We start from the raw sequence: 57,671 nt of genomic DNA, 5'->3' as shown, positions 1-57,671 counted from the left end.
AATCGACAGCGCGCTGTAGGGGCGGGCAATCGATGATGTCACTGCCGCGTCGTCGAACCGACGCTCGTAGTGAATGTCAAAATTCACTGCCCATCATGACTCGCCGCGGTCGCCAAGATCCAATTCGGAGTCCAGCACCAGTTTCTGCTGCAGGGCAGCGTGCACTGTGCGCAACTGCGAATGCGCTTCGTCCATGTGCGCCGTCATGAGTTGCGCGACCGCGTCGGCATCTCGGCGTCGCGCGGCGTCCAGTATCGCGCGGTGCGCGGCAACCGTGTGCCGCCCGAATGCCTGATAGTCCTGCTGTGTCACGTTTCCCGCCACGATCACGAGCGTGTGCAGCATCTGATTGATGATCTGGCACAGGCTGCGCAGGAACGCATTCGGATGCGCGGCAGCCAGTACATCGTGGAAATGGATATCCTCGTGTCGCTGGTCGAGCGCCTCGGCGTGACGTGCCTCGAACGGCTCGCAGACGGACACACTGCGCTCGAGCGCATCGAAGTCCGCGTCGCTCAGATGGGGAACCGCACCCGCCGCCACCATGGGTTCCAGCGTGCGGCGTACCGCATAAATGTCCTCGAGCGTGACGCTCTCGAAAAACAGATAGTTCTGCAGCGACTGGAATGCTCGGGCCAGTGGCACGCGCGTAATCGTCGCCCCGCCATCCGGCCCGGTACTCAGGCTCACGAGTCCTTGTATCTCCAGTGCCTTGAGCGCATCGCGCATCGAGCCGCGGCTGACGTTGAACATTTGCTGTAGCTCGGCCTCCTTGTTCAAGCGCTTTCCTGGCCGTGCCTGCCCGTCGTTAATCCAACGCTTGATCTGCTCGGCCACTTGGTCGCCGCGCTTGATTGCACGCGAGCCTCGTTTATCCGGCTGCGCCGGCGACATCTTCTTTTCGGTTGTCGGTTTTCGCCCTGCCATATCGGTCACGTCCGTCGTTGGCCATTCACTGCTGTATTCCGGCGCCATTATCGGGCATCCGCGCCCGATACGGACAAATTTCCGGTTCCATGCAAGCCTCCCTCCCAAGGTTAGGAGTAGCCGGGATAGTGACCAGGACCTACGCTGCAATCCGAACACCATACGCCGAGTACCCATCGCTTCCCTGCATGTCGGTCACTCGATGTCGGTTGCCATCAGGAGAAATCCCTCATGTCACAGTCGGTGAAGTCGTCTCAGATGCAATCCGCGCTTGCGACCATCCGGGCCACCCTCTCGGCCGACGGGCTAGATCTGGATCAACTTGCTGCACGCATGCGTTTGCACGGCCCGGAAGCCGACCGGACACGACAGATTCCAGATGCAGTTTGTGCACCCTCGGACGTTCCTGTGCTGAACTTGAATCTCGTTCCGGCCGCGTATGGAGGTTGCGTGGACGTGCAATCCCTGATGTCGCGCTCCACACTGATGGAATATCTCGGGTACGCCGACGCGGCACTCGCGCTCGCGCTGCCCGGCCCCGGCCTCGCAATGCCGCCCGTCCTCGCACTCGGCAGCGGCGAGCAACAGACCTGCTTCTTCGAACGATTTCGCAGCGACACCCCGCGCTGGGGTGCGTTCGCCATTACGGAACCCGACTGCGGCTCGGATGCGACCGCAATGCGGACCATCGCTCGCAAGACGGCGCGCGGCTGGGTGCTGAACGGCACCAAGTGCTTCATCACCAATGGCGCACGCGCGGACGATGTCATCACGTTCGCCACCATCAATCGGCACGCTGGTCGCTTCGGTGTTCGAGCGTTCCATGTCGATCGCAATACCCCGGGCTTCTCCGTCGATCGCGTCGAGCAAATGGCGGGGCTGCGCGCCAGTCAACTCGCGGTTCTCTCCTACAACGACTGCGAAGTACCCGACGACGCACTTCTCAGACGCGGTGACGAAAAGCCTCTCAACGACGCGTTTTCGGGCGCACAACACGCATGGGACTACTTCCGCCCCCTACTTTCCGCGGTCATGGTCGGCGCATGTCAACGAGTACGCGACGATCTCGCGGCCTACTTCGACGCAGGCGGACATCCTGTGAATCAACGCCATCGCACTGCCGACGTTAACGACGCTCTGCTCGATATCGATCGGCAAATCACAACAGCCCAGTTGCTCTGCCGACACGCGACGTGGAAAACAGATCAAGGAACGGCCACTTCGGAGGACGCGTCAATGGCCAAGGCGTACGCGTCACAAGTAGCCGCCCGCATCACCCGAGTTGCAATCGAACTCGCCGGCCTTGATGGTATCGCTGCCTTTCCGTCGCTTGAGCAAAGCTATCGCGATGCAAAGGCCTTCGACATCATGGAAGGTACCGGGGACCTGCAGCGACTCATGATTGCTCGCTCCACACTCCGCTCGGCTTTTCTTCCCTGGGAGGTCATCTCTCCCGCGCCGCACCGCTCTACAGAAGCACACCCATCCTGAACCCATCCGAAACTTCGCACTGGAGATCGTTCATGGCAACCCATCCCGTTTCCCCCAGCTCCGCCAGCGTGTCCGAGACAGTGAAAGCTTGCTTGCTATCGGTACTTGGCAGCACCCTGAGCACCGATCTCATCGTAGACGACACCAACCTCTTCGATGTCGGTGTGGATTCGATGAATATGACGGACTTGCTGCTGCAACTCGAACAGCGCTTCGGTTTCACGCTGGCCCCCGAGGATCTATCCGCCGATCTGTTCCTGCGCTTCGGCAATCTCGTCTCTTTCGTCGAATCCCATGCGTCCTTCGACTAACTTCACTGGCACCGAACCGCGCATTGTCGCCACGGCGCGATATATCCCACAGCACGATGTCCCGGCCGATGCACATTCCGAACCATTCATGGTTTCCGGTGGGTCCGCACGAGAGGACGTGATGCAAGCAGTGTATGCCGATACGCTGCGGTGGCGCGACAGTGGTGCCCCATTCGGCGTGGCCGGTATTCCGTTGCCGCAAGCATCACGGGCTACTGAAAACCGGGTCGCTGCGGAATCCGACCAGACATTGTCCGACATGGCACTTGCCACTGTGCGAACGCTGCTTGAGTCGTCATCTCAGGTCGTCGCGCTCACACTCGATCAAATCATCGTATGCACAACGAGCTTCGAACATGATCTGGCATTGTCGTGCGCCTGCCGTCTCCACAGCGAACTTGGATCAAGCCGAGCACCGCTGGCGGTCGGCCAGCTTCAAGGCGTGTCGTTCCTGATGGCGTTGGAGATTGCCGTGGCGATGATGGCCGCTGACATCCGACTGAATACCGTCGTGATTGTCGCCGCGGAGCGCTGGCGCCGGCCATTCCCACGTCGGATAGGTGCGCAGATCGACATGGGCGATGGGGCCGCTGCCGTACTGATCGCGAGACACCCCGGCCCCGGATGGCGGATAAGCGGGCTCACGGTACGGACGCCCGTAATCCCACCTCTCGCAAGCGAGCGCGAACTCATCTTCACATCGACCCTCACGGATGTCATTGGCGAGACGTGTGCAAGCGCGGGTTTTCAACCTGGCAATGTCGACTGGGTACTTCCTGCGCCAGTCGACACTCATCTGGCTCACGAAATCCACACGCGCTGTGGATTGCGGCCCGAACGTGCCTGCCGCATATGCATGGACGCGCCCGGCCATTTCTGCGCAGCCGACACGCCCGCGCGACTCGACGCGCTGCTGCAATCGATCAACCCTAACGAGGGACAACATGCCCTCGTTTGGTCCGCCGGCTTCCAAGGGCAGGCCGGTTGCGTTCTCCTTGAATTTCGTCGAGGTGGATCATGATTGCGTCGCAACAAGCCAGCTCCCTTTCTCTATCTGGCATCGCGTTCAGCCTGCCAGATCGGACTGTGGATGCGCATTGCTGGGCGGAGCGCTGTGGTCAGCCGTCGACTCGTGCGCGTGCACTGATCGAAAACGGCGTCATGCAGTTCCACGACGCAGCTGGCGAATCGCCCGTGACACTTGCCGTCGACGCTATATCGTCCCTGTTGCGCAACACCAGAACAGCACCCGAAACGATCGATGCGTTCGTGTACACGCACACGATTCAGACCAGCGTTATCGCACCGCCCGCGAGTACTACGCAACAGATCCAGTCCCAAATGAATCTGAACCGTGCACTGGCATTTTCAGTCACGCAACAGCACTGCGTCTCACCAATGGCCGCGATCCGTGTGTTGCAGGCGCTCGCCTCGCGACAACTCACCATCCGGCGAGCGATTGTGGTCTGCGCCGACGTGATCGGTTCCCACTGCGACCGGCTGCGGGCAATCCAGGATCTTGCGCTCCATAGCGACGGTGCCTGTGCGCTGCTGCTCGAACGAGGTGGCCACCGAAATGCCATCGCGGGCTTGCACTTGTATACAGACGGACGATCCTTCCGCGGTACGGACGAGGATCTGCAGCCGGTTCCCGACGATCGATACTACTGGTCAGCGTTCACGACCATGCGTGCCGCCATTCAGCACGCGGGCATCACGACACGCGAGATTAGCCACGTACTGCCTCACCACGCCAATCTTCCGGGCTGGTCCAGGCTAATGGCAATGCTAGCCATCCCTCGCGATCGGCTCTTCACGGCGAACTTCGCTCCGATCGGCCACGTCTTTGGCGCCGATCCCTTCATTAACTTCCAGACATGTTCGAACCGGGAACCGGGCGGTTGCTCGCTGCTGTTCTCATGTGGTCTGGCAGGGTGCTTTGGTGCGATGGTGGTCCGCCACTGATCAGCCCATCGATTTCCTTTCAACGCTCGACAATCAATCCGGATACCGTCATGAGAAACGTCCTCGACCTCGTGCAAGCCGCTGCAAACCGCACACCTGACGCGGAAGCTCTTGTCTGCGGTTCCGCCCGAGTAACCTATCAGGACCTAGTTCGCCGCGCGCAAGGCATGGGCAATGCGCTCGACGCGCTTGGATTGATGGCCGGCGCGCGCATTGCGATCTATCTGGACAAACGCGTCGAAACCGTCGTGTCGATGCTGGGTGCCGCTGCCGCGCAATGCGTGTTCGTTCCCATCAACCCGCTCCTCAAACCCCAGCAGGTCGCTCACATCCTGCTCGACTGCGGTGCCGATTGCCTGATTACCAGCGCGCTGCGCGCGCGGGTCCTTGACGAGCATGGTTTGATCGGCGTTTCCAACACAATCATCGTGGACGATGCCGGCTCCGCAAGCCGACATCTCCGAACAACAACGCACGTTCAATGCTGGCCCGAGTCTGCAAGCGGAAATCGCACGGAATGCGATAGTGACAATCCACCGCAATCACCGGCGTCGGCCAATGTCGACACGGATCTGGCCGCCATTCTCTACACATCGGGCTCGACCGGATTGCCGAAAGGCGTGATGCTGAGCCACCGCAACGTGCTCGAAGGTGCCTGGAGCGTTGCTCACTATCTGAACAATGTCTCCTCCGATCGAATCCTCGCCGCCCTGCCGCTCAGTTTCGATGCTGGCCTGAGTCAGCTCACATCGACCTGGGCGGCGGGAGCCACCGCCGTGCTCATCAACTATCTGGCACCGCAAGACGTCATTGATGCCTGCGCGAGCGAACGCATTACGGCGATCACGGGCGTGCCGCCCTTGTGGATGCAACTGGCCCGGGCGGCTTGGCCCGAAACGGCACGCCGGAAGCTGCGCTACTTCGCGAATACCGGCGGCAAGCTGCCGGCGCCCGTCTTGCAGCGACTCAGGGCATTGTTTCCGCAGGCCAAACCCTATCTAATGTATGGCCTGACCGAGGCATTTCGCTCCACGTTTCTCGACCCCTCAGAGGTCGATCGTCGCCCCGATTCCATCGGGAAAGCCGTACCTAACGCCAGAATTCTGGTCGTTCGCGATGATGGCTCGCCTTGCGGACCGGACGAAACAGGAGAACTCGTCCATGTCGGAGCCTGCGTCACGCTCGGTTATTGGAATGACGCGACGCGCACAGCCCAGCGCTATCGACCTTCACCCGAGCTGAAACCCGGTGGCGCGCCGCGAGATCGTGCTGTCTGGTCAGGTGATCTGGTACGGCGAGATGCAGAAGGATTCCTGTACTTCGTCGCGCGCAACGACGCCCAGATCAAGAGTTCTGGTTATCGCATCAGCCCGGAAGAGATCGAAGAAGTCGTTCACGACAGTGGCCTTGTCACGGAAGCGGTTGCCCTGGGCATTCCTGACGATGAACTTGGCGAAGCGATCGTCCTGTTGGTCGTGCCGGTCGCCAATGGCTTCGATGCTCAAGTGCTTCAGGCCTGGTGCGTGGAGCATTTGCCACGCTACATGGTGCCGCATCGCATCGTGGTCCGCGAGACAGTTCCGCGCAACCCTAACGGGAAATTCGATCGGGCCGCATTGCGCGCCGCCTTCTCGAGCTCTGACGCCGCCTCCGAAGTGAGGCAGTCGTGAACGGGCTGTTTGGGGAGCACAACGGCGTCCTCACCATCGGCGGCGTCGAGATCAATCGCCTGGCCGATCGTGCAGGGCGTACGCCGTTCTTCGCCTATGATCGCGCAACGCTCGACGAGCGTGTATGCACGCTGCGCGATATGCTGCCAGCCGGTATCGACCTGCATTACTCGATTAAGGCGAACCCGATGCCCGCGGTAGTCCATCACCTTGCGCCACAGATGGATGGGTTCGACGTGGCATCGGCCAATGAGATGGCACTTGCGCTGAATGCCGGCATGCCCGCAGAACTGATCGGCTTCGCCGGGCCTGGCAAGAGCCGCGACGACTTACGTCGCGCCGTCGCAAGCGGTGTCAACATTCACCTCGAATCGACCACGCAGCTGCACCTCGTGACTGCGCTCGGCTGGGAGCTCGGCGTGCAGCCCAAGGTCGCCATTCGAGTCAACCCGGACTTTCGCGTCGATCACAGCGGCATGCGCATGGGTGGGGGGGCCACCCCTTTTGGGCTCGATGCGGGGCAGGTGCCCGAGCTACTGCGCGAGCTCGATGCAAGGGAAGTGGCACTGGCCGGCTTTCATATTTTCTGGGGATCCCAGTGTCTACACGCCCCGACCGTCATCGAAGCTCAACGCAAGAGCGCGGATCTCGCCGTGAGATTGGCCGGCGGCCTGCCAGTCGCGCCGCAATACGTGAACTTCGGAGGCGGTTTCGGCATCCCCTATTTCGCGGGGGAAACACCACTTGACCTCGCTGCGGTCACCGATGCCATGCACGATTGGCTCGGTGTATTCCGCAGCAGCTTACCGGACACCCGCACAGTCTTGGAATTGGGACGATATTTGGTCGGGGAAGCCGGCATCTATGTGTGCCGCGTTATCGATCGCAAGATTTCCCGAGACCGAACGTTCCTGATCACTGATGGCGGCCTGCACCACCACCTGGCGGCATCCGGGAACTTCGGGCAGATCCTGCGCCGCAATTTTCCGGTCGCGATCGGGAATCGCCAGACACAAATCCCTACGGAGCGTTGCCACATCGTCGGATGCCTGTGCACGCCGCTCGACCGGATCGCCGATGACGTGCTGCTTCCCGAAGCCCGCATTGGGGACTTTGTGGTCGTCTTCCAATCGGGTGCGTATGGACGCTCGGCCAGCCCCAGGGACTTTCTCGGCCACCCTGATGCGATCGAGATGCTCGTCTGACCACCCTCGTCCTTTGTGGAGGATTGTGATGTTCTCCCCCGACTCCTTCCCGCCAGGGCCCGCTTCGGTGCCGTGGGCACTGACCGATGATCAACGCAACCTCTATATCGCGAGCCAACGCTTCGCGCGCAACCGACTGGAGCCTTTGCTTGCCAGTTCACCCAGCGTAGCAACGTGGCAAGAAACCGTCAGACTCGCTGCCGCAACACTTGATCTTGGAGCAATGGTTTTACCCGAGGAACACGGCGGACTGGGAATCGACCGTCACGGCCTGGCACTTGTTGTCGAAGCGCTCGCCGCTGGACCGCTTGAGCGTGCGTTGGAGTTGACGCTGACAGCACCCGCGCTCATGGTGCTCCGGACGCACAATGCACTCGGTCCAGTTCTGGCTCGGCCAGTTCAGGCGTATTTCGACGGCACAACAGCGATCGCGTTGTCCGTGCCCGGCATCGACAACGCAACAATATGGCAACTCGGTCCACTGGGCGACGCTGTGACCCTCGCCATGCGGATAGATGACAAGCGGCGCCTCCTCCTCACCGAGCGCCCACATGATCAGCGACCTTCGAGATCGACAGGCATCGCGACGCTCGGCACTCTCGTTTTGGAGCAATTGCATTCGGACGAAGCCGCGGCCGAAACGCCCCTCGCCGTGATTGCGCGAGCCGACAGCGATAGCGTTCCTCCCGCGCAAACGTACATGACGGAAATCGGCCTCTATCTCGCTGCGCTCTTGACGGGCGCCATGCAACATAGCGTCCGGTTCGCGTTCGATTACGCGACGACTCGGCAAGCGTTCCGAAAGCCGTTAGCAAGCCACCAGCTCGTCGCGGCGCGATTATCCGACATGCTGATCGTCACCCATGGCACTCACCTGTTTTTGCAGGCAGTAAGGACGGCTCGCCCGTCGGCGCCGGTCCCGTTAGTCCGTCAGTTACTGCGACACGTCGCGGCCGAGTCGGTCAACGTCAGTCGTGAATTCGTGCAGCTTTGCGGTGGGCACGGCTATGTTGAAGGTCTCCCGCCGGCAGCCCGCTTCCAGAGCAGCCATTGGGTTGCCCAACTCCTGCTGCGCATCGACACAGCGCTCGGCTGGCTCGCGGAACCGCGGATCGAAAATGGGGAGGTAGACGTATGAATGGTAACGCCCCTACGGATGGCGCGCTTCAGCCCTCGATGGGCAACGCTGCAACGCATGTAACGTCATCCACGTGCTGGTTACGCAAACCAGGGCCGAATGACATCGACGATATCGTCGCCTGGCTCGCTCAGCCGACCATCGGTCGGTGGTTCGACTTCGGGCTCGGCCGCCAAACCCTACCCGCATTGGCGGTGCAAGCAATGGTTCATAGCAGACAGCATCGAATACGTGTGTTCGGTCCAGCTGGCTATGCAGTGCCGAGCGGTATGGTCGCCGTCAGTGATGTCACGCATCGCTTCGCGACGGGCACATTCTGGATCCTCCGCGACCGGTTGCGGCCAACTTGCGTCAATATGGCCTACAACGCCGCGACACACCTCCTTCATGAAGCGTTTATTCGTGATCGACTGCGATGCATCACTGCATGGGCAGTCGAATGCAATGTTCCGTCGCAACGCCTGCTCGCTCGCTTGGGATTTCGTTTCATCGGCCTGCAACGAGGCTGTCATCTCGTCGATAACGCACGCGTCGGGCGGCTCCTTTATGACCTGCTGCCCGAGGACCTCGCGCTACCACGTGCACGATGAATACACCCGTGATCACGGCACTTGCCAGCTATGTGCCGCGCACAGTCGCTGTACGTCGTGAGTGCGGAATCGAGCCAACGCACGGTGCTCCGATACGGTCCGTTTGGCAAGCTTGGGTCGCGTCGTGGCAAGCGGATTACGCCCCATACCTCACAAAGAAAGCAGCGGCAACCAGAAGCGCTGCAGTCAACTCAGCGACGGACGAATTCCAGTATGTGCCTGTTGAGCGCGATACCGATCTATCCGGGCTCGCCGCCAAGGTGGCGCAGGCAATATGTGCGAGGCGGCCAGCCGGTGCAGCGCCGATCGATATTGCAATATTCTGTCACAGTAGCCTCAACGAGCATGTTTCCACAACAATCGCTGGACGCTTGCGTGCAGTAATCGGCACGCCCTGCTTCCCGTTCTCTATCTCCCAACAGCAGGGGGCCTCCACGTTCACGGCCCTCCAGCTGGCGAGTGACCTGCTGATTGCGGAGCCCGAAATCAACACCATCTTGGTCGTCGCTGCCGAAAAGTGGTGTTCGCCGTTTTCGAGATGGACGGATCAGGGAATTGTGCAGGGCGATGCAGCCGGTGCCATCCTCGTGGAACGTTCCAGATCCGCGTCTTGTGGACTGGTGGTGATCGACGCACGCGCCAGCCGCCTCCACCGGTTCGCGCCACCCGCCCCGCTCTCAAGCCTAGACATCCGCACTGATTGGGTTCCGGCGCTGCAATCGACGATCGACGCGATACTGCTCCGACACGCGCTTCAGCCGAACGACCTCGGCACCGTCGTAGGAGCAGGAATAGATCCGCAACTTGATGAAGCTATTTGCCGACATCTCAGTCGCCGTGTCGTTGATTTTTCCGACCGCCACCGCGCCCATCTAGGCGCAGCCGAACCTATCGTGCGGCTCGCCAACACACTCGAATCTCACGACCTGTCAGTGTGCGATCGAATCCTGACGTGGGGCGTCGGCCTGGGCGGTTTCGTCGGTTGCGCACTGTTCGAATCGCATGGCAGGCCACACTTATATCTCAACCCGTCATGAGCGCTTCTATTGGGATCGTCCATACCGCTTACTATCTGCCTGAGCCGGCCGAAGATGTCCGCCGTTGGGCCCAACGAACTAAGCAGTCCATCGAGATCGTCAAACGCCTCGAAGAAGCGGGGGTGCGCTCGTTCTATGACGCTCGGGGACAGACTGCGCTTTCGCTTGCCGCGAACGCCATCCAATCGCTCGTTCGTGCGACCCATTTTGCTCCCGACACGATCGATTTTCTCGTCTACGTTCATACGCTTCAGGGCAGCATCGCCCCTCCGCCGCTATCCCTGCCACGCCTGCTATGCGAACACTTTGGTTTCGAGCAGGCAGAGGCATTCTCGTTTGCGCAACAGCATTGCGCCTCATCACTGGGCGCGCTACGGATCATTCGCGCGATGTTTTCCGCCCGTCCAGCTATCAACCGCGGCCTGCTGGTCGGCGCAGACGTCATGCCCCTCGCAAGCGATCGGTCAATCGCCGGGGCCGGATTGCTCAGCGACGGCGCATGTGCGGTGCTCGTCGAACGCAATGCCTCGATCAATCGATTGATCTCGCTGGCCTTTCACGCGAGTGGAGAAGGTTGGCTAGGCACACTGGGAGAAGATGAATCGCGTTTCGCAGCTCAGTACTTCTTTGCGGCGCGTCGACTCGCGACGCAAACGAGCGCCGAGGCGAATGTGCCCCTAGCTGAAATTCAGCGCATCTTGCCTTCCCATCTTGATCTGCCAACCTGGCGCCGAACTACCGCATCGCTCGGTCTTCCAGCACGATGCCTGTTTACTGACAACTTTGCTCGCGTCGCGCATGTGACGGTCAGCGATCCATTCATCAATCTCGCCGACTGCGATGATCTGGTTTCCGGTAAGCCTTTCCTGCTATGCGCCCGCGGAGTGGGAGGATTTTCCGCAGCGGCACTCTTCGTTCGCTAACAGGATCGTTGAATTCAGGAAATTTCGCTGATGGCGCGGCACGCGATCGCTAAATACGCTGCAATATCGTTCTCGTTCCGAGACGGTGATTTTTAAAAATAAAATCGCGTATTAAATTATTACAATCTATTGGATGACGTTCCGGTTCAAACCATTAGACTCCACATTAGCTACGCACCCAACGTCCATCTCGACGCAACCTCCGACGTCGGCCATCGCATAGCGGGTGCGCAGGTATTCAGCACCCCACTACCATACCGTTTGCCGGAGTCGCTGCCACAGTGATGGCGCCCTGCTCCAGCATTTCTCTTGAATGCCACTAGGCAATAAGTGAGGCAGAAGTCATGAGAACGCGATTTCGCCATCGCACAAGCAAAAAAGCGTCCAAGCCACCACCGTGGAATGTCACATTAGCCACCCGAATGGCACCAATCCTGTCTCTCTTTACCGATGCAAAGGATATTTCTTCTCTTTCTGACTTGCTTGGCAATGCGGTGCTTCCATTGGGTTTTCCATGTTACGCTGTCACACGGATCTCCCTGACTTGCATTCGCTCTAGACCTAGCATGTCTATGGAGGCAATCTGCTCGCATTATCCCAATAACTGGGTGCAGCACTATCTACAGCACAACTATGGCCCCGTTGATCCCGTACATCGAGCGGCTTTTACTTCCTCAGGACCTTATCGCTGGGGCGATATTACCGACTTGAACCATGCTGAGCGACATGTGCTCGTGGAAGCATGCGACGCCGGACTCAAAAACGGGCTGAGCATTCCAATTCGTGAGATCGGGGGCAGTATTTTGCTCATCAATCTGTCAGGGCCGTCATCCCGTATCAATGCAGGGACGAGCCGGCAGCTCGCGAGCGTAATCAGCAATCTATTCCGTTTGGAGCTGGATCGGTTCGCTCCTCCCCATCCGAGGGCGTTCATTCAGCTTTCCCCGCGTCAGCGCCAATGTCTTTCATGGGTCGCACAAGGAAAAACATCGACGGATATCTGCATGATTCTCGAAATATCCCGCCATACCGTCGAATATCATATCACTGAAGCAATGAAGGTCCTGAACGTGAATAGCAGGATAGCAGCCGCCGTCATTGCCTCCAATTACGGCCTACTTGATTAGCCACCTTATTTTCAGTCAAATTTTCCCGTGTGCGAGCGCGTCGCCGGCATGATTTAACCATGCCCCCGGGCCTCTCGAATCCCATATATTGAATAATTCTGGACCAACCAGAGATCTTCAATCTCGCACGGATGATGCACGTCCAATATTCATCTGCGCCTCCTCCCTACCTAACTAGTTCCTGTTGTTGTTTCGACTTGATACGGTGGCGCCCATCAATAAATGATGGAGAACGCAAATGCCACTCATTATCGCGGGTAGGTTGAGCGACTTGCCGCTTGAATTTCGTGATGGACTCGGCGCGTTCCGGTACGACGTGTTCGTGCGCCGCCTCGGCTGGCCGCTACCTGATATTAAGGAAAATGAAACCATAGAATGGGATCACTTCGATGGCGAAAACACCATTCAGATTGTTGAACTTACTCCCGAAGGGCAGATATGTGGTTGCGCACGCCTGATGCCAACTACCGCCCCATACCTGCTCCGAGAACTACTTCCTCGATCGTCGGACCTCGACTTTCCCTCGTCACCCACCGTATGGGAGCTATCGCGGTTCGCCGGCTCGGGCATGCAACTCTTTCCCTATGTTATGGCCGTCGCCGCATCCCTCGGCGCGACCCGCATCATTGGTGTCGTCACCCAGGCCATCGCACGACTGTATCGCCGCTTTGGCCTCGATCTTCAGTATGTGGGACCTCATCCGGAGACCGCTAGCTCTCCGTTCGTCGTCTGTGCCATTGATCTCACGCCCGCCGCGTTCGCCAAACTTGGATCCGATCTCGATAGTCTCCGCTCTTCAATCACGTGGCATCGTCCGCTCACGCCGAATGTTCATGGCTCGGTGGTGGAGACGGTACCACGCGCTGCTCATTGCGCGGCAGACGTGCAATAGGTCCCCTCCCGGCGACGACCGTCGCGCTTCGCCGAAATTAGTGCGCTCGACTTCCACGACTACAACTAGGATGTGGATCGCCGGTGGTGATGCCGGTTATCCGCATCCTTTACCCAATCCGGCCGGATGGCGGATGCGTAGGCCTGTCCGGTGCGTGAACCTTCGCCGCTTGCCTGCGCCCTCAGTCCGAGACGTTCATCAATCGCATGAGCGACAGTCGAAGATTTTGGCAGACGACCGTCATCGCAGTCCGTCCAGAACACATGCATCGCGTCGAACAAAACTGAGAGGATCGCGGTCAGGTAAGGCAGGCGAACGACTACACCGCCTCCCGTCGAATTGCCATCAACAGGACCGTAGTGATCGCTCGGCACGTCGGCAGGCAGGTCTATCCGCAACGCGTCAAGTTCACGCTGCAATCGCTCTTCAACGCAGTAGTGTGCGGTCGCCGATTTCGCCAGGACCTTGCCAAGCTCGCACAGCTTCTCGTCTTTCAGTTGAACGCATCTTGTGAGACGACGAATCTGCGTTTCGGCCCTTCGCAAACGGATCTGTAAGGTCGCGCAATCGCACGCCGGTGCCGAGCATGCGCTTGTATCACTCAATCGCCAAACATTATCGCATTGCTCCATAGCAGGCCTCGCCTCGAACGTGGCGATATGTACTCCACACACCGCGAGAAATCGGACCGATGATGCACCGACCTGGCCGGACTCATCGCGCCGGCGCAAATCGGTTCATCTTTTTTCGTTCCTTCACGCAGCAATGTCAACTGTGAGGATTGGGGGGGTACCGATCAACGCATCTGCGAAGTTGAACGATATGGAAAAACGAAACGTCCCACCACAACATCGGCGCAGAATTGGTCTGTCAATTGCACGAGATCACGCACGTCCCGAAAAAATGAAGCGGATTGTCTGAAGTTTCACGCTTGAGCAGAGCCGGCGATAACACAATAGGCCTCCTCATTGTGCCTCCAACGCAGCCTGATGGAGACGGTCTCAACAGGCACCGGAACATCAGTGCGGTTGAGCGCACATCGGCGCACAGCGGGCGACCATCCAACAATCTGCTGATGAGCGTCGACAATTTGCGTATCCAACCGCAATAGTTCAATGCCCGGCTGTCGATTGCTCCGCCAGATTTACGGCCTCGGAAACGATAAATGATCGACTCCGGGTCCAAACGATGAGAAAATCGCACAATCGTTACAATAGCCCTGCTGACAATAGAACGTCGCAGACCCGATGCGTCGCTCCGAATTGAACTCTACGAAGCGACCATTTCAATACTGTTCCTTTTAGCCACGTGGAGTGAAGAATGGCCACCTATCAAGAGTTGAAAGCCAAGGCTGATGCGCTGCTCGTGCAAGCGGAAGAAGCTAGGCAGGCCGAACTAGAGACCGTGCTCGAAGAAGTTCGTGCGCGTATTCAAGAGTATGGCCTCACGCCGGAACAGCTCTTCGGCCGTAAGCGCGCACGTGGCGCGAATGGCAGCCAAACCCCGACGGCGAAGTATCAGGATCCGAAAACGGGAAAGACGTGGAGCGGGCGCGGCCGCGAACCGTCATGGATTAAGGGTAAGAAACGTGATCGCTTCTTGATCGCCGAATGATCACCGTAGCATAGCGATCGGTCGCCCTACGGACGCTCTCTGGGCCCGCAGCTTCATGCTGAAGGCCCGGTTGACTCTGTATCAAGCCGTTCCGACTCAAGCGATTCCGATCTGTGTCAGTTGCCCCAACGCGGAAGACTCCTCCGCAGTCCTCGGGAATCCATGCCGTTCGTCTCGGCGGTGACTCTATTTCATACATAGCAGCGATACCGCCAGATATCGGTGAATTCGGCCTCCATTGCATCGGAATCAAGCGACATACTGACGACACAGCCTCGCACTCGCGATACGCGGCGAGTGCGAACCTGCCCGGCCCGCATCACCGTTTCTAGAATAGACGCCGCGTCGATTCAGGCAGCGAACGTTTGCGGCGCGACCGGCGCCATTGACGCTTCGAGCATGCGTCCGCTTGAACAATATACCCCCCAGTCCTCCATCATGAGCCGCCGTCTTTCGAGTTGATCGCGACGCCGATAGGCCGCTATCGTCTGCGAAGTAATGATGTGCGCCAACGCTTCCTCTGCCAAGGAATCCGGATAGTCGGTGCATTCGGCAACCCAGTCACGAAATGTCGACCGAAAACCGTGCACGGTGATGCCGGAGTACGACATGCGTTTCAGCAGTGACAGCATCGCCATGTTCGACAGTGGGCGCCCTTCCGTGCAACCGGGAAACAAATATCCATACTTCGCCTTCGGTAGCGCACTGCGTACGATCTCGACGGCCCGCTTGCAAAGTGGCACGCGCAGCGGCCGACCGCTCTTCGTGCGATCTCCCGGGATACTCCAGACACGATTGTCGAGATCAAACTCCTCAACCCGCGCAAACCGCGCCTCGTTCGTGCGAGTCGCCGTGAGAATAAGCAGGTGCAGCACCCGTGCCGCGCGTCGGGGACGAAGCTCGAGCTCCCGGATAAACGTCGGAAGGTCTTCCCAAGGCAACGCCGGATGATGCTTTACCTGCGAGCGTTTCTTTGACCGTGGTAACACCAGTTGGAGATGGTCTACGTAACGAGCAGGGTTACCACCGGCGCGATGGCCCATCACGGTCTCCGCGTCCAGGATCGCCTTAACGCGCCCCCGCACACGGCGCGCCGTCTCTGCCTTTTTGGTCCAAATCGGCTGCAGAATGCGGACAATCATCGCTGTGTCGATGTCGCGCACACGCACATCGCCGATGATGGGATAGGCGTAGGTCTTCAGCGTATTGTCCCATTGCTGACTGTGCTTCCGGTTTCGCCACTCCGATTCGTGCGCTCGAATGAACGCTTCAGCTGCCTCACGGAACGTCACGTTGGCATCGACGGAGATATCGAGCAATCGACGACGCTGCTCTTCGCGCCGTGCCAGGATGGGATCGACCTGATCCCGGACCATCTCGCGGTACCTAGTGGCCAGCTTTCGTGCTTCACCAAGCGAGACTCGCGAAAGCGGTCCGAGGCCCATTTCGCGCACTCGCCTGTCGAGCGTGAAGCGAAACACCCATGAGCGTGCGCCACTGCCGGCGATCTGCATGAAGAGGCCACCGCCGTCGGCATAATGTCCTGGATCCACCGCCTTCGCGACCCGCAGCGCGCTAAGCCGATGCAACTGTCGTCCCGCCATGCCGCCCTCCTTTCCTACCCACAAAACCCACGTTGCTACCCATGTTTCGTGAGGAAATTGTGGAGGACGCGGCTGGACGTCGCAAGCACATCGTTACCCACAAAACTCCGAAAAATCATGGGCTTGCGGACTTTCAGAGGAAGTTCACGGAACGCCGCGGAAGCCCGGCATGGCGGAAGGCAGCCGGAGTCGAACCGACCCGGGAGTGTCTGACACCCCCAACCGGGTTTGAAGCCCGGCCGTACCACCGGATACGAATGCCTTCCGTGGGGAAAAACCAAAGAACAACGAGCGCCTACGCCTGTACACCCACCCAACCGCTGTCAGGCCGCAGGAAGTGAAGATCGCGGTGGAAGCGAGTATACCCAACCCGATCGAAGAACTCGAGAATCTGGATCGCGCGCTTGCGGCCGAGCCCCGTCGCGTCGCGAAACGTCGCCGCGTCGAGCCCGCCGCCGCGCGTCGGCGCGAGATGCGCGACCAGCCCGGCCAGCTCGCGCACGACATCCGCGTGATAGAACAGGTCGCGCACGACCTGATGCACGTCGCCGCGCCGCGCGAGCTTGCGCAACAGCGTGCGCACGGCCTCCTCCTGCGCGCCCGTGTCGCGCGCCAGATCGCGGACCCACGGCGGATCGAAACGCCCCGCATGAATCAGCGGCAGCAATTGCTGCGCCAGCGCTTCCTCGCGCGCATCGAAACTCACCGAATGCGACGGCAGATGCAGCCACGGCCCGCTTCGCGCCACCTCACCGCCGTCCACCAGCGCATCGACCAACGCGCGCCACAGCGCATCGCCGACGAGCGGCGCCGCCATCCGCCGCAGGCGCGCCGCATCGAGCCCCTGCTCGTCCGGCACGCGTTCGTGATACGCACGCAGCGTATCGATCGCCCGCGCCTGCAGCGCGTCCCAATGCACCCGCGCGATCACCGTGCCGTCGTTCGACGCGCGCTCGCGCTGGCCGATCGCCAGTGCGTCGTCCGGCAACGCCAGCACGTCGGGCGCGAAGCCCGTCAGGTGCGTGAGCATCGCGCGCGCGATCCCGAGCGGCGCCTGCGCGAGCAGCGCATCGAGCCGCCCTTCGTCGAGCCACGCCGCCAATGCGTCGAGCCATGCGCGGCGCGCAGGCGTACGACGCTTGCGGGCGGGACCGAACGGATCGAGCACGCGACCGCCGCCGACGGTGCGCGTCGCCTGCGGATTGCGGACGATGAAGCGATCGCCCGGCAGCGCGAACACGGGTTCGTCGAACACCAGTTGCACGCGCATCGTGTGGCCCGCCGCGAGCGTATCGCCGTCGAGCAGCGCGACGTGCGCGACGCGATGCAGCGTGCCGAGATGCACGTGCAGCGGCGCCCAGTGCGTCAGCGTGAGCCCCGCATCGGCCAGCAGCGTCAGTTCGACGTCGAGACGCGGCGACGTCGCGACGAGCCGCGCATCCGCGACGGTGTCGCCCCGCTCGACGTCCGCACGGTCGACGCCGGCCAGGTTCAACGCGCAGCGCTCGCCCGCGCGGCCCGCGTCGACCGGCCGGTTCTGCGCATGGATGCTGCGCACGCGCGCCGCGCCGCCGGTGCGCACGACCGCGAGCGTGTCGCCGGTCGCCACGCGGCCCGCGAACGCGGTGCCCGTCACGATGGTCCCCTGCCCGGCGAGCGTGAACACGCGATCGACCGCGAGCCGGAACAGGCCGTCGTCGCGGCGCGCACGCCACGCGAGTGCCGCATCGGCGAGATGACGCTTCAATGCGGCGACGCCCGGATCGTCCTCGCGCGTCGCGCAGGTCTCCAAGATCGGCGCGCCATCGAGCGTCGAGCCGTGCAGCCACGCGGCGATCTCGTCGCGCACCGCCGACAGGCGCGCGGCGTCGACCCGATCGCACTTCGTCAGCGCGACAGCACCATGCGCGACGCCGAGCAGTTGCAGGATCGCGAGGTGCTCGCGGGTCTGCGGCATCACGCCGTCGTCCGCGGCGATCACGAGCAGCGCGAAGTCGATCCCGCTCGCACCGGCCGCCATCGTATGAATCAGCTTCTCGTGGCCCGGCACGTCGATCAGGCCGAGCACGTCGCCGTTCTCGAGCGGCGTATACGCATAGCCGAGCTCGATCGAGATGCCGCGCGCCTTCTCTTCCTTCAAGCGGTCGGTGTCGACGCCGGTCAGCGCGCGCACGAGCGTCGTCTTGCCGTGATCGATGTGTCCCGCGGTACCGACGATCATGCAGCCGGCCCCGCGACCTGCACGCATTGCGCGACGAATGCCGCTTCGTCCGCCGCTTCGAGGCAGCGCAGGTCGAGTCGCAGCGCATTGTCGGCGATGCGGCCGATCACCGGGCGCGGCCATTCGCGCAACCGCTTCTCGAGCTGCGCGAGCGCACGGCCGCCGCGCTTGCCATCCGGCGTGCGCACGACGAGCCCGGCGCTCGGCAACTGGTCGACCGGCAGCGCACCGCTGCCGATCTGGCTGAACATCGGCTCGACCTGCACGTCGAAGCCGCCGCCGAGCGCGGCCTGCAACGCCGGACGCACGCGCTCGGCGGCCTCGGCGATGTCACGCTGCGGCCGCGTCAGCAGACGCAGCGTCGTGAGCCGCTCGCGCAGGAATTCCGGCGCCTGGTACAGCCTCAGCACGGGCTCGAGCGCGGCGAGCGTCAGCTTGCCGACGCGCAGCGCGCGCTTGAGCGGATGTTTCTTGATCTTCGCGACGAGCGCGCGATCGCCGACGATCAGCCCGGCCTGCGGCCCGCCGAGCAGCTTGTCGCCGCTGAACGTGACGAGGTTCGCGCCGGCCGCGACGGTTTCCTGCACGGTCGTCTCGTGCGGCAGGCCCCATTGCGACAGATCGGCGATCGTGCCGCTGCCGAGGTCGACCGCCACCGGCAGGCCGTGCTCGCGCGCGAGCGGCGCGAGTTCGGCCAGCGTCACTTCCTTGGTGAAGCCGCTGATCGCGTAGTTGCTACAGTGCACCTTCATCAGGAGCGCCGTGCGCGGACCGATCGCGTCCGCGTAGTCGCGCAGATGGGTGCGGTTGGTGGTGCCGACCTCGCGCAGTTTCGCACCCGCACGGCTCATGATGTCGGGAATGCGGAACGCGCCGCCGATCTCGACGAGTTCGCCGCGCGACACGATCACTTCGCGTTTCGGCGCAAGCGCCGACAACACGAGCAACACGGCCGCGGCATTGTTGTTGACGACGGTCGCGGCTTCCGCGCCGGTCAGTTCGCACAGCAGATCGTCGATCAGGTCGTCGCGGTCGCCGCGGCGGCCGGTGGCGAGGTCGAATTCGAGGTTGACGGGTTGCGTGAGCGCGTCGACCACCGCGCGCACCGCGTCGTCGGGCAACAGCGCGCGCCCGAGATTCGTGTGCAGCACGGTGCCGGTCAGGTTGAACACCGCGCGCACGGCGCCCGCGCTCTGCGCGGCCAGCGTGCGGGCGACGGCCGCCGCGATGCGCGGCTCGTCGAGCGGCCCGGCCGCCGGCGGATCCTGCTGCGCGGCGGTGCGCCAGCGTTCGAGTTCGGCGCGCACCGCGTTCAGCACGCGCGTACGTCCATAGTCGGCGAGCAGCGGCTGCAGCGGCGCCGACGTCAGCACGCGCTCCACCGACGGCACGCGTGCGAGGACGGCATTCAGTTCATTCAAACCCGGTTCGGTCACGTAATGGTGGCTCCAATTCCATGCGCGGCAGGCAGCCGGCGCAGGCGCTCGCGCGCGCCCCGGCTCCGTACCGTCATTCCGCTTCGCGCGACATGTCCGGCCACAGCAGCGGGTTCGGCGAACTGCGCTGGTAGCCGGCTTCGTTCATCAGCAGGTCGAGCGTGAGGCTCGCGAGATCGTCCGCCAGCGGCTCGAACTCGTAGTCCTTCTCCTGGTAGCCGATCTTGCGATAGGTCTTGCATTCGTCACACGACTCGGCCTTGACGGCTTCGCTGCCGCCTTCGATCCCGTGGTAGGCGATGCCCTTGGTCGAATCGCAGTGCGAACATTTCGTGCGCACCATGTGCCACTCGGTCGTGCACAGCCCGCACTGCAGGAAACGGTAGCCCTGGTACTGGCCGCCGACGCGCACGACGCTCGCGACCGGATGCGTGCCGCACACGGGGCACAGCCCCGGCTGGTCGAGATACGGGACGTCGGCCGGTGCCACGCGGCTCGCGAGATCGGTCCAGACGACCTGCAGCGCGGCCATCAGGAACGGCGCGGTGGCCGGGTCGACTTCGGCGAAGCGCAACGCGAGGATCGCATCGGCCTGCGCGTCGAGTTCGGCGGGCGCCATCAGGCGCAGCCGGTCGAGCAGCTTCGCGAGCGACGGATTGACGAGCCCGGCGCTTTCGACGCGATCGAGCAGTTCATACAGTACGGCCCGCCACTGCGCGTTGCGCTCGCCGTCGAGCGCCGGCACGAGGGGCATCGAATGCTGTTGCGCGCGTGCGATCGCGTCAGGCGACGGCAGCGGCAGTTCCAGCGCCTGCAGCGTCGCGTGCTGCGCGTCGGCAACGGTCGCCATCAGCCGCAGGTAGCCGCTGATCGGGTTCAGGTCGGCGAGCTTGCGCAGCCGGGCGGCACGCGCGGCGAACGCGGTGCCGCGCTCCGGCAGGCGAAAGCGCGGAATGGCCGAATGATCGAGCGCCGAAATTTCGGTCGGTTCGAGAATGCGTTGTGTCACGAAAATGTCTTCCAAATAAACAAGCGCCGACAGGTCGGCGCTTCAGGCGATTCCGACGGTTGACGGAACGGCCCGCCGCGATCGGCGAGCCGCCCCGCTCCACTGCGTTATTTCACGCTTTCACGGAACCACTTCGGGTGATGCTTGCGGGCCCAGCCCAGCGTGACGGTGCCGCGCACCATCGCCCCGATCGAGCCCTTCACCCACAACGCCGCGTAAATGTGCACGATGATGCTCGCGATCAGCACGAAGGCCGCCACGGCATGCACGACAGCGGCCGCGCGGATCACCCCGATCGGGAAGTAGAACGAGAAGTAGCGCCGCCAGATCACGATCCCCGACAGCAGGAGCAGCAGCAGGCACGCCACCAACGTGAAGAATAGCAGCTTCTGTCCGGCGTTATAGCGCCCGACGGGCGGCAGCCTGTCTTCCTGGTTGGTCAGCACGTCGCCGATCTGCTTCAGCCATTGGCGGTCGTCCGCGTCGAGCGTGTTGTGATGCCAGAAGCGCACCACGAGAATCGCGAACGACACGAACATCACGAGACCGACGAACGGATGCAGGATCCGCGTCCACTGGCCGCCGCCGAACAGCGCGGTGAGCCAGAACATCGACGGATGGAACAGCGCGAGCCCGGACAGCGCGAGCAGCACGAACGTGATCGCGGTGATCCAGTGGTTCGTGCGCTCGTTCGGCGTGTAGCGGACGATCAGGTTGGGGTCGTCGTGCTTCATTTTGCGTCCTCCTTGATGCGTCGCGCCTCGTCGCGGGCGGCGGCTTCCTCTTCCTCGCTGACCTCGTTCGGACCGACCCGGGTGTAGTGGAAGAACCCGGCCAGCGCGGTCAGCGCGAGGCCGGCGACCGCGAGCGGCTTCGCGATGCCCTTCCACAGCTTCACCATCGGGCTGATCGACGGATTGTCGGGCAGCCCGTGGTACAGCGACGGTTTGTCGGCGTGGTGCAGCACGTACATCACGTGCGTACCGCCGACGCCCTGCGGGTCGTACAGCCCCGCATGCTCGAAGCCGCGCTCCTTCAGGTCCTCGATCCGCTCGGCCGCGTGCTGCTTCATGTCCTCCTTGGTGCCGAACACGATCGCGCCGGTCGGGCAGGTCTTCACGCAGGCCGGCTCCTGGCCGACCGCGACGCGGTCGGAACAGAGCGTGCACTTGTACGCGCGATGATCCTTCTTCGAGATCCGCGGCACGTTGAACGGGCAGCCGGTCACGCAATAGCCGCACCCGATGCAGTTCTCCTCGTGGAAATCGACGATCCCGTTGTTGTACTGCACGATCGCGCCCGGCGACGGACACGCCTTCAGGCAGCCCGGATCCTCGCAGTGCATGCAGCCGTCCTTGCGGATCAGCCACTCGAGGTCGCCCGCCGGGTTCTCGTATTCGGCGAAGCGCATCACCGTCCACGAGTGCTCCGACAGGTCGGCCGGGTTGTCGTACACGCCGACGTTGGTGCCGACCTCGTCGCGCAGGTCGTTCCACTCCATGCATGCCGTCTGGCATGCCTTGCAGCCGATGCATTTCGATACGTCGATCAGCTTCGCGACGCTCCCGGTCACCGGTTCGCGCGCCGTGGGCGGCGGCGTCGTGGTGGCCGAGACGCGCTTGATATCCAGCGATTGCAATGCCATCTCTTCCCCCTTACGCCTTTTCGACCTTCACCAGGAACGACTTGAATTCCGGTGTGTACGAGTTGCCGTCGCCTACGGACGGAGTCAGGGTATTGGCGAGATAGCCGGGCTTCGTCAGACCCTTGAAGCCCCAGTGCAGCGGGACGCCGACCGTCTGGACCTTCTTGCCCTCGATCGTCAGCGGCTTGATCCGCTTCGTGACGAGCGCGACCGCGACGATGTAGCCGCGCTTGGACGACACCTTCACGCGATCGCCGTGCGCGACGCCGACTTCCTTCGCGAGGTCTTCGCCGATCTCGACGAATTGCTCGGGCTGGATGATCGAGTTCAGCCGCGCATGCTTGGTCCAGTAGTGGAAATGCTCGGTCAGCCGGTACGTCGTCGCGACGTGCGGGAACTCCGATGCCTTGCCGAACGACGCGCGGTCGTCCGGGAACACGCGGGCGGCCGGGTTGTTCAGCGCCTGCGGGTTGTCAGGGTGCAGCGGGTTCGCCGCGAGCGGCGTCTCGAACGGCTCGTAGTGCTCGGGGAACGGACCTTCGTTCATCCCCGCGCGGGCGAAGAAGCGCGCGACGCCTTCCGGGTTCATGATGAACGGCCCCATCCCGTTCTCGGGCGGTTCGTCCGCCTTGAAGTCCGGAATGTCGGGGCCCTTCCACGCGCTGCCGTTCCAGCCGATCAGCTTGCGGGTCGGGTCGAACGGCTTGCCGGCGACGTCGCACGATGCGCGGTTGTACAGGATCCGCCGGTTGGCCGGCCAGGCCCACGCCCAGTTCAGCGTCTGGCCGATGCCGGTCGGGTCCGAGTTGTCGCGCCGCCCCATCTGGTTGCCGGCCTGCGTCCAGGCGCCGCAGAAGATCCAGCAGCCGCTCGCGGTCGTGCCGTCGTCCTTCAGCTGCGCGAACGCGGCGAGCTGCTCGCCCTTCTTCACGAGCGTCTTGGCCGGATCCTTCGGGTCGGGCAGGTCGGCGAGCGCACGGCCGTTGAACTCCATCGCGAGCTCTTCGGGCGTCGGGCTTTCCGGGTTCGCGTACGGCCAGGTCAGGTTCACGATCGGGTCCGGATACTTGCCGCCGTCCGTCTGGTACATCTTGCGCATGCGCAGGAACAGCCCCGACATGATCTCGAGGTCGCTCTTCGCGTCGCCCGGCGGCTCCGCGCCCTTCCAGTGCCATTGCAGCACGCGGCTCGAACTGACGAGCGAGCCGTTTTCCTCCGCGAAGCATGTGGTCGGGAGCCGGAACACCTCGGTCTGGATCTTCGACGCATCGACGTCGTTGTAGTCGCCGTGATGCTTCCAGAACTCGGACGTCTCGGTCGCGAGCGGATCCATGATCACGAGCCACTTCAGCTTCGCGAGGCCGGCCGCCGTCTTCACCTTCGACGGTGCCGCCGCGAGCGGGTTGAAGCCCTGGCAGATGTAGCCGTTCATCTTGCCGGCATTCATCAGTTCGATCGCCTGCAGCAGGTCGTACTGCTTGTCCAGCTTCGGCAGGTAGTCGTAGGCCCAGTTGTTCTCGGCGGTCGCGGCGTCGCCCCACCACGACTTCATGAAGCTGACGTGGAACGCCTTGTAGTTCTTCCAGTAGCTCAGCTGGTTCGGCCGCAGCGGCAGCTGCACGCGCTTCTTGATGTAGGCGTCGAAATCCTGCTCGGCCTGCATCGGCAGCGTCATGTAGCCCGGCAGCAGGTTCGACATCAGCCCGAGGTCGGTCAAGCCCTGGATGTTCGAGTGACCGCGCAGCGCGTTCATCCCGCCGCCGGCGATGCCGATGTTGCCGAGCAGCAGCTGCACCATCGCGCCGGTGCGGATCATCTGCGCACCGACCGAATGGTGGGTCCAGCCGAGCGCGTACAGGATCGTGCCGGCGCGGCCTGGCACGGCCGTCGTCGCGAGCATCTCGCACACCTTCAGGAATTTCTCCTTCGGCGTGCCGCAGGTCTGCTGGACCATGTCCGGCGTATAGCGCGCGTAGTGCTGCTTCAGCAGGTTGTACACGCAGCGCGGATGCTGCAGCGTCGGGTCGACCTTCGCGAAGCCGTCGTCGCCCTGCTCGTAGTCCCAGCTCGATTTGTCCGGATACGCGTGCTTCTCGGCGTCGTAGCCGGAATAGATGCCGTCGTTGAACGCGAAATCCTCGCGCACGATGAACGAGAAGTCCGTGTAGTTCTTCACGTACTCATGCTGGATCTTGTCGTTCGTCAGCAGATAGTTGATCACACCGCCCAGGAAGACGATGTCGGTGCCGGTGCGGATCGGCGCGTAATAGTCGGCCACCGAGGCCGTACGCGTGAAGCGCGGGTCGACGACGATCAGCCGCGCCTTGCGGTGCGCCTTCGCCTCCGTCACCCACTTGAAACCGCACGGATGGGCCTCGGCTGCATTGCCGCCCATCACGAGAATCACGTCCGCGTTCTTGATGTCGACCCAATGGTTCGTCATCGCTCCACGGCCAAACGTCGGGGCAAGACCTGCCACCGTCGGGCCATGTCAGACACGCGCCTGATTGTCGAATGCGAGCATCCCCAGACTGCGGACAGTCTTGTGCGTGAGATAACCGACTTCGTTGCTGCCCGCCGATGCGGCCAGCATGCCGGTGGTCAGCCAGCGGTTGACCTTCGCGCCGTCTTCCGCCGTCTCGACGAAGTTCGCGTCGCGGTCGGCCTTCATCAGCTTCGCGATCCGGTCGAGCGCGTCGTTCCAAGAGATCGGTTCCCACTTGTCCGAGCCGGGCGCACGATACTCGGGGTGCGTCAGGCGGTTCGGGCTGTGGATGAAATCGATCAGGCTCGCACCCTTCGGGCACAGCGTGCCGCGATTGACGGGATGGTCGGGATCGCCTTCGATATGGATGATGCTCGGCTGCGCATTCTTCGCGCCGTCACCGAGGCTGTACATCAGGATGCCGCAACCCACTGAACAATAAGGACAGGTGTTGCGCGTTTCGACTGTGCGCGCCAGCTTGTACTGTCGGACCTCGGCGAGCGCTTCCGTTGGAGAAAAGCCCAGCAGGGCAAGACTCGATCCGGCAAGCGACGTGGCCGTCACCTTCAGGAACTGGCGCCGGGACATTTGTAGCATGATGGTCTCGGCGTTTTTGTGGGGTGGGGTGAAACTGAAAGGAATTATAGACAGTTCAGGCAACTATGATCGATTCGTCGGATCAATACCGATTTGCCGATCCACCGATGTCCTGCGTTCAACGCACAACCGAACCGTCATGAAACGACAGATCACGTCCGAGGCGACCCGCCTCGCGCAACAACAGGCCAACTGGGCACTCAACGCGTTCAGGCGCTTCTCTTCCGACCGCTGCTCGGCGATGGCCGCGAGCATCGCGTTCTTCTCGGCGTTCTCGCTCGCGCCGACGCTCGTGATGGTGATCGCCGTGGCCGGCTGGTTCTACGGCGACGATGCCGCACGCGGCCAGGTGTTCGAGCAGGCCCACCAGTTGATCGGCGACGATGCGGCTGCCAGCATCCAGATGATCGTGCAGAACGCGCATCGCGCGGGCCAGCGCGGCGGCATCGCGACGCTGATCTCGTTCGCCGCGCTCGCGATCGGCGCGTCGGCGACGTTCGCGTCGCTGAACACCGCGCTCTCCGTGATCTGGCCGAGTACGGAGAGCCGCTGGTCGAGCATGCTCGGGCTCGTGCGCGTGCGGCTCATTTCGTTCGGGCTCGTGCTCGGCGTCGCGTTCCTGCTGATCGTGTCGCTCGTGCTCGATACCGCGATCACGTTCATCGGCACCTGGCTGCTCGGCGATTCACCGTATGTCGCGATCACCAACCTGTTGCAGTTCTTCGTCGGCATCGCGGTGCTCGCGGGCGCGTTCGCCGCGCTGATGAAGTTCCTGCCCGATGCGCGCGTCGCATGGCACGACGCGACGATCGGCGGGATCGTGTCCGCGATCCTGTTCTCCGGCGGCAAGAAACTGTTCGCGTTGTATCTCGCGCACGCGGGCACGGCCAGTGCGTTCGGCGCGGCCGGATCGTTCGCGGTCCTGCTGATGTGGCTGTACTTCTCGGCGGCCGTGCTGCTGCTCGGCGCGGAATTCGCGGCCGCGCGAGGCGATGCGCATCGCCGCAACGGCAACGTCCCGGCTGCGGCCGCGCCGACGGATCGCACCGCCGATCGCTCAGGCGGCAACTGAATCCCCGCGTATTTTTTCCCGCGCGGCCGCGCGTCGCGCGCGCCGCATCGTCGCCCTACGCGACTGCCTTCGCTTCCGCAACCCACCCGGCCGCCGCGCGTTGATGCGCTCTTTGCATCAGCGCGCGATGCAGCCTGCAACAGCAAACGTTTGCACGCGTCGATTTCCGTGCGCCAACCGGCCAAACGCGCCCCTCCGCCGCCGAACGCACCAACCGCTGCAACAATCGCGGCGCAGCAATTGTCAACTATTTCAAAAAGAGGAACAGTCCTTGATGTGCTTGATATATATAGACTTTTTCTCGCTGTTACCTTTTCGAGACACTTTATTTTTTAAGCTTTCTTGCAGGTATGGCACTGAGCTATTCTCCAATCCGCAACAAATAATGAATGACGAATCATTTGCGTGGAGATACTCAACGATGAAGAAACTCGCACTCTCGACCCTCTCGCTCGCCCTGCTGGGCGCCGCTGGCGCTGCTCACGCTCAGTCGAGCGTGACGCTGTACGGCGTGATCGATACGTCGATCGCATGGGTCCACGGCAACGACGGCCAAGCCAACAACTCGTGGCAAATGCTGTCGGGCAACCTGCAAGGCAGCCGTTGGGGCCTGAAAGGTGCTGAAGACCTCGGCGGTGGCCTGAAGGCGATCTTCCAGTTGGAAAACGGTTTTGATCCGGGCACGGGCCACCTGAACCAGGGCGGTCGCATGTTCGGTCGTCAGGCATACGTCGGCCTCGAGAGCGCCCAGTACGGTACGCTGACGCTCGGCCGCCAGTACGACCCGCTGGTCGACCTGGTCCAGGCAGTCACGGCTGACAACTACTTCGGCAGCGTGATGGCAACGCCGGGCGACGTCGACAACAACGACAACTCGCTGCGCGTCAGCAACGCAATCAAGTACACGTCGCCGGTCTGGGCAGGCTTCCAGGTCGAAGGCATGTACGCCCTCGGCGGCGTCGCAGGCAAGACGGGCTCGGGCCAGACGTGGTCGGTCGCAGCTGCCTACAACAACGGCCCGGTCGGCGTTGCAGCAGGCTACTTCTACGCAGCCAACCCGTCGCCGACGACGGCTGTCGGCCGCGCAGGCTGGGGTTCGACGACGTCCGACGCGATCTTCGACGGCCCGATCAACTCGGGTTACGCAACGGCGAAGTCGATCGCGATCGCGCAAGTCGCAGGCCAGTACGCACTCGGCCCGGTGACGTTCGGTCTCGGCTACAGCAACGCACAGTACAAGCCGGACGCATTCTCGGGCTTCGGTTCGACCGAAAAGTACAACACGGGCCGCGCGTTCGTGACGTACCAGGTCACGCCGCCGCTGCTGCTGGGCCTCGGCTACTCGTACACGAAGGCAACCGGCGACACGAGCGCGAAGTACCACCAGGTCGGCATCGGCGCGGACTACTCGCTGTCGAAGCGCACGGACATCTACCTGGTTGGCGCATACCAGCACGCGAGCGGCACGCAGCTCGTCGACGGCGTGCAGCAAAGCGCGCAAGCGTCGATCGCTTCGTACGGCTTCGCCGGCAAGAGCTCGGCCGAACTGGTCGCACTCGGCATTCGCCACAAGTTCTAAGAAGTACGTTTCCGGTGTGCATGGCGTCTCCGACGCCGTGCCGCCGAACTGCAAAACCAGTCACCGGTTTCGGCCGTGGCTGGTTTTTTTTCGTCCGTTGCCGGCGGCGCCGTGGCGAGCGGCGACCGTGGCCCGCACCGTGGGTACGGCAAACGGCCGGGAGCGGCGCCTGGGCCGCCTGTCGCGCGCCGGAAGCGTGTCCGAAGGCATGCGGATACCCTGCATTGTCAGACCGCGGCATACGGCCGGTCAGGCGCATGCCGCACTGGCTACCACCGCGCTCCCATATTCCTGCTGACGCGCGCCTGGAGGATCCGGCGTCGCAACGGACGCATGTGTGTCCACCCTGCCGATTTCGCTACCGCGACGCGAAGCACTATGCTTCGACGTGTCGATTTCGACGGCCTTCGTCCGTCGTATCGATGGCGGCACGCAGATTGCCCCGTTCCTCACCGACACACCCGACAGGAGACGCTCCATGACGATTCAGAAGATCACGCCGTTCCTCTGGTACTCGACGGAAGCAGAAGAAGCCGCGGCCTTCTATGCGGGCATTTTCCCGGACTCGCGCGTCGTGCGCGTCACGGCGGTCGCCGGCACCAGCGGCACCCGGATGGTCGAGTTCGAGCTGTTCGGGCAGCCGTTCATCGCGATGAGCCACCCGCGCACCGAGACGTTCAACCATGCGATCTCGCTGATGATCAGCTGCGCCGACCAGGCGGAACTCGACCGCTACTGGAGCGCGCTGCTCGACAACGGCGGCACGGCCGACGGCTGCGGCTGGCTGCGTGACCGCTTCGGCGTCTCGTGGCAGATCGTGCCCGACGCATTGATTCCGATGATGGCCGACCGCGACGAGGTCAAGGCGGCGCGCGTGGCCGCTGCCATGATGCAGATGACGAAGTTCGACGTCGCCGCGCTGAAGGCCGCATACGCCGGCACGGCGGGCTGACGAAGTCACGGACGCTGCGCGCCCTTTGCGCGGACATGCGGCACGCACGTGCAGCGCGTGCGGTTCGCGCACGACCGCGTGCGCCCACCGGATTGCATCGCGCCGCGACGCAATCGCGGGCAGCGGGCGCTCGTGCGACGCTACTTCGACAGCATCGCTTCGACAATCCGTCGCGCGTAGCGCACGAACGCGGCGACCGTCACCCGCAGGTCGATGTCGCTGCGCGGTGTCAGCCCGCCGTCGCGTGCCGAGCCGAATCCGAACGGATGCATCGCCTGCGGCCTCGCGTCGGGATGCCGCTCGATCGCCGCACACGCGGCAGTCGCCTGGTCGGCGATCCCGACGGGAACGATCGCTGCGTTCATCACGCGAGACTCGCGCGACACACGCGCAATGCGCAGCGATGCAAGACCGCGCGCCGGCACGAACACGACGATCCGGCCATCGGCGCAAGCGGCCCGCGACACAGGATGCGCGTCACGTCATGCCGTATCCGCGCTGTGCGATGCCGACGCGGCTGCTCGATTTGCGCGGCGCAATAAAAATCCCCGTACGCTTTCGCGTACGGGGATCGTCGGACATCGCAACGGCCGCCGACCTGTAATCAGCGACCGTTACGCGGCATTACGCAGCCGCGTCCTTCAGCTTCTTCAGCGCACGTGCCTTCACGCGCACGCTGGCCGGCTTTGCCGGGAACCAGCGCTCTTCGCCCGTGAACGGATCCTTGCCGAAGCGCTTCTTCTTCGCCGGCACGACTTGCGCCGTGATCTTCAGCAGACCCGGCAGCGTGAACTCGCCTGCGCCCTTCTTGTGGACCGAGCCCAGCACGACGTTCTCGAGCGCGACGAGCACTGCCTTGACCGCCTTCACTTCGACAGCTGCACGCTCAGCGATGTGCGTTGCGAGCGATGCCTTCGTGAACTTGTCCTTCAGCGGCGTCGGAGCGGCCGGTGCTGCCTTCGCGACAGCCTTCTTGGCCACTACTTTCTTCGCGGGCGCAGCCTTTTTGGCAGCCACTTTCTTGGTGGCCGGTGCGGCAGCCTTCTTGGCCACCTTTTTTGCGGAAGTCGCCATGTTTCTCCTACCAGGTGTGGTCGTTGGATACACGAAGCGTGCAACGCGCGCGCTTCAACGCCGGATTCTACAAGCGCCGTGACGCTTCGTGCAGTACTTTTATGCGTTTTCGCGGGGTTTCCCGCAGGTTTTGTTGCGCGCGACCGACTTCGCCGACGCTCGAGCAACGAAAAACGCCTTCACGTATACGTCGAAACGCGTCCGAACGCGAATTACGTTCGATATTTGCGCGCCTATACTGACCTCGCTCAGTGCCCCGGATGCCTTCATGCGCGAAGTCAGATACGTCAAAGGACTCGACGGCCTGCGAGCCCTCGCCGTCATCCTCGTTTTCCTGTCCCACAAGGGCCACGTCCTCGCTGTCGACGTGGGCAAGCTCGGTGTGTGGACGTTCTTCTTCATCAGCGGATTCCTGATCGTCGGCGAACTGCATCGCAACCGTCAGGCAATCGAGAGCGGCACGATGACGCGCCGCCATGCGCTGGCGCTGTTCCTCGCGAAGCGCGCGCTGCGGATCTTTCCCGTCTACTACCTGCTGCTCGCCGCGCTCGCGATCGCGCACGCGCTGTTCTACCAGCGCGGCGTCAATCTCGGGCTCGCGTGGCACGCCACGTTCCTGTCGAACTACTGGATCGGCGTCGTCAAGGACGGCTGGCCAGGCTCCACGTCGCACTTCTGGAGCCTCGCGGTCGAGCAGCAGTTCTATCTGATCGCGCCGCTCACGCTGCTCGCGGTGCCGGCCGCGCGCCACGTCGCGCTCGGCGTCGCGGCCGTCGCGCTGTGCGCGCTCGCGCATCTCGCGCTCTACGCGCTCGACGCATCGCCGGTGCTGATCTACGCGTTTTCCCCGTGGAATTTCGCGCTGATCGCGCTGGGCGGCGTCGGCGCAATGGCGCTCGCCGATCGCGGCGAGGACGTCGTCCGCCGCATTCCGCCCGGCTGGCTCGGCGCCGCCGGCGTCGCGTTCTTCCTCGCGCTGCCCGCGCTCACGACGCTGCCGGACGTCGTCACGGGGCTCGCGGATCTCGGCCTGTCCGCGTCGCTCGGCGCGTTGATGCTGTGGATCGTCACCGAACCCGACCACCCGGCCGTCGCACTGCTCGACTGGGCGCCGCTCGTCTATCTCGGCACGATCAGCTACGGCTTCTACCTGTTCCACAACCTGATTCCGGCACGTCTCGGCGAGATGCCCACGCTGTTCGCGCGCGTGCCGATGCCCGCAATCGCCCGGGACGTGCTGCCGGAACTGCTGCAGTTCGCGCTCGCCGTGCTGCTCGCGCATCTGTCGTGGCGCTATCTGGAAAAACGCCTGCTCGACTTCAAGAAGCCGATCGCCGCGATGCTGGCCCGGTACTTCGTCGCACGGCCGGGCACGTCGCCGCGCTGAGCGGCGCACCGCGACGGACGCGACGCAACCAGAACATGTGCGTCGGGGCCTGCGATGCCGCGCGCCGAAACGGTGCGGCCATCGGCCCGGTTCGCTCATTGGTTCGAGACGCGCGTGACATCGGCCGACCGACGATTCCCCGCGGCATGGGGATGCGCGATCGAACGCCATTGCAAATCGACGCGCTCACCCGGCACGCCGACGGCTATCGAATCGCCCGACCGCCGCTCGTCAGGCCGCACGCAACCGGCGCGTCGGCACCGGTTTCATCGCCACGGTGTCCGGGATCCGACGCACCGCGCAACACCGCGCAACGTGTACGCGAACCCGCATCGCCGTCCGGCGGCACACGTGAATCGTCGCGCACGCACCCGTTCGACGCCGCCCGGATTCAGCACCGCCGATCACCCGCCGCCCCACGCCTGCGCGGCGAATGCACGCAAAAAAGCCCCGGCGCACAAGGCAGCCGGGGCCAACGGAACAACCACCACCTGAAACAGCGGAGCAGCGCGGCTGCTTATGCGACAGCAGCCAGCGCGGGCAGGCAGGTACGCAGGTATGCCTCGAATTCGCGGCTCACTTCCGGATGCTGGAGCGCGAGTTCGACGGTCGCCTTGAGGTAGCCGATCTTGCTGCCGCAATCGAAACGCGTGCCGTAGTAGCGATACGCGAGGACCTGTTCGTTCGCGAGCAGCGACTGGACGGCGTCGGTGAGCTGCAGCTCGCCGCCCGCGCCCGGCTTGAGCTTGCGCAGGTGATCGAAGATCGTCGGCATGAACACGTAGCGGCCGACCACGCCGAGATTCGACGGCGCGTCTTCCGGCGCCGGCTTCTCGATGATGCCCGACAGCTTGATGATGTCCTCTTCCCACTCGCGGCCTTCGATGACGCCATACGAGCGGCTGTCCTCGCGCGGAATCGTCTCGACCCCGATCACCGAGCTGTGATAGTGGTCGAACACGTCGACGAGCTGCTTGAGCACCGGCTGTTCGCCATGCAGCAGGTCGTCGGCGAGAATCACCGCGAACGGCTCGCCGTGCACGAGCTTCTCCGCGCACAGCACCGCATGGCCGAGGCCGAGCGCTTCCGGCTGGCGCACGTAGAAGCAGTTCACGTGGCTCGGCTTGATGCCGCGCACGAGTTCGAGCAGCTTTTCCTTGCCGCGCGCCTCGAGTTCGGCCTCGATCTCGTACGACTTGTCGAAGTGATCCTCGATCGCGCGCTTGCTGCGCCCGGTCACGAAGATCATCTCGGTGATACCGGCGTTGATCGCTTCCTCGACCGCGTACTGGATCAGCGGCTTGTCGACGACGGGCAGCATTTCCTTCGGGCTCGCCTTCGTTGCCGGGAGGAACCGCGTGCCGAGACCGGCGACGGGGAACACGGCCTTGGTGACTTTCAACATGTTCGCATCCTGATTGCGTTGACTGCGCCGCGTCGCTGGACGACCCGGCGCGATTGTTTTCCGAACGGCATATCGAGAACCGGCGGCACGGCCAATTCCACTCCGCTCATTTTCGATATGAACCGATTGCCCATGTTTCCGGAAAAGAGATAATCTGCAAATCCGGTCGATATTGCCGAACCCGGCGCCGATACAGAAACAAATTACCGATTTTCCGGATACAAATTCTTACGATTCGAATTCCTCGATATACGGGACGCCGCCCCGCTCGAGCCCCGGGCGAATCGGCTCGTTCTTCAGCGCCTCGCGGTACGCCGACAGCACGGCCATGACCAGCAGTACTGCCGCGCTCGCGATCCAATGCATGTCCATCTTGCCGCTCCTTGCATCAATCAACTGGAGCTTCAAACTATCAGAAAAAAATCGGCAAATAATTGTGGCGGCGGCGAAACCGCTTTCAGACCGGAATAACACCACCATCTGAAATACCACTATTTCCCGGCGCGATTTTTTTATTGATTCGAGCGAATTCTTGCGCATTACGATTGGACCATCCCCTTCATCCGTCGCAAGGAATCGAATCGCATGCAAGCTTTCAGCGGATCGTCTTTGGCTGCGCCGCCGCCCGTCGCCGACCACAAGGAACACGTGATCGACGCGATGCGCGGGTTCGCGGCGCTGCTCGTCGCCTATTTCCACTGCCGCCAGGTCGTCTGGGTCGGCATGCAGAGCTTCCATCACGCTTACGGTCATGCGCTGAGCCCGAGCGCGATCGCCGGCTACCTGACCTTCCCGTTCGCATGGGGCTCCGCCGGCGTGCCGATCTTCTTCGTGATCAGCGGCTACTGCATCCACCGCAATGCAGCGCTCAAGCTCGCGGCCAACCCCGCGTACCGGCTCGACGCGCCGAACTTCTGGGCGCGCCGCTTCGCGCGCATCTACCCGGTGCTGCTCGCCGCGCTGCTGTTCACGCTCGCGATGGACGCGGTCAGCCTGCAGATCGAGCCGGTCAGCCACAAGATCCGCGACGTCGGCATCACCGCGTTCCTCGTGAACCTGTTCTCGCTGCAAGGCGTCGCCGGCTACACGTACGGGTCGAACGGCGCGCTGTGGACGCTGTCGCTCGAAGTGCAGTTCTACGCGATCTACCCGCTGCTGTTCGCGCTGCGCCGGCGCATCGGCATGCCGGCCATCGTGGCGGCCGTCGCGCTCGTCAACGTCGCGTCGGCGTGGCTGCTCGAACGGCACGACCTGCAGTTCTTCACGTCGTACTGGCTGTCCTGGACCGTCGGCGCATGGATCGCCGACGTGCGCGCGCAGCCGGTGCGCGGCACGGCCGCCGTGCCGTCGCGCGCGTGGTACCTCGCGGCGGCCGTGCTGCTGGCCGCAGGCTGCGGCGCGTTCCATTTCGGCCAGTACGGCGCGTTCCAGCTGTGGGCGGCCGGCTTCGCGTGCTTCCTGTACCGCGCGCTCGCCTGCCCGCCGCGCCCGACGCCGCTGCTGCGCGTGCTCGGCTGGTTCGGCGACTTCAGCTACTCGCTGTACCTGATCCATCTGCCGCTGTTCGTCTGCCTCGGCTCGGTGCTGTTCCACTCCGAACTGCAACTGTCGATCTGGCCGTCGATCGCGTTCATGGCCGCCGCGATTCCGGTCGCCTACGTGTTCTACCGGCTGTTCGAACGCCCGGCGATGATGTGGGCGGCCAGCCTGAAGCCGACCCGCACCGCCCGCGTCGTCGCACCGGCCCCCGAACGGGCCGCCTGAACGGCGCCGTTCGCGCGCTCGCGGCCCCCGCCCGGCGTCAGGCTGCGCGGGGGCCTTTTTACGGGCAGGACGGCGCGAGGATGCATTTGCGCGTCGCGACGCGGCGGGCACGACGCACCGAAGTACGCAAGCCGCGGCGTCATGCGCCGCCTGGGCGGCTGCACGGCGGTCGCGTCGCCCGACCCCTCACGCGATCCGCGGCAGGACCACACGGCGCCGCTCCTGGCGTCCCGCGAAGCGATTACGAACCGGGCGGCGGCCGGATTCACGCCCGCTGCGACGCATCGCTCCGCCGCCCGAGCGCATCGTCGTTGCAGCCCGCATCCCGCGACCCGGGCCGGCCCCGGATTCCGCCGCTCATGCTCACGCAATCGCTCGCCTTTGCGCAGATTACGGATTCGTCACGTGCGGCGTGCCCGGTGCGCGATAGTCTCGGCCCCACCCAAAGCGCAAAGCCCCCATGCAGCGCATCGCCGCATGGGGGCCGGGTACCGCCGGTTCACGACGACACGCTTCGCGTGCCGCCACCTACCGCTTCTTCACCTTCGCAGCCTTCGCCGTATCCGCGAGGATCTTCTCGACCCGCGCCACATAGGTTTCGGTGCCGAACCGGCGCACCGCGGTCGCCCGCCCGCTCACGACGAGCCGCTCGCGCAGCGCGGCGTCGCGCTGCAGCCTGCCCAGCGCGTCGGCCAGCGCGGCCGCGTTGCCCGGCTCGCAAAGCAGCCCGTTTTCGCCGTCCTCGATGATCTCGACGACCCCGCCCGCGCGAGCCGCGACCACCGGCCGCCGCGCGAGCATGCCCTCGACGATCACGCGCCCGAACGGCTCCGGCGTGATCGACGTATGCGCGACCACGTCGACCGCCTTCATGCACGCGGCCACGTCGCGCTGGAAGCCGAGGAAATGGACACGGTCGTCCATCCCGTGACGCGCGACGATCTCGTGCAGCTGCGCCGCGTATTCGTCCTCGCCGAACAGCGGCGCGCCGACCAGCACCACGTGCATGCCGGGATGGCGAGCCGCGGCCTCCAGCAGCAGGTGCTGCCCCTTCCAGTGCGCGAGGCGGCTGAACGAGCCGACCAGCCATGCGTGCTCGGGCAGCCCGAAGCGCGCGCGCAGCGCGGCCTGGCTCGCATCGTCCAGCGCGTCGAACGGTTCGGCCGAAATGCCGTTGAACACGACGTCGACGTGCTGCGGCGTGAAGCCCGTCAGCGCACGAAATGCCTGCGCGGACGCGTCGGAGTTCGCGATCACGCGCGTGACGCCGAGCCGCGCGCAGTACTTGATCGCCATCAGCTGCTTGCTGCCGAAATGGTCGCCGCTGACGATGTCGCGCAGGTGCCAGACCACCGGCTTGCGCGCGAGCCGCCCGGCCAGCGCGGCGACCACCATCGCGCGCTGCGTGTTCGCATAGATCACCTCGGCGCGGCGTGCGCGCCGCGCGACGTCGCGCACGAGCGCGAACAGCTGCTTCAACGCGCCGGCCGATACGCCGCCCTGCTTGCGCACCCCGGCGAGCGCACCCTGGTCGAGCACGTCGACGCGCGCGCCGATCTCGTCGAGCGCCGCGCGGAACGGGCCGTCGTCGAACAGCAGCACATCGGCGTTCGCGCGCATGTGCTTCATGATCTCCAGCAGCGACAGCTCCGCACCGCCGAGCACGCCGCTCTGGTCCAGCACGAGCGTCGCCGGGCCGCGCGCGGCCGGCATCGGCGCGACGGCCGTGCCGCGCTGCGCGGTCGAGCCGGGCAGCGCCGTCTCCACGTAATCGAGAAAGCGCCGCCGGAACGTGTCGGCGGAAAAGCGCTCCGCATTCGCGCGGCACGCGTGCGCCGTGAAGCGCTGCGGCGCGCGCTCGAAATCGTCGACCGCCGCGACGATCGCATGCGGCGTCTGTTCGTCGAAGAACAGCCCGGTCGGCTGCGCGTGCGAGCGCGGCTCGAGCACGGTCTCGAGCGCGCCGCCCTTGCCGTACGCGATCACGGGCGTGCCGCACGCCTGTGCCTCGACCACCGAAATCCCGAAATCCTCCTCGGCCGCGAACACGAACGCCTTCGCGCGCCGCATCCGGTCGTGCAGCACCGCGAACGGCTGGTAGCCCATGATCTCGACGTTCGGGCCGGCCTTCGCGCGGATCTTCTGCATCTCCGGGCCGTCGCCGATCACGACGAGCTTGCGCTCCGGCGTGCGCGAGAACGCTTCGACGATCAGGTCGATCTTCTTGTACGGCACCATCCGCGACGCGGTCAGGTAGAAATCGTCCTTCACCTCGTTCAGCGAGAAGCCGTCCACGTCGACCGGCGGGAAGATCACCGCCGCGTCGCGGTGATACACCTTGCGGATGCGGCGCGCGATGAACGCGGAGTTCGCGACGAAGCCGTCCACCGCGTTCGCGGTGCGCGTATCCCAGTTGCGGATGTAATGCAGGATCATCCGCGCGAGCAGCGACTTCGGCCCGTGCGTCAGGTTCGACTGTTCCAGATACTGGTGCTGCAGGTCCCACGCGTAGCGGATCGGCGAATGCACGTAGCTGATGTGCATCTGGTCCGGCCCGGTCAGCACGCCCTTCGCGACCGCGTGGCTGCTGGAGATCACGAGGTCGTAGTCGGACACGTCGAGCTGCTCGATCGCGAGCGGCATCAGCGGCAGGTAGCTGCGGTACTTGGTGCGTGCGAACGGCAGCTTCTGGATGAACGAGGTCGTCACCGGCTTGCCGCGCACGAACGCGCGGTCGTCGAGAAAATCGACGAGGCTGAACAGGTCCGCGTCGGGAAAGCACGCGACGATCTGTTCGAGCACGCGCTCGGCGCCGGCGTACGTGACGAGCCAGTCGTGGACGATCGCCACGCGCAGCGGGCGCGACGCATCGCGTGCGCTCGCCTGCCCGGCCGGTTTGCCCCGGCGCAGCGTGGCGGCGTCGCCGGCTTCGGCCGCGGCGGCATCGGCCGTGGCGAGGTTCAGGATGGCGTGTTCCGCCAGATCGCGATTCATACGGTTTTCCTCGCATTGAGACGGACGAACAAGTCACGCACCAGCGCGCGCAAGGCCGGCGTCATCGTGAACGACCACGCCAGGTTCAGCACCAGCACGACCGCGCAGAGGCCGATCGACTCGCCGAGCCCCGACCACGCTTGCGCGAGAAACAGGCTCGCGAGCAGGAAGGCGAGATGCGCGAGCATGTCGAGCACGATCGCGCGCATCCGGATCGCCGACAGGTAAAGCAGCACGCCGTAGTCGACCAGCGCGCGGGTCGCGACGACCACCGCCGCGCCGATCAGCCCGAAGTGATGAATGCCGAACCACAGGCCGCCGACGAAGAACGGCATCTCGATGAGCCCGGCGAACGCGGCGCGCGCCGGGTTGACCTGCGACTGGATCAGGATCCGCGTGACGCTCGCCTGTCCGACGAGCCACACGCTGATCACCAGCACGCGCCCGACCGGCGCGGAATGCGCGGCGAGATCGGCGCCGACCCACAGCGTGAGGAACGGCGCGAGCGCGAAGATCGCGACGATGCCGACCGGCGTAAACACGCCGTTCAGGAATTCGAGCGACTGGCGCGCGAGCGTGTCCGCGTGATCGCGGCCGACCGCCGACAGGCGCGGGAACAGCGTGCGCACCAGCGCGTTCGGCAGCATGTTCAGCCGCGTGACGAGGTTCTGCGGAACCGTGTAGTAGGTGACGAACTTCGCGCCCATGCCGGCGCCGAGCATCACGCGATCGAGCGTGTCGGCGATCATGCTCGCCATGCTCGCGATCAGCATCCAGCCGCCGAAGTTGAACAGCCCTTTCGCGGTGCCCCACTGCGGCGGGTCGATGCGCCGGATCCCGAGCACCTTGATGCTCGCGTGACCGAGCATCACCGCCGCGATCAGCCGCGCGACGACCGCGGCGGCGAGCACCGTCTGCAGGTTCGGCGCGATCCACCACGCGGCGCCGAGCGGCAGCAGCTGGAACAGGAACGTGCCGATCGTCTGGTTCGTGTTGAACACGCCGAACCGTTCGGCGCCGTTGATCGCGCCGGCGAACACCCACGACACGTTCGCGAGCGGAATCGCGAGCGCGAGCCACGGCAGCGCGAGATACACCTCGTGCTGCATCGCCGCCGACACCTTCGTGAAGTACTCGGTGTAGATGAACGCGCCGAAATAGATCAGCAGCCCGCCGACGACGCCGGTGCCGAGATTCAGCCAGAACGCGCTCCAGAACACGCGCGCGCTTTCGTCGGCGTCGCCGCTCGCGAGCGCCTTGGAGATGTGGTTCTGCGCGGCCATGCTCATCCCGAGATCGAGGATCCCGAAATAACCGATCAGCGTCCACACGAGGCTGACGACGCCGTAGCGCTCGACGCCCAGCGCGTGGATATACGCGGGCACCGTCACCAGCGACACGAAGGTCGGCAGGATCAGCCCGATGAAGTTGATCGAAACGTTCTTGAGTATGCCTTTGTCCATGCTTCTGCCTTGTGTGACGGCGACTGCAACGACGGTGCGCCGCCCGTCACGGTTTCCAGCGATACATCAGCACCTTGCCGCGCGCGTCTTCCTCGACGAACACCAGGTATTCGCCGTTCTCGCGCCGGAACGCGCTGATGCCGAACGGCACGTCGACCCAGCCCGACGCCTTGCCGACCTCGGCGCCCGGGCTCATCACGCCGACCTCCTTGCCGGTTTCCTTGTCGTACACGTGGATCTTCCCGACCGGCTCCACCGTGAAGATGTAGCGGCCCTCGACCGTGATGCCGATCAGATCGAGGATCGGCTTAGCGTCGAGCTGCCACGGCAGCGCGACCGTATAGCGCACCACCGGCGAGCCGCTCGACCACTTGTCGAAGCGCACCAGCACGCGGCCGACTTCCTTGTTGATGCCGGGCTGCGGTGGCGCGTCGGCCGTGTAGCCCGTCACGTACAGCGTGTCCGTCTGCGGCTCGTAGATCGCGCGGCGCAGCTGCGTGAACGGCTGCGGCATCGGATAGGTCGTGACCTTGTCGTACGAATAGATCGGGTTGCCGGCCTTGTCGACGCCGCCGTAGCCGAAGCGATGAATCCCGCGCACGTCGCTCGTGCGCCAGATGTCGCCCTTCGTGTCGACCCACCAGCCCCAGCCGCCCGCCTTCGCCTTGCCGGTCGTGTTGGTCGTGAACTCGTCCTCGTCGAGCCGGCCGTTGCCGTTCGCGTCGCGCCAGATCCAGTCGCCGCCCGGCGGCTTGTTCGGCACCTTGTCGACCGGCCGCGCACGGCCCGCGATCAGGCCCGACGGAATCGCGACCTCGCCGTCGCGCTTCGCGTCGAAGCGGTAGATCTTCAGGTGATCGGCGTACATGTCGGTCAGGTACAGGAACGTGCGGCCGTCGACGCGCCGCGCGAACGGCATGCCGGGGTACTGGTCCGTGTGGAACACGGGATCGTCCGGATACTTGAAGCGGTTCGACAGGAAGCCGGCGTATTTCCAGTCCTGGCCGGGCGGCTTCGACAGGTCGAGCTCGAAGCGCTTGTTGCCCGTGTACACGCTGTTCGGCCGTGCGGGATCGAGCCACGCGCCGTCGACGAACAGCAGCCCCTGCACCTGCCAGCGCAGCTTGCCGTCCGGCGTGTAGCTCTCGAGCACCGCGCCGAGCCCCGCGCCGATCGTGTCGTGGCGCGGCCCGATGCCGTTCATCGACACGTACACGTTGCCCGCGCGATCGACGCCCACGCCCGTCAGCCCGTTGAAACGTTGCGGCCCGGGGCGGCCCGGCACCGGGCCCGCGAAGATCCCGCCGCGCTCGCCGAGCGTGCCGGACGGCGCATAGCCGTTGCCGCCTTTCGAGAAAATCAGCACCTGCTGGCGCGGGCCGTTGTCCGCGACCAGCACGCGCCCTTTCGCGTCGACCGCCACGTCCACCGCATCGGTCCCCTCGGGCAGCGCGGGCGCGTCGTCGAGCTTGCGGCCGTCCGCGCGCACGTGCACGAGGTGCGCGGGCCCGTTGAGCGTATCGGTGAGCAGCCACAGCGTGCCGTCGCCGGCGAGCGCGATGCGGCCCGGCTCGTGCGCACTCCACGTGCCCTTCTTCTGCATCGTTTCGGCGTCGTACACGTCGACTTCGTCATGCGAAGGATTCGTCGCGAACAACGTCTTGTCGTCGGCCGCGAGGCCGCCCACTTCCGCCTTCAGCTCACCGACCTCCGACCGCGCGGGTGCCGCCACCTCGTTCATCACCATGAAGCTCGCGGCCATCCGCGCCCGGCCGGCATCGGCGCGCCCGCCGGGCGCGACCTGCGGCGCCGCGCGGAACGGCGCGGGCTGCTTCATGTCGCCGATCGTGCGCCGCGAAATGCCGTACCACTGCTTGCCCTTGTCCGGCCAGATGCCGGGCGACTGCAGATGGCCGCGCTCGTTGCCGACGCCGATCGCGACGTACGCATACTTGCCGTTCACCGCGACCGCGTTGCCGCCGAGATTGCCCCAGCCATGCGTGCCGCCGGCGAAGCCGAGCATCTTCCCGTCCTGGTAGACGCTCGCCTCGGCGCCGCTCTCGTCCCACGGCGCGTTCGTATACACCTTGCCGTCGGGCGTCACCGCGATCGCGCGAATGTCGATCTGCGTCCAGCTGCCGTCGCCATAACCGAACGTGTTGCCGATCCACGACGTGGTCGCGGGCAACACGGTTTCAGCCGGTGCGGCGCTCGCGGACAGCGCCGCGCATACCGTCATGCCAACCAGAATCAGACGTCGCAATGCGCTCTCCAGACTCGATGCAAAAGCGACCGGCGCCGTGGCGTGCTGCCTGCCTGGATGACCTGTCGCTAAATAGGTTTCAAACGTCGCGATGCAGGTTACAAGCAAAAATAATCACAAGAAATTTGGAAATATTTGGGGATGTTTCCGCCTGAAATATTGAACCGGAATCGTCCGGAATAGCCCCGGCGAAGCGGAAATAACGACCGCCTTTCACGCGACGATCCGTAGAAAATTCCGCTCCGGCCCGTCCGACGGGCTACCTGGCCTGCAAATCTTTCATCTCGTGATTGAAACGACCGGCATTTGAATGTTTTCAGCCGAATAAATGACATGCGTTTTTTTGCCGATTTCTTTTCCCTAGAATCGATTTCGAATCAATATTTCCTTTAAACGCATGCATTACGTTCACGCATCGAATACGCGGCGCGCGTCGGCATCGGCCGCGCGTCGCGAAGGAGTCGCGCGATGACGGGCATCTCGCGCACCGCCGACCTCGCCCCGCCGCAACACGGCCGCATCGTGCAGCTCGACGGGCTGCGCGCGATCGCCGTCGGCGCCGTGTTCCTGCAACACGCGCTGAAGGCGCCGCTGTGGATGGGCGTCGACCTGTTCTTCGTGCTGAGCGGCCTGCTGATCACCGGCATCCTGCTCGAGCGCAAAGCGCGCGGACAGTCGTACTTCAGCCACTTCTACGCGCGCCGAGTGCGCCGGATCCTGCCGCCGTACGTGTTGCTGCTGGTCGTGTCGACGCTGCTGTTCGGCGCGAGCTGGCTGCCGCACTGGCCGTGGTTCGCGTTCTTCTCGACCAACATCGGGCTGTCGCTCGGCAGCATCGGCCACGACAGCCTGAACGTGCTGTGGTCGCTCGCCGTCGAGGAGCAGTTCTACATCTTCTGGCCGTTCGTCGTGCTGTGGTGTTCGGAGCGCGCGCTGCTGTGGATCGCCGCCGCGCTGATCGTCGCGGCGCCCGTGCTGCGCGCGATCGCGACGCCGTGGTTCGATTCGTTCTGGCCGATCTACTACCTGACGCCGTTCCGGATGGACCTGCTCGCCGCTGGCGCGCTGCTCGCGATCGTGCTGCGCCGCGACCGGCGCGCGCTGGAGCCGTTCTATCCGCTCGCGATCGTCGGCGCACTCGTGTCGCTCGCGATCCTCGGCTGGCTGCACCTGTCGTTCCCGCGTTTCCGCGCCGCGAACACGCCGCTGTCGAACGCCGCGCTCTACAGCATCTCGCTGCTGCTGTGCACGTCGATCGTCGTGATCGCACTGCGCGGACGCGGCGTCGTGCAGCGCGTGCTGACGAACCCGCTGCTCGTGTACGTCGGCACCGTCAGCTACACCGTCTACCTGATTCACCTGAGCGTGCTGTACGCGCTGTGGCCGCTGCACCTGAACCGCTTCGTCACGGCCGCGCTCGCGCTGGCCATCACGCTCGTATACGCCACCGTGAGCTGGTACGGCTTCGAGCGGCGCCTGACCCGCGGCCCCGCGCACAGCACGGTACCCGCCGCCGCGCGCACGACCGCCTGACTTTCTCAATCCATCGTTTCGACCAGGACATTGCCATGAGCCAAACTCGCAAGAAGGCCATCATCACGGGGATCACCGGGCAGGACGGCGCCTACCTGACCAAGCTGCTGCTCGACAAGGGCTACGAAGTCACGGGCACCTACCGCCGCACCAGCTCGGTCAACTTCTGGCGCATCGCCGAGCTCGGCGTCGACACGCACCCGAACCTGTCGCTCGTCGAGCACGACCTGACGGATGCCGGCTCCAGCCTGCGGCTGCTCGAACGCACGCAGCCCGACGAGCTGTACAACCTGGCCGCGCAGAGCTTCGTCGGCGTGTCGTTCGACCAGCCGGCGACGACCGCCGAGGTCACGGGCGTCGGCCCGCTGAACCTGCTCGAGGCGATCCGCGTGGTGAGCCCGAAGACGCGCTTCTACCAGGCGTCGACGTCCGAGATGTTCGGCAAGGTGCAGGCGATCCCGCAGACGGAGACGACCGCGTTCTACCCGCGCAGCCCGTACGGCGTCGCGAAGCTGTACGCGCACTGGATGACCGTGAACTACCGCGAGTCCTACGGCCTGTTCGGCTGCAGCGGCATCCTGTTCAACCACGAATCGCCGCTGCGCGGCCGCGAGTTCGTCACGCGCAAGATCACCGACACCGTCGCGAAGATCAAGCTCGGCAAGGCGACCCGGCTCGAGCTCGGCAACCTCGACGCGAAGCGCGACTGGGGCTTCGCGCTCGAATACGTCGAAGGGATGTGGCGGATGCTGCAGGCCGACGAGCCCGACACCTACGTGCTCGCGACCAACCGCACCGAGACCGTGCGCGACTTCGTGCAGATGGCGTTCGCGGCCGCCGGCTATCAGATCGAATGGACCGGCAAGGGCGAGCAGGAACGCGGCCTCGACGCGTCGAACGGCGACGTGCTCGTCGAAGTGAATCCGAAGTTCTACCGCCCTGCCGAAGTCGACCTGCTGATCGGCTCCGCCGACAAAGCCAAAGCCAAGCTGGGCTGGGCGCCGGAGACGACGCTCGAACAGCTCTGCCAGATGATGGTCGAAGCGGATCTGACGCGGAACCGGCACCATGACACGTACTGAAGCCAGGCGCCCGTCGCGCCGGGCGTTCGTCACGGGCCTGGCGGGCTTCACCGGCCGCTACATGGCGCAGCGGCTCGCTGCGGCCGGCTACGACGTGTGGGGCACCGTGGCGCCCGGCGCGGCGCGGCCCGACGATCCGGCGCTCGCCCACTGCACGCTGCTGCCGGTCGACCTGCTCGATGCGGACGCGACCCGTGCGGCGCTCGCCGATGCGCGGCCCGATGCGGTCGTGCACCTCGCCGCGCGCGCGCACGTCGCGCAGGACGAGCCGTCGCAGACCTACGCGGTCAACATCGTCGGCACGCGCAACCTGCTGGCCGCGCTCGCGGGCCTCGACCGCCGCCCGTCGGCGGTGCTGCTCGCCAGCAGCGCGAACATCTACGGCAATTCGACGGCCGGCGTGCTCGACGAAAGCGTCGCGCCCGCGCCCGCGAACGACTACGCGGTCAGCAAGCTCGCGATGGAATACGCGGCGAAGCTGTGGGCCGACCGCCTGCCGATCGTGATCGCGCGGCCGTTCAATTACACGGGCGTCGGCCAGGACGATGCCTATCTGCTGCCGAAGCTGGTGTCGCACTATGCGCGCAACGCGCCGCGCATCTCGCTCGGCAATCTCGACGTGAGCCGCGATTTCTCCGACGTGCGCGACGTGACGGCCGCCTATCTGAAGCTGCTCGAAGCCGCGCCGGCCGGCGAGACGTTCAACATCTGCTCGGAGCGCGCGTATTCGCTGAAGGAAGTGCTGGCGATGCTGTCGCGAATCGCCGGTTACGTGATCGACGTGACGATCGATCCGCGCTTCGTTCGGCATAACGAAGTAAAAAGCCTGAGCGGGTCGCGCGACAAGCTGCGGCGCGCGGTGGGCGAGCTGCCCGTGACGCCGCTCGACGAAACCTTGCGCTGGATGATGGACGCGATGCGCGACGCGCGGGCCGGCTGATTCCGGCAACGCAACACGCGTTCGTCGCCGACTGAAAAGAAAACGGGCCGCCCTGAACTGCACCCCAAAGATTGGATCTAGTCCAACTTTTGGGGTGCAGTTCATGTCGAGCGGCCCGTCGTCATGCCGGCCCTGAAATCAGTGCCGCCGCGCTCAGCCCTCGAGGCCGCGCGCGAGATCGTTGCGCAGGTCGCCCGCGTTTTCCAGGCCGACCGCGAGGCGGATCAGCCCTTCGGTGATCCCCGCGGCCGCACGCGCTTCCGGCGTGATGCGCGCGTGCGTCGTCGTCGCCGGATGCGTGATCGTCGTGCGCGTGTCGCCGAGGTTGCCGGTGATCGAGACCAGCTTCGTGCTGTCGATCACGCGCCACGCGTTCGCGCGCTGCTGCTCCGGCGTGTCGCCCTTCAGCTCGAACGATACGATCGCGCCGCCGGCCTTCTGCTGACGCTTCGCGAGTTCGTGCTGCGGATGCGATTCGAGCCCCGGATAGAACACGCGCTTGACCGCAGGATGCGAATCGAGCCAGCGCGCGATTTCCAGCGCGTTCGCCGACTGCTTCTCGACGCGCAGCGACAGCGTCTCCATCCCCTTCAGCAGCACCCACGCGTTGAACGCCGACAGCGTCGGGCCCGCGCTGCGCACGAACGGGAACACCTTGCCCATGATGAATTCCTTCGAGCCGACCAGCGCGCCGCCGAGCACGCGGCCCTGGCCGTCGAGGAACTTCGTCGCCGAGTGCATCACGACGTCCGCGCCGAGCTTCAGCGGCTGCTGCAGCACCGGGCTGCAGAAACAGTTGTCGACGACGAACAGCGCGTTCGCGGCCTTCGCGATCTTGCCGATCGCCTCGATGTCGGCGAGTTCGGTCAGCGGGTTCGACGGCGTTTCGAGGAAGAACATCTTCGTCTCGGGCCGCACCGCTTCCTGCCATGCGTTCAGGTCGGTCGGATCGACGAAGGTCGTCGTGATGCCGAACTTGCTGAAGATCTGCGAGAACATCCCGAGCGTCGAGCCGAACAGGCTGCGCGAGCTGACGAGGTGATCGCCCGCCTGCAGTGCCGACATCACGACCGACATGATCGCGGCCATGCCCGACGCCGTCGCGATGCAGGCCTCGCCGCCTTCGAGCGCGGCGAGACGATCCTGGAACATGGTGACGGTCGGGTTCGTGAAGCGCGAATAGGTGAAGTAGTCTTCCGAATTCGCGAAGCGCTCGGCTGCCTCGGCCGCGCTCGTGAAGCAGAAGCTCGACGTGAGGAACAGCGCTTCCGAGTGCTCGTTGAAGTCGCTGCTGCGCAGCGTGCCCGCGCGCACGGCGAGCGTGTCGAAGTTGAGGGAGTCGTCCATGTTCCGTTATCCGTATTCGAGGGTCGCGCCGAAGGTCGTGCGTCCGGCGCGCGCCCAGCCACAAAAATCAGGCCAAAACAAAAAGCCCGCTATGCGTCGGCATCAGCGGGCTTCGGTGCGGTACGACAGCGATTGACTCGGGCCGGCTGCCGCCGGCCTTCGCTTTAGCTGTTTTGGGAAGTCGCCCCGCGTCCGCAAGCTGAATCAAATCGACGCAAGGCCACATCCTATCACGCTTCATCCGAAGCGTGCGCCGGCATCACTCGACCGACAACTGCAGGTTCATCTGCGAACGCGCGGTGTCGCCCGCCGTGTCGCGATCGGCCTGCGACGCCGGTGCGAGACGGGCGCGCTCGATCGCATCGAGGTACTCGGGCGTCACGGCGCCGGTGATGTAGTTGCCGTCGAAGCACGACGCCTCGAAGCCCTCGAGCTTCGGGTTGATGTCGCGCACCGCGCGGCGCAGGTCGTCGACGTCCTGATAGATCAGGTGGTCGGCACCGATGATCTTCGCGACTTCCTCGTCGGTGCGGCCGTGTGCGACCAGCTCGCCGCGCGTCGGCATGTCGATGCCGTACACGTTCGGGAACTTCACGGGCGGCGCCGCCGACGCGAAGATCACCGACTTCGCGCCCGCATCGCGCGCCATCTGCACGATCTCGTGCGAGGTCGTGCCGCGCACGATCGAATCGTCGACGATCAGCACGTGCTTGTCCTTGAACTCGATGCTCATCGCATTGAGCTTCTGGCGCACCGACTTCTTGCGCACGGCCTGGCCCGGCATGATGAAGGTACGGCCGACGTAGCGGTTCTTGAAGAAGCCTTCGCGATACTCGACGCCGAGCTTCGCGGCGACCTGCATCGCTGCCGGACGCGACGAATCGGGAATCGGCATCACGACGTCGATCGGCACGTTCGGCAGCTCGCGCTTGATCTTCTCGGCGAGGTAGTCGCCCATACGCAGGCGCACGTTGTAGACGGGCACGCCGTCGAGGCACGAATCCGGACGCGCAAGATACACGTATTCGAACATGCACGGATTCAGCGTCGGGTTCTCCGCGCACTGCTGGCTGTGGAAGTTGCCGGCCTTGTCGATGAAGATCGCTTCGCCCGGCTGCACGTCGCGCACGAATTCGAAGCCGATGCCTTCGACCGCCACCGACTCCGACGCGACCATCCATTCGGTGCCGTGTTCGGTCTCGAGCTTGCCGATGCAGAGCGGACGGATGCCGAACGGATCGCGGAACGCGACCAGGCCGTAGCCGGCGATCAGCGACACGATCGCGTACGAGCCCTGCAGGCGGCGATGCACGCCCTCGACCGCCTTGAACAGCGCGGCCGGATCGAGTTCGAGGCCCGTCGTCGACAGCTGCAGCTCGTGCGCGAACACGTTGAGCAGCACTTCGCTGTCGGAATTGGTGTTGATGTGCCGGCGGTCGATCCGGAACATCTCGTCCTTCAGCTGTTCCCAGTTCGTCAGGTTGCCGTTGTGCGCGAGGATGATCCCGAACGGCGCGTTCACGTAGAACGGCTGCGCCTCGGCTTCGCTCGACGCCGAGCCGGCCGTCGGATAGCGGACCTGGCCGATGCCGAAGGTGCCGGGCAGGCTGCGCATGTTGCGCGTGCGGAACACGTCGCGCACCATGCCGTTCGCCTTGTACATGTGGAAATTGCTGCCGTCCGCCGTCGCGATGCCCGCTGCGTCCTGACCGCGATGCTGCAGCAGCAGCAGGCTGTCATAGATCAGCTGATTGACGGGGGCTTGGGAGATAACACCTACGATGCCGCACATGGCATGTCCTTCAAGATGACAAAATCGGTTCCGTCCTGCCCGGCCGCGTCGTCACACGCGTACATACTGGGCCATGCCGTCGGGCAGGAGCTGCTTCAGCTCGTGCACGCCCTGTTCGGCGAAAGGACGCAATAGCGCATTGCGCCAGAAATCCTGTTTGGGCAATTCGGTCAGCCCGGCCGCCGCGACCAGCAGCACCACCAGCACGCAGCCGCGGACGAGCCCGAACATCATGCCCAGCGAGCGATCGACCCCGCCGAGGCCCGTCGCCTGCGCGATCCGCGACAACAGCGCGTTCGCGACACCCGCGACGAACACGACGCCGATCACGATCAGCGCGAACGCGATCACCCACTGTGTCAGCGCGCCGCCCGGCCAGTTCGCCGGGATATACGGCACGACCAGTCCGACATAACGGGCGGCGATCGCGATCGCCGCGATCCAGCCGATCAGCCCGAAAATCTCGGAGACGAAACCGCGCCACGCGCCACGCAGCGCAGACAACGCGATCACCGCCAATACAGCGTAGTCGAAAGCCGTCAGCATCGCACGTTACTGCGTGAGTCCGGCTTCGCGCACCTTCGCGATCGCGGCGGACGCCGCCGCGCGATCCGCAAACGGGCCGGCACGCAGCTGGCTAGCCGTGCTGCCGTCCGCCTGCTTGCGATGCTCGACATATGCGGGCACGCCCGCCGATTTCAACTTGGTGGCCCACGAACGGGCCGTTGCGTCGTCCTTGAACGAGCCGAGCTGCACCGCGAAGCGCGCACCGGCCGGCGACGCCGGCGACGATGCGTCGCCGCTGTCGGCCGCGGCGTCGGCGTTCGCGACCGCCGCGGGCGCCGGCTTCGGCGCGGCCGGCTTCGGCGCGGGTGCGGCCGCGGCCGGCTTCGCAGCGGGCTTCGGCGGCGTCACGCTCGCCGTGGTCGTCGAGGGTTCGGGCTTCGCGGCCGGCTTGGCCGTGTCCTTCTCCGCGGGGGCCGGAACGGCCGCCACCGCGGCGTCGGAGGCCGGCGGCTCGTCGTGCGCGACGCCCGCCTGCACGTCGGATGCGTCGTCGTCACGCGGCGCGACCGCCTGATGTGCGGGCCGGTTCGGAATGTCGATCGCGATGTCGTCCGTCACCGGCTTCGGGTGCGAATCGAGCACCATCGGCAGCACGATCACCGCGGCGACGACGAGCGCGATCGCGCCGACGAGGCGCCGGCGGGCGCGTTGCTTTTCAGGAAGGGTCGGATCGAGGAGCAGCGCGTCCGATTCCGGACGCTCGGTGCGGCGCGTGCGCCGCTCGACGCGTTCAGTGCGCTCCGTGCGCACGTTCCGGGAGGCCCCGGTACGACCGCCGCGCCGCGGGGGCGCGTCGTCGTCTTTCTTGCCGAACGAGAAAATTCCCATGAATGGCTGAGTCCGAAACTGCCCTTCAGTCAGTGTTGCTGCGATTTCCGGTAGGCCATCACACCCGCCACCGTATGGAAACTGCCGAAAACCACGATTCTATCATTCTCGGATGCTCTTTTTAGTGCATCGCGAAACGCTTCGGCGGGCGACGCGTACCGCGTCACGCTCGAATCGGCCCCGTCCTCCACGCCGGCCTTGCGCAGCGCGGCTTCGAGCTGCTCCGCGCTCGCCGCGCGCGGCAGCGGCAGGTCGGTCACGCACCAGTGGTCGATCTCGCCCTTCAGGTGCCGCAGCACGCCGTCGATGTCCTTGTCGTGCATCGCGCCGAACACCGCGTACGTGTACGGGAAGAAGCCCATGTTGCCCAGATTCTGCTCGAGCACGGCCGCCGCATGCGGGTTGTGCGCGACGTCCAGCACGATCGCCGGCTTGCCCGGCAGCACCTGGAAGCGCCCCGGCAGCTCGACGTTCGCGAGCCCGAGCCGGATGTCCTGCGCGGACACCGGCAGCACCGGGCGCAGCGCCTCGAGCGCGGCCAGCGCGGCCGATGCATTGATCAGCTGGTTCGCACCGCGCAGCGCCGGGTAAGCGAGCGCCGGATAGCGCTTTTCGCGGCCGAGGTAGCTCCATTGCTGGCGCTCCGCGCCCGGCTGCGCTTCGTAGCGAAAATCGCGGCCGACCAGCCACAGGTCGGCGCCGATCGCTTCGGCATGCTCGACCAGCGTGTTCGGCACCGCGGGATCGCCGCAGATCGCCGGCTTGCCCGCGCGGAAGATGCCCGCCTTCTCGAACGCGATCTTCTCGCGCGTGTCGCCGAGGTATTCGGTATGGTCGATGTCGATGCTCGTGACGATCGCGCAATCGGTATCGATGATGTTGACCGCATCGAGCCGGCCGCCGAGGCCGACTTCGAGGATCACCGCATCGAGCCCGCGCGACGCGAACAGGTGCAGGATCGCGAGCGTCGTGAATTCGAAGTACGTGAGCGACACCGGCTCCGGCAGCGACGTGCGCGCCGCTTCGACGGCTTCGAAGTGCGGCAGCAGCTCGGCGTCGCTGACCTGCTGGCCGTTCACGCGCGCACGCTCGCCGAATTCGAGCAGGTGCGGCGACGTGTGGCAGCCGACCTTGTAGCCCGCGTGAACGAGGATCGCCTCGAGGAACGCGCAGGTCGAACCCTTGCCGTTCGTGCCGCCGACCGTGATCACGGGGCACGCGAATTCGAGTTGCAACGCCGCCTTGACCTGCCCGATGCGGGTGAGGCCCATGTCGATGCCGACCGGGTGCGCGCGTTCGAGATGCGAAAGCCACGCATCGAGAGTGGGAAAAGTGCTCATCGGATCAAATCTGAATCGGTACCGCCACTACGCCAAAAAACGAAACGCGCCGCCCGGCGGTTCAGCCGGGCGACGCGCGCAGTTCACAACGCCGCGCCAATCAGGCCAGCGCGTCGGCCGGCTGTCGCTGCAGCAGCGCGAGCAGTTGCGCGATCTCGTCGCGCATCTTGCGGCGGTCGACGATCATGTCGATCGCGCCCGTCTTCAGCAGGAATTCCGCGCGCTGGAAGCCTTCCGGCAGCTTTTCGCGAACCGTCTGCTCGATCACGCGCGGGCCGGCGAAGCCGATCAGCGCCTTCGGCTCGGCGATCACGACGTCGCCGAGGAACGCGAAGCTCGCCGACACGCCGCCCATCGTCGGGTCGGTCAGCACCGAAATGAACGGCAGCTTGGCTTCGGCCAGCTTGGTCAGCATCGCGGTGGTCTTGGCCATCTGCATCAGCGACAGCAGGCTTTCCTGCATCCGGGCGCCACCCGAAGCGGTAAAGCAGATGAACGGCACCTGCTGCTCCAGCGCGTTCTGCGCGCCGCGCGCGAAGCGCTCGCCGACGACCGAGCCCATCGAGCCGCCCATGAACGAGAACTCGAAGCAGGCCGCGACGACGGGCAGCGTGTGGATCGCACCGCCCATCACGACCATCGCGTCGGTCTCGCCCGTCTCGTCCATCGCTTCCTTCAAACGATCGGGGTACTTGCGGCTGTCCTTGAACTTCAGCGAGTCGACCGGCACGATTTCCTGGCCGATTTCATAGCGGCCTTCCGGATCCAGCAGCCCGTCGAGGCGCTCGCGCGCGCCGATGCGCATGTGGTGATCGCACTTCGGGCACACGTGCAGGTTCGCGTCCACGTCGTTGCGGTACAGCACGGCCTCGCAGGACGGGCACTTGACCCACAGGCCTTCCGGAATGCCCTTGCGGCTTTTCGGGTCGGTCTGCTTGATCTTCGGCGGCAACAGTTTGTCGAGCCAGCTCATCGTATGGTTTCCTGTTCCGTGGCGGGGCGGGCCGACCGGCCCGTTCCCGCTTCCTGTGTTGTGTTTATCGCGCCGTGTTGCCGGCGCCGTCCAGGGCGGCGCGCAGCTCGGCGATGAACGTCTTCAGCGCGGCGGCGGCGCCCTCCGGCGCGGCGCTCTCGAGCAGCTGCACCAGGCGGCTGCCGATCACGACGGCGTCCGACACTTCGGCCACCGCGCGCGCCGTTTCGGCGTCGCGGATGCCGAAGCCGACGCCCACCGGAACCGGCACGCGCGACTTGATGGCCGGGATTTTACCCGCAATGCTCGAAACATCCAGATTTCCGGCGCCGGTCACGCCCTTGAGCGACACGTAGTACACGTAGCCGCTCGCGATCTTGCCCACGTCCGCGATGCGTTCGTCGGTCGACGTCGGCGCGAGCAGGAAGATCGGATCGATCTGCGCGGCACGCATTTTCTCGGCGAACACGCCCGCTTCCTCGGGCGGATAGTCGACGACGAGCACGCCGTCGACGCCGGCCGCCTGCGCTTCGGCCGCGAACGCGTCGACGCCCATCCGCTCGATCGGGTTCGCATAGCCCATCAGCACGACGGGGGTTTTCTGGTCGGTCTCGCGGAAGCGCTTCACGTCGGCGAGCACGCTCTTCAGCGTGACGCCGCGCGCAAGCGCGCGTTCCGACGAGCGCTGGATCACGGGGCCGTCGGCCATCGGGTCCGAGAACGGCACGCCGAGCTCGATCACGTCGGCGCCGCCTTCGGCGAGCGCGTGCATGAATTCGACGGTCTTCGCGGGATCGGGGTCGCCGGCCGTGATGAACGGGATCAGGCCCTTGCGGCCTTGTTCGGCGAGTGCGGCGAAGGTCTGCTGGATACGGGAGGACATGGCAATTTTCCTTGATGCGATCGGCGACTCGGCGGCGCGACTCACGCGCACGCCGGCGCGGCGAGCGCGCTCACGCGCTCGCGCGCGATCGCGCAATAACTTTCGTTGATCTCGTAGCCGACGAAGTCGCGCCCCTGCCGTGCGCAGGCCACCGCGGTCGTGCCGCTGCCCATGAACGGATCGAGCACGCGGCCGCCCGGCGGGCAGCTTGCGAGCACCATCCGCTCGATGATTTCCAGCGGCTTCTGGGTCGGATGATCGACGCGCTCCGCGTGCTGCCGGTGCAGGCGCGAGACCGACCAGACGTCCTTCGGGTTGTAGCCCATCTCCAGCCACTTGCTGCCTTCGAACAGCTTGCGCGAGCGGGCCTTCTTCGTGTCGGCGTCGTACGGGATGCGGACCGGATCGAGATCGAAGTAATACGCTTTGGAAACCGCGAAAAAGCCGATGTTGTCGTGCACCGACGTGAAACGGCGCGTCGTGCCGCCCATGCTCGGCACGCGCCGGTCCCAGATGATCTCGTTGATCATCGTGAGCCTCGTCTTCAGGAAGCTGAAGATTTCCGGCGCGTACTGCCACGTGCAGAAGATGTACATCGACCCGCTCGGCTTGAGCTTCGGAATCGCGAGCTCGAGCCACTCGCGCGTCCACGCGAGGAAATCGTCGCCCGAACGCTTGTCCGAGTCGTTGCCGTAGTCCTTGCCGAGCCCGTACGGCGGATCGGCGACGATCAGGTCGATCGACGCATCCGGCAGGCGCGCGGCTTCGGTCATGAAATCGCGGTTGTGCAGCTCGATCCCGGACGGCCGTGCGCGCGGCACGGCGACGGCAGGCTGCACCGCCTCCGCTTCGCTCGCGGCGCCGCCGCCCGGTTGTTCGATCAGGTCACGCATCGGTCGGGGTCAGAGCGCGATGCCCGATCGCTCGGCGACCGTGTGCATGTCCTTGTCGCCGCGGCCCGACAGGTTGACGAGCAGGATCTTGTCCTTCGGCAGCGTCGGCGCGAGCTTCACGCCGTACGCGATCGCGTGGCTCGACTCGAGCGCGGGGATGATCCCCTCGATCCGGCAGCAGTCGTGGAACGCCTTCAGCGCCTCGTCGTCGGTGATCGGCACGTACTGCGCGCGGCCGCTGTCCTTCAGCCATGCGTGCTCGGGGCCGACGCCCGGATAGTCGAGGCCGGCCGACACCGAATGCGTCTCGATGATCTGGCCGTTGTCGTCCTGCAGCAGGTACGTGCGGTTGCCGTGCAGCACGCCGGGGCTGCCGGCGATCAGCGACGCCGCGTGACGGCCGGTGTCGAGGCCGTCGCCGGCCGCTTCGACGCCGATCAGCTGCACCGACGTGTCGTCGATGTACGGATAGAAGATGCCCATCGCGTTCGAGCCGCCGCCGACGCACGCAATCACCGCGTCCGGCTGCCGGCCGGCGAGTTCCGGCATCTGCACCTTGCACTCGTCGCCGATCACGCGCTGGAAGTCGCGCACCATCGCCGGATACGGGTGCGGGCCCGCGACCGTGCCGATGATGTAGAACGTGCTTTCGATGTTCGTGACCCAGTCGCGCATCGCTTCGTTCAGCGCATCCTTCAGCGTGCGCGAACCCGATTCGACCGGCACGACCGTCGCGCCGAGCAGCTTCATCCGGTAGACGTTCGCGGCCTGGCGGCGCACGTCCTCGGCGCCCATGTAGACGATGCACTCCATGCCGAAGCGCGCGCAGATCGTCGCCGTCGCGACGCCGTGCTGGCCGGCGCCGGTCTCGGCGATCACGCGCTTCTTGCCCATCCGCTTCGCGAGCAGCGCCTGGCCGATCACGTTGTTGATCTTGTGCGCGCCGGTGTGGTTCAGGTCCTCGCGCTTCAGGTAGATCTGCGCGCCGCCGAGCGTCTCGCTCCAGCGCTGCGCGTGATAGATCGGCGACGGGCGGCCGACGAAATACTTCAGCTCGCGCTCGTACTCGGCGACGAAATCGGGGTCGTTCCGGAATTTTTCATACGCCGTGCGCAGTTCGTCCAGCGCGTGAATCAGCGTTTCGGCGACGAACACGCCGCCATACGGGCCGAAGTGGCCGCGATCATCAGGAAGGTTGTACATGGTGTCACTCTCGATCGGTCGGTGCGCCCGCTGTCGGGGCCGCACCTTCTTGCATCACCCGGCGTCCGCTTCGCGCACCGCGCGTACGAACGCCGCCATTCGGGCATGATCCTTCACGCCCTTCGCGCCCTCCACTTCGATGCCACTCGAGACATCGACAGCAAACGGACGCAACTGGCGGATCGCATCACCGACGTTTTGCGCGTTCAAGCCACCACTCAAAACGGCCCGATGCGCGAGCTCTGCGGGAATAAGTGACCAATCGAAGACCTTGCCGCTACCGCCGTAATCCGGCACCAGGGTGTCGAACAGGAGGCCGCGCGCTTTCGAATAATGAAGAGCCGATTCTACCAAATCGGCCGGCTGCGTCGAGGGGCCGACGCGCACCGCGCGCAACCACGGCAGGCGCGCCGCGCGGCCGAGGGCGTCGCACTGCTCGGGCGTCTCGTCGCCGTGCAATTGCAGCATCGTGAGCGGCACGTCGCGCACGACCGCCTCGATCTCGGCTTCGGTCGCGTTCACGAACAGCCCGACCACCGACACGAACGGCGGCGCGAGGCTCGCGAGTTCGGCCGCCTGCGCGATCGACACCGCGCGCGGGCTCTTCGGATAGAACACGAGGCCGATCGCGTCGGCGCCGAGCGCGGCGGCATGCAGCACGTCCTCGGGGCGCGACAGACCGCACAGCTTGATGCGCGTGCGCGGCGCGAGGCCGGCCGCGGCGGAGGTCGAAGAAGACACGGCGTGATCCGTCATGGTTGTGGGTCCAGGTCGGCCCAGACGCTGCTCCACGGCACGCTGCCGAGCTGCGCGGGCGGGACGGCGAATTCCGCCGGGTAGCCGACATGGGCGAGGTACAGCCCGTCGGCCATGAACGTGGGCGCCGCGAGATTGCGATCGCGCCCGGCCAGCACGTCGGCGAGCCAGTCGGCCGGATAGCGGCCGCGCCCCACCGCGACGAGGCAGCCCATCAGGTTGCGCACCATGTGGTGCAGGAACGCGTTCGCGCGGAAGCGGAAATGAATGAAGTGGCCCGCGCGCCGCACGTCGATCTGGTACAGGTGTTTGACCGGCGTCTTCGACTGGCATTCCGACGACCGGAACGACGAGAAGTCGTGCTCGCCGATCAGATGCGCGGCGGCCGCGCGCATCGCGTCGTCGTCGAGCGGCGTGTGGATCCAGCCCGCGCGGCCGGCCAGCATCGGCGAGCGCACGGGATGCACGTACAGCGCATAGTAGTACGTGCGTTCGAACGCCGAGAAACGCGCGTGGAACGCGTCCGGCATCGGCTTCGCCCACTGCACGGACACGGTCGGCGGCAGAAATGCGTTGGTGCCGCGCACCCACGAGAAATCCGCGCGATCGAGCTCCGTATCGAAATGCACGACCTGTCCGAGCCCGTGCACGCCCGTGTCGGTCCGCCCCGCGACCGTCGTGTGCAGCGGCACGCATGCGAACGCGCCGAGTGCGCGCTCGAGCGCATCCTGCACGGTCTTGCCGTGCGGCTGCGCCTGCCAGCCGCAGAACGCGGCGCCGTCGTACTGAATCCCGAGCGCGATACGCATCACGCCTCTTCCGCGAGTTTCGCGAGCAGCGCACGCGCATCGTCACGCGTCGCGGCGTCGTTCGCGTCGACCACTTCCTGCAGCAGCGTGCGCGCGCCGGACAGGTCGCCCAGCTGCACGTACTCCGACGCGAGATCCAGCTTGTTGCGGGCGATGCGGGCGAGTTCTTCCGGCGTCAGCGCGGGCAGCACGGCACCCGGCGCGGACGGCAGGTCGAGATCGAAATCCAGCTTCAGCGCGCCGAACTGCGCGACGCCGAGCGGCGGCAGCGACGACGGCGCGGCGGCACCGCCCGCGTGAGAGGCAGGCGTTGCCGCGTCCGGATCCCAGTCGAACTCGTCGTCGTGGTCGGCCGGATGTTCCGGGGACGGATCGGTCGCGCCGACTGGCGGGTGTGTGGCGGACTGACCGTTAGTTGCGATTTGCGCACCTTCGGCTTGCCCTTCGCGTGCGGGCGGCTCATCGGCCGTACGCGGCGGCAGCGGCATGTCGAGGCTGTTGAGCGCGCTGATCGCGTTCTGCATCAGCGCTGCGTGCTGGGCGTCGTTCGTCGCAGGTGCGGCGGGCGTGACGAGCGGCTCGTCCGCGGCCGGTTCCGCGACAGGCTTCTCGTCGTGCGGGGCCGGCGTTGCGTCGCTGTCGGGTGCGATGCGCGCGGCCGATGCTTCCGCCTGAACGTCGTGCGGCTTCGCCGTTTCCGACGGCGACGGGATTTCGGGTTCGTGCGTCTCGAACGTCTCCGCCGCTGCGGCGGCGGCCGTGACCAGACTCAGATCGGCGGCCGCGTCGCGGGCCAACGGCGTCTCGGGGAGAATCGGCGGCACTGGCTCCGTGGATGCGACCGGCGACGACGATGCACCGCCGTCGGCAACAGCCGTCCCGCCG

Annotated in this window: 49 protein-coding genes and 1 tRNA gene (1 of these 50 cut by a window edge); 21 read left to right on the top strand and 29 right to left on the bottom strand. The window is 64.9% G+C overall.

All coding sequences use genetic code 11. The features are described 5' to 3' along the window. Window positions 1-93 precede the first annotated feature (93 nt). Window positions 94-927, bottom strand: a complete 834-nt coding sequence (locus U4012_RS16910) for a FadR/GntR family transcriptional regulator (RefSeq protein WP_043177517.1) — start codon at window positions 925-927, stop codon at window positions 94-96. Between the two features lie 231 nt (window positions 928-1,158). On the opposite strand from U4012_RS16910, the gene U4012_RS16905 reads away from it, so the two are divergent. The 12 genes from U4012_RS16905 (at window position 1,159) to U4012_RS16850 (ending at window position 13,276) form a co-directional block, all read left to right on the top strand. Then, the gene (locus U4012_RS16905) at window positions 1,159-2,418 is read left to right on the top strand and encodes an acyl-CoA dehydrogenase family protein (protein ID WP_321800086.1); all 1,260 of its coding nucleotides are present in this window, start codon (window positions 1,159-1,161) and stop codon (window positions 2,416-2,418) included. 32 nt (window positions 2,419-2,450) lie between these two features. Further along, a complete protein-coding gene (locus U4012_RS16900) occupies window positions 2,451-2,729 on the top strand; it encodes an acyl carrier protein (RefSeq protein WP_043177519.1) in 279 nt (92 codons plus the stop codon). Between the two features lie 121 nt (window positions 2,730-2,850). Beyond that, on the top strand, window positions 2,851-3,750 hold the full coding sequence (locus U4012_RS16895) for a 3-oxoacyl-[acyl-carrier-protein] synthase III C-terminal domain-containing protein (protein WP_321800085.1): 900 nt from the start codon (window positions 2,851-2,853) through the stop codon (window positions 3,748-3,750). Beyond that, entirely contained in the window at window positions 3,747-4,694 is a 948-nt protein-coding gene (locus U4012_RS16890) for a 3-oxoacyl-[acyl-carrier-protein] synthase III C-terminal domain-containing protein (RefSeq protein WP_321800084.1), read from the top strand. Before U4012_RS16895 ends, U4012_RS16890 begins: the two co-directional genes overlap by 4 nt. A gap of 50 nt (window positions 4,695-4,744) precedes the next feature. Further along, entirely contained in the window at window positions 4,745-6,364 is a 1,620-nt protein-coding gene (locus tag U4012_RS16885; protein WP_321800083.1) for an acyl-CoA ligase (AMP-forming), exosortase A system-associated, read from the top strand. Next, window positions 6,361-7,569, top strand: coding sequence for a pyridoxal-dependent decarboxylase, exosortase A system-associated (locus tag U4012_RS16880; RefSeq protein ID WP_321800081.1), 1,209 nt, complete (start codon window positions 6,361-6,363; stop codon window positions 7,567-7,569). The genes U4012_RS16885 and U4012_RS16880 overlap by 4 nt, the downstream gene beginning before the upstream one ends. A 28-nt stretch (window positions 7,570-7,597) precedes the next feature. Then, window positions 7,598-8,707, top strand: coding sequence for an acyl-CoA dehydrogenase family protein (locus U4012_RS16875; RefSeq protein WP_321800078.1), 1,110 nt, complete (start codon window positions 7,598-7,600; stop codon window positions 8,705-8,707). After that, window positions 8,704-9,297, top strand: coding sequence for a GNAT family N-acetyltransferase (locus U4012_RS16870; protein WP_301855700.1), 594 nt, complete (start codon window positions 8,704-8,706; stop codon window positions 9,295-9,297). The genes U4012_RS16875 and U4012_RS16870 overlap by 4 nt, the downstream gene beginning before the upstream one ends. An 8-nt stretch (window positions 9,298-9,305) precedes the next feature. Further along, window positions 9,306-10,334 (top strand): 3-oxoacyl-ACP synthase, encoded by a 1,029-nt coding sequence (locus U4012_RS16865; RefSeq protein ID WP_321800069.1) that lies wholly within the window; start codon window positions 9,306-9,308, stop codon window positions 10,332-10,334. Next, window positions 10,331-11,257 (top strand): 3-oxoacyl-ACP synthase, encoded by a 927-nt coding sequence (locus tag U4012_RS16860; RefSeq protein WP_321800067.1) that lies wholly within the window; start codon window positions 10,331-10,333, stop codon window positions 11,255-11,257. The genes U4012_RS16865 and U4012_RS16860 overlap by 4 nt, the downstream gene beginning before the upstream one ends. 344 nt (window positions 11,258-11,601) lie before the next feature. After that, window positions 11,602-12,384, top strand: a complete 783-nt coding sequence (locus U4012_RS16855) for an autoinducer binding domain-containing protein (protein WP_081070016.1) — start codon at window positions 11,602-11,604, stop codon at window positions 12,382-12,384. Between the two features lie 238 nt (window positions 12,385-12,622). Next, window positions 12,623-13,276 carry an acyl-homoserine-lactone synthase gene (locus U4012_RS16850; RefSeq protein ID WP_321800060.1) on the top strand — a complete coding sequence of 218 codons (654 nt, stop codon included), beginning with the start codon at window positions 12,623-12,625 and terminating at the stop codon, window positions 13,274-13,276. A 65-nt stretch (window positions 13,277-13,341) separates the two neighbouring features. On the opposite strand, the gene U4012_RS16845 is transcribed toward U4012_RS16850, so the two are convergent. Continuing rightward, window positions 13,342-13,908: a hypothetical protein gene (locus tag U4012_RS16845; protein WP_321800058.1), complete on the bottom strand. Its 567-nt coding sequence runs from the start codon at window positions 13,906-13,908 to the stop codon at window positions 13,342-13,344. 688 nt (window positions 13,909-14,596) lie between these two features. On the opposite strand from U4012_RS16845, the gene U4012_RS16840 reads away from it, so the two are divergent. Next, window positions 14,597-14,890 (top strand): H-NS histone family protein, encoded by a 294-nt coding sequence (locus U4012_RS16840; protein WP_321800057.1) that lies wholly within the window; start codon window positions 14,597-14,599, stop codon window positions 14,888-14,890. 350 nt (window positions 14,891-15,240) lie between these two features. Here the strand turns inward: U4012_RS16840 and U4012_RS16835 are convergent, their stop codons facing one another. The 8 genes from U4012_RS16835 to fdnG all read right to left on the bottom strand — a co-directional run bounded on the left by U4012_RS16835 (window position 15,241) and on the right by fdnG (window position 25,887). Next, the gene (locus tag U4012_RS16835) at window positions 15,241-16,494 is read right to left on the bottom strand and encodes a tyrosine-type recombinase/integrase (protein ID WP_321800055.1); all 1,254 of its coding nucleotides are present in this window, start codon (window positions 16,492-16,494) and stop codon (window positions 15,241-15,243) included. A gap of 170 nt (window positions 16,495-16,664) precedes the next feature. Beyond that, window positions 16,665-16,760: transfer RNA gene (locus U4012_RS16830), tRNA-Sec, on the bottom strand. Window positions 16,761-16,789: 29 nt separating this feature from the next. Continuing rightward, entirely contained in the window at window positions 16,790-18,715 is a 1,926-nt protein-coding gene (gene selB / locus U4012_RS16825; protein WP_321800052.1) for a selenocysteine-specific translation elongation factor, read from the bottom strand. Next, complete coding sequence (gene selA / locus U4012_RS16820) at window positions 18,712-20,151, bottom strand: L-seryl-tRNA(Sec) selenium transferase (RefSeq protein ID WP_321800051.1); 1,440 nt, start codon at window positions 20,149-20,151, stop codon at window positions 18,712-18,714. The genes selB and selA overlap by 4 nt, the downstream gene beginning before the upstream one ends. A 73-nt stretch (window positions 20,152-20,224) precedes the next feature. After that, complete coding sequence (gene fdhE / locus U4012_RS16815; protein ID WP_321800049.1) at window positions 20,225-21,160, bottom strand: formate dehydrogenase accessory protein FdhE; 936 nt, start codon at window positions 21,158-21,160, stop codon at window positions 20,225-20,227. Between the two features lie 107 nt (window positions 21,161-21,267). Continuing rightward, on the bottom strand, window positions 21,268-21,894 hold the full coding sequence (locus U4012_RS16810; protein ID WP_124486369.1) for a formate dehydrogenase subunit gamma: 627 nt from the start codon (window positions 21,892-21,894) through the stop codon (window positions 21,268-21,270). Beyond that, window positions 21,891-22,805, bottom strand: coding sequence for a formate dehydrogenase subunit beta (gene fdxH / locus U4012_RS16805; protein ID WP_124521371.1), 915 nt, complete (start codon window positions 22,803-22,805; stop codon window positions 21,891-21,893). Before fdxH ends, U4012_RS16810 begins: the two co-directional genes overlap by 4 nt. 10 nt (window positions 22,806-22,815) lie before the next feature. Continuing rightward, window positions 22,816-25,887: a formate dehydrogenase-N subunit alpha gene (gene fdnG / locus U4012_RS16800; RefSeq protein ID WP_321800046.1), complete on the bottom strand. Its 3,072-nt coding sequence runs from the start codon at window positions 25,885-25,887 to the stop codon at window positions 22,816-22,818. A gap of 139 nt (window positions 25,888-26,026) precedes the next feature. On the opposite strand from fdnG, the gene U4012_RS16795 reads away from it, so the two are divergent. From U4012_RS16795 to U4012_RS16785, 3 genes are all read left to right on the top strand, one after another. Continuing rightward, on the top strand, window positions 26,027-26,959 hold the full coding sequence (locus U4012_RS16795) for a YihY/virulence factor BrkB family protein (RefSeq protein WP_321800045.1): 933 nt from the start codon (window positions 26,027-26,029) through the stop codon (window positions 26,957-26,959). A 421-nt stretch (window positions 26,960-27,380) separates the two neighbouring features. Then, window positions 27,381-28,538, top strand: coding sequence for a porin (locus U4012_RS16790; RefSeq protein WP_044843836.1), 1,158 nt, complete (start codon window positions 27,381-27,383; stop codon window positions 28,536-28,538). Window positions 28,539-29,016: 478 nt separating this feature from the next. Beyond that, the gene (locus tag U4012_RS16785) at window positions 29,017-29,490 is read left to right on the top strand and encodes a VOC family protein (RefSeq protein ID WP_044843835.1); all 474 of its coding nucleotides are present in this window, start codon (window positions 29,017-29,019) and stop codon (window positions 29,488-29,490) included. A gap of 140 nt (window positions 29,491-29,630) precedes the next feature. Here the strand turns inward: U4012_RS16785 and U4012_RS16780 are convergent, their stop codons facing one another. Both U4012_RS16780 and U4012_RS16775 read right to left on the bottom strand, forming a co-directional pair. Further along, on the bottom strand, window positions 29,631-29,855 hold the full coding sequence (locus tag U4012_RS16780; RefSeq protein ID WP_321800042.1) for a hypothetical protein: 225 nt from the start codon (window positions 29,853-29,855) through the stop codon (window positions 29,631-29,633). A gap of 259 nt (window positions 29,856-30,114) precedes the next feature. Further along, a complete protein-coding gene (locus U4012_RS16775) occupies window positions 30,115-30,564 on the bottom strand; it encodes an HU family DNA-binding protein (RefSeq protein WP_011548077.1) in 450 nt (149 codons plus the stop codon). Between the two features lie 268 nt (window positions 30,565-30,832). Between U4012_RS16775 and U4012_RS16770 the strand changes: the two genes are divergently transcribed. Further along, entirely contained in the window at window positions 30,833-31,951 is a 1,119-nt protein-coding gene (locus U4012_RS16770; protein WP_321800039.1) for an acyltransferase, read from the top strand. Between the two features lie 517 nt (window positions 31,952-32,468). On the opposite strand, the gene galU is transcribed toward U4012_RS16770, so the two are convergent. Together galU and U4012_RS16760 are read right to left on the bottom strand one after the other, a co-directional pair. Next, complete coding sequence (gene galU / locus U4012_RS16765) at window positions 32,469-33,356, bottom strand: UTP--glucose-1-phosphate uridylyltransferase GalU (protein WP_124486375.1); 888 nt, start codon at window positions 33,354-33,356, stop codon at window positions 32,469-32,471. A 228-nt stretch (window positions 33,357-33,584) separates the two neighbouring features. Next, a complete protein-coding gene (locus U4012_RS16760; RefSeq protein ID WP_321800189.1) occupies window positions 33,585-33,896 on the bottom strand; it encodes a hypothetical protein in 312 nt (103 codons plus the stop codon). 45 nt (window positions 33,897-33,941) lie between these two features. Here U4012_RS16760 and U4012_RS16755 point away from each other — a divergent pair, with 45 nt between their 5' ends. After that, on the top strand, window positions 33,942-35,120 hold the full coding sequence (locus U4012_RS16755) for an acyltransferase (RefSeq protein ID WP_321800035.1): 1,179 nt from the start codon (window positions 33,942-33,944) through the stop codon (window positions 35,118-35,120). Between the two features lie 528 nt (window positions 35,121-35,648). Here U4012_RS16755 and U4012_RS16750 read toward each other — a convergent pair. Genes U4012_RS16750 through U4012_RS16740 form a run of 3 tightly spaced genes read right to left on the bottom strand, consistent with a single transcriptional unit; the run spans window position 35,649 to window position 41,816 of the window. Further along, window positions 35,649-38,114, bottom strand: a complete 2,466-nt coding sequence (locus tag U4012_RS16750; protein ID WP_321800033.1) for a glycosyltransferase family 4 protein — start codon at window positions 38,112-38,114, stop codon at window positions 35,649-35,651. Next, the gene (locus tag U4012_RS16745) at window positions 38,111-39,577 is read right to left on the bottom strand and encodes a flippase (protein ID WP_321800031.1); all 1,467 of its coding nucleotides are present in this window, start codon (window positions 39,575-39,577) and stop codon (window positions 38,111-38,113) included. The genes U4012_RS16750 and U4012_RS16745 overlap by 4 nt, the downstream gene beginning before the upstream one ends. A gap of 46 nt (window positions 39,578-39,623) precedes the next feature. Then, the gene (locus U4012_RS16740) at window positions 39,624-41,816 is read right to left on the bottom strand and encodes a hypothetical protein (RefSeq protein ID WP_185735456.1); all 2,193 of its coding nucleotides are present in this window, start codon (window positions 41,814-41,816) and stop codon (window positions 39,624-39,626) included. Window positions 41,817-42,308: 492 nt separating this feature from the next. Here U4012_RS16740 and U4012_RS16735 point away from each other — a divergent pair, with 492 nt between their 5' ends. From U4012_RS16735 to U4012_RS16725, 3 genes are read left to right on the top strand one after another with little or no spacing between them, the layout of a single operon-like run. After that, window positions 42,309-43,373 carry an acyltransferase gene (locus U4012_RS16735; protein WP_321800030.1) on the top strand — a complete coding sequence of 355 codons (1,065 nt, stop codon included), beginning with the start codon at window positions 42,309-42,311 and terminating at the stop codon, window positions 43,371-43,373. Window positions 43,374-43,408: 35 nt separating this feature from the next. After that, complete coding sequence (gene gmd, locus U4012_RS16730; protein WP_044843827.1) at window positions 43,409-44,455, top strand: GDP-mannose 4,6-dehydratase; 1,047 nt, start codon at window positions 43,409-43,411, stop codon at window positions 44,453-44,455. Continuing rightward, window positions 44,442-45,395 (top strand): NAD-dependent epimerase/dehydratase family protein, encoded by a 954-nt coding sequence (locus U4012_RS16725; RefSeq protein WP_124521895.1) that lies wholly within the window; start codon window positions 44,442-44,444, stop codon window positions 45,393-45,395. Before gmd ends, U4012_RS16725 begins: the two co-directional genes overlap by 14 nt. A 153-nt stretch (window positions 45,396-45,548) precedes the next feature. Here the strand turns inward: U4012_RS16725 and U4012_RS16720 are convergent, their stop codons facing one another. The 12 genes from U4012_RS16720 to U4012_RS16665 all read right to left on the bottom strand — a co-directional run. After that, a complete protein-coding gene (locus U4012_RS16720; RefSeq protein WP_044843825.1) occupies window positions 45,549-46,742 on the bottom strand; it encodes an O-succinylhomoserine sulfhydrylase in 1,194 nt (397 codons plus the stop codon). A 259-nt stretch (window positions 46,743-47,001) separates the two neighbouring features. Continuing rightward, the gene (gene purF / locus U4012_RS16715; RefSeq protein WP_044843824.1) at window positions 47,002-48,534 is read right to left on the bottom strand and encodes an amidophosphoribosyltransferase; all 1,533 of its coding nucleotides are present in this window, start codon (window positions 48,532-48,534) and stop codon (window positions 47,002-47,004) included. A 51-nt stretch (window positions 48,535-48,585) separates the two neighbouring features. Continuing rightward, complete coding sequence (locus U4012_RS16710) at window positions 48,586-49,080, bottom strand: CvpA family protein (RefSeq protein WP_044843823.1); 495 nt, start codon at window positions 49,078-49,080, stop codon at window positions 48,586-48,588. A gap of 6 nt (window positions 49,081-49,086) precedes the next feature. Next, a complete protein-coding gene (locus tag U4012_RS16705) occupies window positions 49,087-49,929 on the bottom strand; it encodes an SPOR domain-containing protein (RefSeq protein WP_124521346.1) in 843 nt (280 codons plus the stop codon). 29 nt (window positions 49,930-49,958) lie between these two features. Next, window positions 49,959-51,269, bottom strand: a complete 1,311-nt coding sequence (gene folC, locus U4012_RS16700) for a bifunctional tetrahydrofolate synthase/dihydrofolate synthase (protein ID WP_321800025.1) — start codon at window positions 51,267-51,269, stop codon at window positions 49,959-49,961. 100 nt (window positions 51,270-51,369) lie between these two features. Next, window positions 51,370-52,242 (bottom strand): acetyl-CoA carboxylase, carboxyltransferase subunit beta, encoded by an 873-nt coding sequence (accD, locus tag U4012_RS16695; RefSeq protein ID WP_044843820.1) that lies wholly within the window; start codon window positions 52,240-52,242, stop codon window positions 51,370-51,372. Between the two features lie 64 nt (window positions 52,243-52,306). Next, window positions 52,307-53,125, bottom strand: a complete 819-nt coding sequence (trpA, locus tag U4012_RS16690; RefSeq protein WP_044843819.1) for a tryptophan synthase subunit alpha — start codon at window positions 53,123-53,125, stop codon at window positions 52,307-52,309. Window positions 53,126-53,166: 41 nt separating this feature from the next. Further along, window positions 53,167-54,018: a site-specific DNA-methyltransferase gene (locus U4012_RS16685; RefSeq protein WP_321800022.1), complete on the bottom strand. Its 852-nt coding sequence runs from the start codon at window positions 54,016-54,018 to the stop codon at window positions 53,167-53,169. 9 nt (window positions 54,019-54,027) lie between these two features. Next, complete coding sequence (trpB, locus tag U4012_RS16680; protein WP_124659974.1) at window positions 54,028-55,221, bottom strand: tryptophan synthase subunit beta; 1,194 nt, start codon at window positions 55,219-55,221, stop codon at window positions 54,028-54,030. Window positions 55,222-55,275: 54 nt separating this feature from the next. After that, window positions 55,276-55,977 carry a phosphoribosylanthranilate isomerase gene (locus tag U4012_RS16675; RefSeq protein WP_044843816.1) on the bottom strand — a complete coding sequence of 234 codons (702 nt, stop codon included), beginning with the start codon at window positions 55,975-55,977 and terminating at the stop codon, window positions 55,276-55,278. Further along, complete coding sequence (truA, locus tag U4012_RS16670) at window positions 55,974-56,786, bottom strand: tRNA pseudouridine(38-40) synthase TruA (protein WP_185500371.1); 813 nt, start codon at window positions 56,784-56,786, stop codon at window positions 55,974-55,976. Before truA ends, U4012_RS16675 begins: the two co-directional genes overlap by 4 nt. Continuing rightward, a protein-coding gene (locus U4012_RS16665; protein WP_321800172.1) for a FimV/HubP family polar landmark protein crosses the window boundary here: on the bottom strand, window positions 56,786-57,671 show its 3' portion. The gene runs 1,232 nt beyond the window's last position; the window shows 886 of its 2,118 coding nt (coding positions 1,233-2,118); its start codon lies off the right edge, out of view; it ends in the stop codon at window positions 56,786-56,788. The genes truA and U4012_RS16665 overlap by 1 nt, the downstream gene beginning before the upstream one ends.

Source organism: Burkholderia sp. BCC1988, assembly GCF_905339895.1.
Classification (GTDB): Bacteria; Pseudomonadota; Gammaproteobacteria; order Burkholderiales; family Burkholderiaceae; genus Burkholderia.
The sequence above is the reverse complement of the archived record's forward strand: the minus strand, read 5'-3'. Positions and strand labels throughout refer to the sequence as shown.

Bases quoted from the DNA above. Each gene is read 5' to 3' on its own strand.
- U4012_RS16705 (WP_124521346.1), bottom strand. From the start codon at position 49,929: ATGGGAATTTTCTCGTTCGGCAAGAAAGACGACGACGCGCCCCCGCGG.
- folC (WP_321800025.1), bottom strand. From the start codon at position 51,269: ATGAGCACTTTTCCCACTCTCGATGCGTGGCTTTCGCATCTCGAACGC.
- U4012_RS16785 (WP_044843835.1), top strand. From the start codon at position 29,017: ATGACGATTCAGAAGATCACGCCGTTCCTCTGGTACTCGACGGAAGCA.
- U4012_RS16860 (WP_321800067.1), top strand. From the start codon at position 10,331: ATGAGCGCTTCTATTGGGATCGTCCATACCGCTTACTATCTGCCTGAG.
- U4012_RS16685 (WP_321800022.1), bottom strand. From the start codon at position 54,018: ATGCGTGACCTGATCGAACAACCGGGCGGCGGCGCCGCGAGCGAAGCG.
- U4012_RS16890 (WP_321800084.1), top strand. From the start codon at position 3,747: ATGATTGCGTCGCAACAAGCCAGCTCCCTTTCTCTATCTGGCATCGCG.
- U4012_RS16870 (WP_301855700.1), top strand. From the start codon at position 8,704: ATGAATGGTAACGCCCCTACGGATGGCGCGCTTCAGCCCTCGATGGGC.
- U4012_RS16795 (WP_321800045.1), top strand. From the start codon at position 26,027: ATGAAACGACAGATCACGTCCGAGGCGACCCGCCTCGCGCAACAACAG.
- U4012_RS16745 (WP_321800031.1), bottom strand. From the start codon at position 39,577: ATGGACAAAGGCATACTCAAGAACGTTTCGATCAACTTCATCGGGCTG.
- gmd (WP_044843827.1), top strand. From the start codon at position 43,409: ATGAGCCAAACTCGCAAGAAGGCCATCATCACGGGGATCACCGGGCAG.
- U4012_RS16735 (WP_321800030.1), top strand. From the start codon at position 42,309: ATGACGGGCATCTCGCGCACCGCCGACCTCGCCCCGCCGCAACACGGC.
- selB (WP_321800052.1), bottom strand. From the start codon at position 18,715: ATGATCGTCGGTACCGCGGGACACATCGATCACGGCAAGACGACGCTC.
- trpB (WP_124659974.1), bottom strand. From the start codon at position 55,221: ATGTACAACCTTCCTGATGATCGCGGCCACTTCGGCCCGTATGGCGGC.
- U4012_RS16675 (WP_044843816.1), bottom strand. From the start codon at position 55,977: ATGACGGATCACGCCGTGTCTTCTTCGACCTCCGCCGCGGCCGGCCTC.
- U4012_RS16810 (WP_124486369.1), bottom strand. From the start codon at position 21,894: ATGAAGCACGACGACCCCAACCTGATCGTCCGCTACACGCCGAACGAG.
- U4012_RS16905 (WP_321800086.1), top strand. From the start codon at position 1,159: ATGTCACAGTCGGTGAAGTCGTCTCAGATGCAATCCGCGCTTGCGACC.
- U4012_RS16710 (WP_044843823.1), bottom strand. From the start codon at position 49,080: ATGCTGACGGCTTTCGACTACGCTGTATTGGCGGTGATCGCGTTGTCT.
- U4012_RS16840 (WP_321800057.1), top strand. From the start codon at position 14,597: ATGGCCACCTATCAAGAGTTGAAAGCCAAGGCTGATGCGCTGCTCGTG.
- trpA (WP_044843819.1), bottom strand. From the start codon at position 53,125: ATGTCCTCCCGTATCCAGCAGACCTTCGCCGCACTCGCCGAACAAGGC.
- U4012_RS16895 (WP_321800085.1), top strand. From the start codon at position 2,851: ATGCAAGCAGTGTATGCCGATACGCTGCGGTGGCGCGACAGTGGTGCC.
- U4012_RS16790 (WP_044843836.1), top strand. From the start codon at position 27,381: ATGAAGAAACTCGCACTCTCGACCCTCTCGCTCGCCCTGCTGGGCGCC.
- U4012_RS16885 (WP_321800083.1), top strand. From the start codon at position 4,745: ATGAGAAACGTCCTCGACCTCGTGCAAGCCGCTGCAAACCGCACACCT.
- U4012_RS16845 (WP_321800058.1), bottom strand. From the start codon at position 13,908: ATGGAGCAATGCGATAATGTTTGGCGATTGAGTGATACAAGCGCATGC.
- U4012_RS16900 (WP_043177519.1), top strand. From the start codon at position 2,451: ATGGCAACCCATCCCGTTTCCCCCAGCTCCGCCAGCGTGTCCGAGACA.
- U4012_RS16740 (WP_185735456.1), bottom strand. From the start codon at position 41,816: ATGACGGTATGCGCGGCGCTGTCCGCGAGCGCCGCACCGGCTGAAACC.
- U4012_RS16725 (WP_124521895.1), top strand. From the start codon at position 44,442: ATGACACGTACTGAAGCCAGGCGCCCGTCGCGCCGGGCGTTCGTCACG.
- fdxH (WP_124521371.1), bottom strand. From the start codon at position 22,805: ATGGCATTGCAATCGCTGGATATCAAGCGCGTCTCGGCCACCACGACG.
- U4012_RS16910 (WP_043177517.1), bottom strand. From the start codon at position 927: ATGGCAGGGCGAAAACCGACAACCGAAAAGAAGATGTCGCCGGCGCAG.
- U4012_RS16770 (WP_321800039.1), top strand. From the start codon at position 30,833: ATGCGCGAAGTCAGATACGTCAAAGGACTCGACGGCCTGCGAGCCCTC.
- U4012_RS16875 (WP_321800078.1), top strand. From the start codon at position 7,598: ATGTTCTCCCCCGACTCCTTCCCGCCAGGGCCCGCTTCGGTGCCGTGG.
- U4012_RS16750 (WP_321800033.1), bottom strand. From the start codon at position 38,114: ATGAATCGCGATCTGGCGGAACACGCCATCCTGAACCTCGCCACGGCC.
- U4012_RS16720 (WP_044843825.1), bottom strand. From the start codon at position 46,742: ATGGACGACTCCCTCAACTTCGACACGCTCGCCGTGCGCGCGGGCACG.
- U4012_RS16780 (WP_321800042.1), bottom strand. From the start codon at position 29,855: ATGAACGCAGCGATCGTTCCCGTCGGGATCGCCGACCAGGCGACTGCC.
- U4012_RS16835 (WP_321800055.1), bottom strand. From the start codon at position 16,494: ATGGCGGGACGACAGTTGCATCGGCTTAGCGCGCTGCGGGTCGCGAAG.
- U4012_RS16855 (WP_081070016.1), top strand. From the start codon at position 11,602: ATGAGAACGCGATTTCGCCATCGCACAAGCAAAAAAGCGTCCAAGCCA.
- U4012_RS16775 (WP_011548077.1), bottom strand. From the start codon at position 30,564: ATGGCGACTTCCGCAAAAAAGGTGGCCAAGAAGGCTGCCGCACCGGCC.
- U4012_RS16760 (WP_321800189.1), bottom strand. From the start codon at position 33,896: ATGCGCAAGAATTCGCTCGAATCAATAAAAAAATCGCGCCGGGAAATA.
- accD (WP_044843820.1), bottom strand. From the start codon at position 52,242: ATGAGCTGGCTCGACAAACTGTTGCCGCCGAAGATCAAGCAGACCGAC.
- purF (WP_044843824.1), bottom strand. From the start codon at position 48,534: ATGTGCGGCATCGTAGGTGTTATCTCCCAAGCCCCCGTCAATCAGCTG.
- U4012_RS16755 (WP_321800035.1), top strand. From the start codon at position 33,942: ATGCAAGCTTTCAGCGGATCGTCTTTGGCTGCGCCGCCGCCCGTCGCC.
- truA (WP_185500371.1), bottom strand. From the start codon at position 56,786: ATGCGTATCGCGCTCGGGATTCAGTACGACGGCGCCGCGTTCTGCGGC.
- galU (WP_124486375.1), bottom strand. From the start codon at position 33,356: ATGTTGAAAGTCACCAAGGCCGTGTTCCCCGTCGCCGGTCTCGGCACG.
- U4012_RS16850 (WP_321800060.1), top strand. From the start codon at position 12,623: ATGCCACTCATTATCGCGGGTAGGTTGAGCGACTTGCCGCTTGAATTT.